The sequence below is a fragment of the Okeania sp. KiyG1 genome, assembly GCF_014132355.1.
Classification (GTDB): Bacteria; Cyanobacteriota; Cyanobacteriia; order Cyanobacteriales; family Microcoleaceae; genus Okeania.
In genome coordinates, this window is record NZ_BLZO01000094.1 from 173,014 (window position 1) to 213,831 (window position 40,818).

General features: G+C 37.1%; 28 protein-coding genes and 1 pseudogene (1 of these 29 only partly in view). 11 read left to right on the plus strand and 18 right to left on the minus strand.

Going from position 1 to position 40,818, the window contains the following annotated elements; genetic code table 11:
• The 3 genes from SAGCYANO_RS23305 to SAGCYANO_RS23315 all read left to right on the plus strand — a co-directional run.
• Positions 1-237, plus strand: the end of a protein-coding gene (locus SAGCYANO_RS23305) for a polyprenol monophosphomannose synthase (RefSeq protein ID WP_202222254.1). It extends 528 nt beyond the left edge of the window; only the last 237 of its 765 coding nucleotides appear in the window; its start codon lies off the left edge, out of view; it ends in the stop codon at positions 235-237.
• 421 nt (positions 238-658) lie between these two features.
• Positions 659-2,524, plus strand: coding sequence for a hypothetical protein (locus tag SAGCYANO_RS23310; RefSeq protein WP_202222255.1), 1,866 nt, complete (start codon positions 659-661; stop codon positions 2,522-2,524).
• Between the two features lie 811 nt (positions 2,525-3,335).
• A complete protein-coding gene (locus tag SAGCYANO_RS23315; protein WP_202222256.1) occupies positions 3,336-4,112 on the plus strand; it encodes a PEP-CTERM sorting domain-containing protein in 777 nt (258 codons plus the stop codon).
• Positions 4,113-4,818: 706 nt separating this feature from the next.
• On the opposite strand, the gene typA is transcribed toward SAGCYANO_RS23315, so the two are convergent.
• Positions 4,819-6,609: a translational GTPase TypA gene (typA, locus tag SAGCYANO_RS23320; RefSeq protein WP_202222257.1), complete on the minus strand. Its 1,791-nt coding sequence runs from the start codon at positions 6,607-6,609 to the stop codon at positions 4,819-4,821.
• A gap of 400 nt (positions 6,610-7,009) precedes the next feature.
• Between typA and SAGCYANO_RS23325 the strand changes: the two genes are divergently transcribed.
• The 6 genes from SAGCYANO_RS23325 (at position 7,010) to SAGCYANO_RS23345 (ending at position 11,127) form a co-directional block, all read left to right on the plus strand.
• On the plus strand, positions 7,010-7,429 hold the full coding sequence (locus tag SAGCYANO_RS23325) for a SufE family protein (RefSeq protein ID WP_202222258.1): 420 nt from the start codon (positions 7,010-7,012) through the stop codon (positions 7,427-7,429).
• Between the two features lie 138 nt (positions 7,430-7,567).
• Positions 7,568-8,482: an RNA-guided endonuclease InsQ/TnpB family protein gene (locus SAGCYANO_RS23330; RefSeq protein ID WP_375339979.1), complete on the plus strand. Its 915-nt coding sequence runs from the start codon at positions 7,568-7,570 to the stop codon at positions 8,480-8,482.
• 95 nt (positions 8,483-8,577) lie between these two features.
• Positions 8,578-8,859: a zinc ribbon domain-containing protein gene (locus SAGCYANO_RS50600; protein ID WP_375339980.1), complete on the plus strand. Its 282-nt coding sequence runs from the start codon at positions 8,578-8,580 to the stop codon at positions 8,857-8,859.
• A 47-nt stretch (positions 8,860-8,906) separates the two neighbouring features.
• Positions 8,907-9,245 carry a DNA-binding transcriptional regulator gene (locus tag SAGCYANO_RS23335; protein ID WP_237396557.1) on the plus strand — a complete coding sequence of 113 codons (339 nt, stop codon included), beginning with the start codon at positions 8,907-8,909 and terminating at the stop codon, positions 9,243-9,245.
• Between the two features lie 86 nt (positions 9,246-9,331).
• Entirely contained in the window at positions 9,332-10,210 is an 879-nt protein-coding gene (locus tag SAGCYANO_RS23340; protein WP_202222260.1) for a D-alanyl-D-alanine carboxypeptidase family protein, read from the plus strand.
• A 227-nt stretch (positions 10,211-10,437) separates the two neighbouring features.
• Positions 10,438-11,127: an ATP-dependent Zn protease gene (locus SAGCYANO_RS23345; protein ID WP_202222261.1), complete on the plus strand. Its 690-nt coding sequence runs from the start codon at positions 10,438-10,440 to the stop codon at positions 11,125-11,127.
• Between the two features lie 187 nt (positions 11,128-11,314).
• On the opposite strand, the gene SAGCYANO_RS23350 is transcribed toward SAGCYANO_RS23345, so the two are convergent.
• The 12 genes from SAGCYANO_RS23350 to SAGCYANO_RS45430 form a co-directional block, all read right to left on the minus strand.
• Complete coding sequence (locus tag SAGCYANO_RS23350; RefSeq protein ID WP_202222262.1) at positions 11,315-15,154, minus strand: tetratricopeptide repeat protein; 3,840 nt, start codon at positions 15,152-15,154, stop codon at positions 11,315-11,317.
• A gap of 2 nt (positions 15,155-15,156) precedes the next feature.
• A complete protein-coding gene (locus SAGCYANO_RS23355) occupies positions 15,157-16,233 on the minus strand; it encodes a lipopolysaccharide assembly protein LapB (protein WP_202222263.1) in 1,077 nt (358 codons plus the stop codon).
• 159 nt (positions 16,234-16,392) lie between these two features.
• Entirely contained in the window at positions 16,393-17,706 is a 1,314-nt protein-coding gene (locus SAGCYANO_RS23360) for a tetratricopeptide repeat protein (protein ID WP_202222264.1), read from the minus strand.
• 693 nt (positions 17,707-18,399) lie between these two features.
• Complete coding sequence (locus SAGCYANO_RS23365) at positions 18,400-19,716, minus strand: DUF6745 domain-containing protein (RefSeq protein WP_202222265.1); 1,317 nt, start codon at positions 19,714-19,716, stop codon at positions 18,400-18,402.
• Positions 19,682-19,975, minus strand: a complete 294-nt coding sequence (locus SAGCYANO_RS23370) for a hypothetical protein (RefSeq protein WP_202222266.1) — start codon at positions 19,973-19,975, stop codon at positions 19,682-19,684. Before SAGCYANO_RS23370 ends, SAGCYANO_RS23365 begins: the two co-directional genes overlap by 35 nt.
• A gap of 1,020 nt (positions 19,976-20,995) precedes the next feature.
• Positions 20,996-23,779 carry a zinc-dependent metalloprotease gene (locus tag SAGCYANO_RS23375; protein WP_237396559.1) on the minus strand — a complete coding sequence of 928 codons (2,784 nt, stop codon included), beginning with the start codon at positions 23,777-23,779 and terminating at the stop codon, positions 20,996-20,998.
• Between the two features lie 721 nt (positions 23,780-24,500).
• Positions 24,501-25,922, minus strand: a complete 1,422-nt coding sequence (locus SAGCYANO_RS23380; protein ID WP_202222267.1) for a WD40 repeat domain-containing protein — start codon at positions 25,920-25,922, stop codon at positions 24,501-24,503.
• Between the two features lie 357 nt (positions 25,923-26,279).
• On the minus strand, positions 26,280-26,825 hold the full coding sequence (locus SAGCYANO_RS23385) for a ferric reductase-like transmembrane domain-containing protein (RefSeq protein WP_202222268.1): 546 nt from the start codon (positions 26,823-26,825) through the stop codon (positions 26,280-26,282).
• 341 nt (positions 26,826-27,166) lie between these two features.
• Positions 27,167-28,768, minus strand: a complete 1,602-nt coding sequence (locus SAGCYANO_RS23390) for an FAD-binding oxidoreductase (protein ID WP_202222269.1) — start codon at positions 28,766-28,768, stop codon at positions 27,167-27,169.
• 229 nt (positions 28,769-28,997) lie between these two features.
• On the minus strand, positions 28,998-29,912 hold the full coding sequence (locus tag SAGCYANO_RS45420; RefSeq protein ID WP_237396561.1) for a hypothetical protein: 915 nt from the start codon (positions 29,910-29,912) through the stop codon (positions 28,998-29,000).
• Positions 29,905-30,303: a hypothetical protein gene (locus SAGCYANO_RS45425; protein WP_237396562.1), complete on the minus strand. Its 399-nt coding sequence runs from the start codon at positions 30,301-30,303 to the stop codon at positions 29,905-29,907. Before SAGCYANO_RS45425 ends, SAGCYANO_RS45420 begins: the two co-directional genes overlap by 8 nt.
• The gene (locus SAGCYANO_RS45430; protein WP_237396565.1) at positions 30,288-30,959 is read right to left on the minus strand and encodes a DUF6851 domain-containing protein; all 672 of its coding nucleotides are present in this window, start codon (positions 30,957-30,959) and stop codon (positions 30,288-30,290) included. The genes SAGCYANO_RS45425 and SAGCYANO_RS45430 overlap by 16 nt, the downstream gene beginning before the upstream one ends.
• Before the next feature lie 1,189 nt (positions 30,960-32,148).
• Between SAGCYANO_RS45430 and SAGCYANO_RS23400 the strand changes: the two genes are divergently transcribed.
• Positions 32,149-33,783 (plus strand): NB-ARC domain-containing protein, encoded by a 1,635-nt coding sequence (locus tag SAGCYANO_RS23400; RefSeq protein ID WP_202222270.1) that lies wholly within the window; start codon positions 32,149-32,151, stop codon positions 33,781-33,783.
• Between the two features lie 29 nt (positions 33,784-33,812).
• Here SAGCYANO_RS23400 and SAGCYANO_RS23405 read toward each other — a convergent pair whose 3' ends face one another.
• Both SAGCYANO_RS23405 and SAGCYANO_RS23410 read right to left on the minus strand, forming a co-directional pair.
• Complete coding sequence (locus tag SAGCYANO_RS23405; protein WP_202222271.1) at positions 33,813-35,408, minus strand: serine protease; 1,596 nt, start codon at positions 35,406-35,408, stop codon at positions 33,813-33,815.
• Entirely contained in the window at positions 35,405-35,617 is a 213-nt protein-coding gene (locus tag SAGCYANO_RS23410; protein WP_202222272.1) for a hypothetical protein, read from the minus strand. Before SAGCYANO_RS23410 ends, SAGCYANO_RS23405 begins: the two co-directional genes overlap by 4 nt.
• 583 nt (positions 35,618-36,200) lie before the next feature.
• On the opposite strand from SAGCYANO_RS23410, the gene SAGCYANO_RS23415 reads away from it, so the two are divergent.
• A complete protein-coding gene (locus SAGCYANO_RS23415) occupies positions 36,201-36,728 on the plus strand; it encodes a COP23 domain-containing protein (protein WP_202222273.1) in 528 nt (175 codons plus the stop codon).
• A 185-nt stretch (positions 36,729-36,913) separates the two neighbouring features.
• On the opposite strand, the gene SAGCYANO_RS23420 is transcribed toward SAGCYANO_RS23415, so the two are convergent.
• From SAGCYANO_RS23420 to SAGCYANO_RS23430, 3 genes and pseudogenes are all read right to left on the minus strand, one after another.
• Positions 36,914-39,397 (minus strand): protein kinase, encoded by a 2,484-nt coding sequence (locus SAGCYANO_RS23420; RefSeq protein ID WP_255502672.1) that lies wholly within the window; start codon positions 39,395-39,397, stop codon positions 36,914-36,916.
• A 4-nt stretch (positions 39,398-39,401) separates the two neighbouring features.
• The gene (locus SAGCYANO_RS23425; protein ID WP_202222275.1) at positions 39,402-39,626 is read right to left on the minus strand and encodes a hypothetical protein; all 225 of its coding nucleotides are present in this window, start codon (positions 39,624-39,626) and stop codon (positions 39,402-39,404) included.
• A 979-nt stretch (positions 39,627-40,605) separates the two neighbouring features.
• A pseudogene (locus tag SAGCYANO_RS23430) lies at positions 40,606-40,818 on the minus strand (hypothetical protein); the annotation flags it as partial.

A 40,818-nucleotide genomic window follows, 5' to 3' on the forward strand; every position in this document is an offset into this window, starting at 1 on the left:
ATTGCAGCACGAAGTGAAGTATTAAAGAAAATTCCTTTAAAAGGTGATTATGGAGAATATTGTATTGATTTATTATGTCGTGCTTTTCGTTTAGGTTATCATTTAGTAGAAGTACCTTATGTTTGTGTACCTCGCACTACAGGAGAAAGTAAAACAGGGGTTAATTTATTAGATTATTTAGATAAAGGACGTGATTATGTAACAACAGTTTGGCGACTTTGGCGGCAAAAAAATTGATGGGGGGATGGGGGATGGGGGGATGGGGGATGGGGAGATGGGGGATGGGGAGATGGAGGGATTTTTATATTAGACATCTCCAAAAATCAAAAAGACAATCAATACTTATCCAGAAATTATCAATTATTCCCCTCCTGGGAGGGGTTAGGGGTGGGTTCCCTGTTCCCTGTTCCCTGTTCCCTGTTCCCTCTTTTCTGGAGATGTCTATTTGCACAATTAAATGTATTTCATATTAATATTCTCTAACGACAAAGAATTAGCCCTGCCCTTTCATATAGAATCCAGTTATATAGTATATGTTGATAATTCTATAATTACTTCAATATTTAATCTCCCCACTCCCCTACTCCCCTACTCCCTACTCCTCTACTCCCCTACTCCCAACTATACAATAACTATTAACTATTAACTGATAACTGAAATGACCAAGCCCAAATTTTTTTCTCTTTTAAAATTAGATGAAATTATCGGTTTAGATTTACGCTCCCTTGCCATATTTCGGATTGGTTTAGCGTTAATGACTCTTACGGATATAATTATTCGTGCTCAAGCTTTAAATGCTCATTATACTGATAGTGGAATTTTACCACGCTCTGTTCTAATTGATATGCTCAATCCTTGGTATTGGTCAATTAATTTAATTAGTGGTCATCCCTTCATACAAGGATTAATATTTGCCGTAGCTATATTCTTTGCTTTAGCTATGTTATTAGGTTATCGTACCAGACTAGCAACTATTGCTACTTGGGCATTAATAATCTCTCTAAATAATCGTAATCCAGTATTAATTTTTGCGGCAGATCATGTGTTGCGAGCTATGCTTTTCTGGTCAATGTTTTTACCATTAGGTGCTTGTTATTCAATAGATAGTGCCCTTAATTCTTCCAGCAATTCTTTACCTAAAAAAGTATGTAGTGGAGCAACTTTAGCTTTTTTAATTCAACTTTGTTATATCTATATTTGGTCGGCAGCTTTTAAAACCAAAAGTGATATTTGGTGGCCTGATGGAGACGCAGTTTATTACTCATTAAGTTTTGACCAATATTCCACAGCATTTGGTCAATTTTTATTGAGTTTTCCTCAAGAAATTTTAAAATTACTGACTATTTCTGCACTTATTTTTGAGTGGGTTGGTCCGTTAATCATATTTATCCCTTTTCGGAATGCTTTATTACGTTGTATAGCAATAGTTTCTTTTACCTTATTACATATTGGTTTTGAACTATGTTTTCACATCGGCATTTTAAGTTATCTAAGTATCTGTAATTGGTTAGCATTAACACCTAGTGTAATTTGGGATAAAGCAGAACAAAAAATAGAAAATCAACAACGTCAAGGATTAACCATTTATTACGATGCTGATTGTGGTTTTTGTAAAAAAGTAGTTTATTTATTGCGTACCTTCTTAATTTTGCCGAAAACACCTGTATTAATGGCACAAGATTATCCATCTATTTATGAAGATATGTTAGCCGAAAATTCTTGGGTAGTAGAAGATTGGCAACAAAATCGTTACTTCAAATGGGAAGGGATAATTTATGTAGTGAGTCTATCTCCTTTATTTCGTTTTCTTGTACCTATCTTAAAATGGCAACCTATAAAATCTTTAGGTACTAAAATTTATGAAACAATTGCTTCTAATCGTCAATTTGCAGGCAAGTTTACTGCACCTTTAAAATTTCGACCAATTGAAGTTTGCCCTTCCTTAATTTTCAACTTTATTACTGTTACTTTACTTCTACTTACTACTATGTGGAATTTGAGAAGTTTTGTCAAACAAACCTATGCTTGGCGTAAAGAACAGAAAAATGATTGGATTACAGCTACTCATAAACTACTAAATAGACGAACTTTTCAATATATTCATCCTATTGGTTACATGACTCGTTTAGATCAAACATGGAGTATTTTTGCTCCCGCGCCGCCTAGAGATGATGGTTGGCACGTCATTGAAGGTAAATTAAAAGATGGAAGTACAGTTAATGTTTTAGCAGAAGAACAACCAATTACTTGGGATAAACCAAATATTAAACAGCGTCAAGAACTTTATCAAACAATTCAATGGCGAGTTTATTTGATTACTCTTAACCGTGCAGTAGGAAAAACATTATATCCTCATTATGCAGCTTATCTTTGTCGTCAATGGAATTCTACTCATCAAGGTAAAAAACAATTAGATGGTTTGATTATTTACTATATGGATGAAAGAACTGTACCTCCTAATGAAATACAAACAGTTGAAAAAACAGTTCATTATGAAAAGTCTTGTTCAGATAAGAGCGAATAGTTAATACCAGTAGCAGATTTTCAAATAGATTTGAATTATCCTCGCAGTCAAGATTTCCGAGTGTGGCAATTATGTAATGAATATTGTCGGTAAATTTCTAATTATTTGGAAATGGCAGTATTTAGATTATTTAAAGTCATTTCACTTATCAGTTATCAGTAACTCCAGCTGAAGTTATACCAAGGAGCGATCGCAACTTTACTTGAGCAAAAAGTCAAACTCCCTGCTTACTTTCTTGCGGAATGCTGGGCAAACAAGGAAGCATTATTAGGACTTACGCAGATACGCTATATATAGTACTTTTAACTATTGTCCAATAGTTACTGGACTCTATACATAGTGTCTTTGCGTAAGTCCTGATTATATTTGGACAAGTTGTTTACTCTTGACTAGAATTTGGATTGAGACTTGGACCTGGACTGGGACTAACTCATATCTACTTTGGTTTTCCGTGTTATCCCCTAATATTTTTGGCCTATTTTTTGATTTTGAACAGGTAATGAACATTTTGAACAGGTAAGTGAACACTTTTACTCAGTAAATGAACGGATAGGTGAACAGAAAGGTGAGCGATCGAGCTGAGATTTTTGTGTGATTATAATTAGTAAGCCAAACAAATTTATACAAGACTTACCTATGAGGTAGGAAAAACTAGGATTTTAGATTGCTTTCCGTTCCGGACTGCTCCGCAAACCCTGTCGGTCGGTTCAGACGAAAATACGTTGTACTGCCTAAGTTTTATGTATATATAAAGTTTATTGAGGCTTCACAAAATTCTGAAATTACATTTATTCAAGGAACTAAATCAAAGATGAAAAATTCTGGCTTAAAAACACTAACAAGCGCTTCAATATTATCAATAGCTGTTGCTGGAATTAGTCTTCCTGCTTGGAGTTTTCAACTTAATATTCAACCTCCAGAGGAGTTAGAGCTTGATGGAATGGATATTTTGCAGGGTCAATTCAATTTAACAGGTGCTACTGGGTATTCATTTGATAATCCCGATGGTATGCAATTTATCAATTCCGAGCAACCTGTAGTACATGATGCAATTATTGGGGATACTTCTGTTCATGTTCTCTTCGATGATGTACCAGATGACATTGAGGTACTTAAGTTAAGTGGTTTTTTCAATGCTACTAACCCTGATAAACCAAACGCTCACTTCAATATAATTGTTGCTGGTATCGAACCAGGTGGCCCTGGGGAGTTCACCTATTATTTGCCAACTATGACTAATATGGCAAGTAACTATATTATTGATGTTGGACCTACTAAAGCTTTGGGAGATAACACAAATTACTTTGTTGATGGTGGTGGTTTGGACTGGATGCCTGAAGTTATCACTAACGAACCTAATCAATCTGGTGAAGGAGTTACAGTAGGTGAGTGGTTTATAGGTTTAAGCTCAAACGAATCTATAGTTGGTAGCACTATGGGTGCAGATCCATTCATTTTTAATGGTCTTGTATGGGATCAACCTCATGGAACCCAGAGAAATATACCTGAACCCAGTTCCACAATTGGTTTATTAGCCTTGACTACTTTAGGTTTGGGTTCAGCATTGAAACGCAAAATCAAAAAGTAGAAACCAGCTAACAACACCACTATTAATGTCTAGTTTCTTTTGAATCTCAACTTCAATAGCTAATTCAATAAATTCAATTAAAAAACATTTCATCTCAAAAACCAGATAAACCCCTCAGTCAATTGACTAGAGGGGTTTTTTAATCATGATCGTGCATTGTCATTATTTTTTTTACGAGAACAGTGGGAGCATCTTGCTCCCGTACCAGACATTCCTTGTTCCTGTATACCATTTGAAATTAGCTAGTTTTTCTAGTGACGATGGTAATACTTTTGCCAGTGTGTTTAATTCCCCAGAAGATTCATATGTAGGGGCGTTAACGATAGTTATGCGAAACAAATGGCATAGGCGTTCCGCCAAGCTCCGAATGACGCCCTCACTGAATTTAGTGTCCCTGTATCAGTCCTGATTAAGTTAAGACTTACGCAGTATAAGCCATTTTCGTCATTGCGATCAACAGGAAAACAATCTCAAATCCTACTTTTTCCTAACTCATGCGTAAGTCCTGTAAGTATTATTGTAGTGGAGTGACACACCTAAAACTGTGCAATACATTGTTGTTTCTAGGTGTCTCAATTTCCCCACTCCCCTACTCCCATTATTATCAAAATAATATGGGTCGCGCAACCCCACCTTTTAAGGCGAAATATTTTTGGAGCGAAGATCAGATTCCCGTTACAAAAATAACTTCTGACTTCTGACTTCGTTAACGCTTCACCAACTTCTTACTAACCTTCCGCAACCGAACTGACTCCGGCGTAATTTCCACCAACTCATCCGGTCCGATATATTCCAACGCTCGCTCCAAACTCATATCCACAGGCGTTTGCAACTGCACCAATTCATCCCCAGTTGCAGAACGATGGTTAGTCAACTGCTTAGTTTTACATACATTCAAATCCAAATCTTGAGGACGGTTATGCTCTCCTACAATCATACCCTTATAAACCTTAGTACCAGGAGTAATAAAAAACACTCCACGGTCTTCAGCATTTTTCAACGCATAAAAAGTCGCCACACCTTCCTCAAATACAATAATCACTCCATTGCGTCGCGCCTCAATTTCACCAATAAACGGACGATAATCTAAGAAACTATGATTCATAATACCTTCCCCGCGAGTCAAACGCATAAACTCACCCCGGAAACCAATCAAACCACGAGCAGGAACAGAAAAATCTAACTGAGTACGACCATTTGTACCCACCTGCATATTCTGCATTTCACCTTTGCGCTGACCTATTCTTTCAATGCAACCACCAACAGCATCTTCCGGAACATCCATTACTAAAAGTTCAAATGGTTCGCATGGTTGACCATTGACTTCCCGGTAAATAACTTGAGGTTGGGAAACTTGAAACTCATAACCTTCTCGACGCATAGTTTCAATCAAAATACCTAAGTGTAGTTCCCCACGACCAGAAACAGAAAATTTCTCTGGAGAGTCAGTTTCCTCTACTCGCAATGCAACATTAGTTTCTAACTCACGCATCAAGCGATCGCGTACTTGTCGAGAAGTTACAAATTTTCCTTCCTTACCAGCAAATGGAGAGTCATTTACAGAGAAAGTCATTTGGAGAGTAGGTTCATCTACTTTAATTAAAGGTAGTGCTTGAGGTTCGTTAGGACAAGTAATAGTTTCACCAATATTAGCATCACTAAATCCAGCAACTGCCACAAGATTACCAGCAGCAGCTTCTTCAATATCAATGCGTGCCAGACCTTCAAACCCCATTAGTTTAGAGATTTTTGATTTGACAACAGTCCCATCTTCCTTGACAATAGCTGCTTGTTGCCCAGACCTAATCACACCATTGTGAATCCGACCTACAACTATTCTGCCCAAATATTCTGAATAGTCGAGAGTTGTCACCTGTAACTGTAGAGGTTTTTCAGGGTCTCCCACTGGTGGTGGGACATGATCTAAAATAGCATCGAAGAGACACTGCATATCTGTTGACTCTACTTCCAGTTCTTTTTTGGCATAACCTGCCAAACCAGAGGCAAACAGATAGGGAAAATCACATTGGTCATCATCAGCTCCCAGTTCTATAAATAGGTCTAGAACTTTATCCACAGCAGCGTGGGGGTCAGCTCGGGGACGGTCAATTTTGTTGACGATAACTATGGGACGTAATCCTTTTTCCAGAGCTTTTTTAAGGACAAAGCGAGTTTGAGGCATTGGGCCTTCATTAGCATCAACAATTAGCAAACAACCGTCCACCATACCCAGGACTCGTTCTACTTCTCCTCCAAAGTCAGCGTGACCGGGGGTATCAACAATATTAATTAGAGTATCCTTGTATCTTACGGCAGTATTTTTGGAAAGAATTGTAATCCCACGTTCCCTTTCCAAGTCGTTAGAGTCCATTACACAATCAGGAACCTCTTCCCCTTCGCGGAAGATACCGGATTGTTTGAGGAGTGAGTCAACGAGGGTTGTTTTGCCATGGTCAACGTGGGCGATGATGGCTACGTTGCGAATAGGAAGAGACATAAGAAGTTTGTATTACAACTATTAGTGTTAAGTTTATTTAACTATTGTACCTGATAGTTTCAAGTCAAAAGTCAAAAGTCAAAAGTAAGCATTAGTGAATGTCGTATAATTGCCGGGGTCAATATTTTTTGCTTGTTCCCTATTTCCTATTCCCTAGTAAGAATTAGTAAATATGGTATAATTACTAGGGCGTGTCATCAATTAGCTCTAGATGCCATGCTATGACTGAATTTCATGCCGTGAGTGCCTCGGCAGTCACAACCGCTCAAAACCTCTCCGTGACAGGGGCCTGGGATTTAAATGATGACACGCCCTAGCATAAATATTTTTTGCTTGTTCCCAATTCTAAATTCTAAATTCTAAATTCTAAATTCTAAATTCTAAATTCTAAATTCCCTCTATGGCTTTACCACCATCATTAGAACGTATTGTTAAAAAATTCCAACGGGCATCTTCTAATAAGTTGCGCTACGAACAACTGCTTTGGTATGCCAAAAAATTACCTGATTTTCCAGAAGCTGAAAAGATACCAGAAAACAAGGTTTATGGTTGCCAATCTCAGGTATATATTACTGCTAACTTAAATGATGGTAAAGTCTGGTATCAAGGAGATTCTGATGCTCAGTTAGTGAAGGGATTAGTAGCTTTATTAATTGAAGGAATTAATGGATTAACTCCTGAAGAAATTGAGCAAATAACTCCAGATTTTATTCAAGAAACAGGTTTAAAAGCAAGCTTAACTCCTTCCCGTGCTAATGGTTTTTACAATATTTTTCAACTGATGAAAAGTCAAGCTAATGCTTATGCAAACTCAAATTAGTAGATTTTTTTAGCTGAATCGGCGGCAAATTGAATCAGTTCGATGCCCATTAAATTTGCTGCCCATCCCAGCAGAAGCTTTCCCCCTAGTTGAAAAACTTGTATGATTACCTTGCAATAACCCCGGAAATTTTCCACCATGGGCACTGCCTACCAATATAAATTAAGGCCCAACAAAGAACAAATCGCCACCATAGAATTGTGGTTAGAATTGTTGCGTCGGCAGTACAACTATCGTTTGAGTGAAAGATTCTCATGGTGGGAAGAAAATCGCTGTCCAGTTAACGCTTGCCCCTTAGTGATGCCAATTCCAAGACTCAGGGATAATCCAGATTATTACTCTCAAAAACGAGATTTGGTCAATACTAAAGACAAGTTTCCTGAGTACAAGCTAATTCATTCTCAGGTTTTACAAGACTGCATTAAACGGGTAAAACTTGCCTTTGATAGATGGTTGAAGGCCGACAAAAATGGACATAAATTAGGAAAACCAAGGTTCAAAGGAAAAGGACGTTATCGCAGTTTTACTTATCCTCAAATCAAGCAAGACTGCAGGTCAGGACACAATATCGACTTACCCAAAATTGGCAAGGTAAAATTGATTCAGCATCGTCCAATACCAGAAGGGTTGACAATTAAAACTGTGACTATTAGTCGTAAAGCTGATGGTTATTATGTGACTTTATCCCTAGAAGACAAATCAGTTCCAGCTTTAACAACTGAAGTGGAACCTACATTAAAAAATACTCTGGGAATTGATATGGGACTGAAGGAATTCTTGGTAACAAGTGAAGGAGAATCTGTCCCCATTCCTCAATACTATCGAAAATCTCAGCAGCGATTAAAGACTCTACAAAAAAGTTTATCTCGAAAGAAAAAAGGAAGTAAAAGGTGGCTCAAGGCTGTCAAAGCTGTAGCGAAACAACATAAAAAAGTGGCTGATAAACGTAAAGATTTTCACTTCAAAACAGCCAATGAATTGTTATCACTCATCCGAAGTTATTGCCCATGTAGACGCGGAGCGCGGCGTGCCGGAGGCAAACTTAAACATTAAAGGGCAAGCATTGACCCGTTTGAGTAAATCAATTAACGATGCTGGATGGGGCCAATTTTTAACTATTTTGACTGTCAAAGCCGGAAATGCTGGAGGTGAAAACTATAGGAGTGAACCCCAAAAATACCAGCCAAGATTGCTCAAGCTGTGGAGAAAAAGTTCCCAAAGAATTAAACATACGAACTCATTCTTGTCCACATTGCGGTGTTGTAATAGACCGCGACTTGAATGCAGCGATAAATATAAAAAATAGGGCGGCAGGGCATTTCGTCCTTAAAGCACGCGCTTGCCCGATGCAATGGCAGGGCTACGAAACGAGAGAGCTTACACTAAGCTGGCGCTATAGTGTGGGAGTATGTCACAATAAGGTAGTTTGATTAATTCTCTAAACTGGTTTTCAAAAAAAGTTATACTGATACTGTAGATGATTGTTGGAGGAAACATAAAAGATATGGACATGGAAGCCCTGAGAGAACGTGCGAGGCTTACCCGTGCAGAAGTAGCAGATAGGCTAGGCATCAGCGAAACAAGTGTTCGTAACTGGGAAACGGGGCGTACAGAACCAACAATGACTCCCCAAAAGTACCTAGAAATTCTGGATATATTAAAATGTACTCCAGAAGAATTAGCAGTAGCTAGTGACAAGTCCATTAGTCAACGCCACAAGCGCAAACCAGGTAGACCGAGAAAAACAATCGAAAATAATGACAATAATAATGGAGTAAGTGAAGTAAAAACTACAGAATCAGCAACTGGCCATTAAAAAATGGTGATTGAAAAATCAGCAAGCGATCGGCATAAATTTTAATTTTGCCTTGAGTAAAGTATGATTTCAATGAAACTGCAGGAGTGAAAATTTTGAATAAGCTCGGTCTATTTAAGAAAAAATCTCCAGATGACCCGAAATTGCCAGTGGATGACATTCCAGAAGCTGTAAGAGATGAATACGAAAGTCCAAAACAGCAACCTATTAAGTCTCAGAAAAAATGGCAGATTTGGAAATTCTTAGGTATAGGGGCGATCGCTCTGATAATTACTATTGGCCTGCACTTCCAACTTCATCAAACTCCAGACAAAGCCTTTGTTAGCCAAATCAAACAAAATTTAGGCATAAAATTAGTTGAACCCTCTCCAACTCCCACAGAAGTAGAAGTAACCCCCTCACCATCTCCAACTCCTTCTATCCAACAGCAAGAAAATATTCTTGGACATTTGCCATATAAAGAAGCCACTTGGCAGGAATTAACACCAGTTTTTGGCAATCAAAATATCAGACTCCGCTCAAATGCAGCAGAAAAATTTAATGCCATGACAGAAGCAGCTTGGGCCGCAAATATTAATTTGGTTCCTCTTTCCGGGTTTAGAACTTTGGCAGATCAAGAGTATTTGTTTTTTGAGATCAAGGCAAAGCGAGGACAGGTGACATATAAACGAGCCGAAGTTAGCGCGCCTCCGGGGTATAGTGAACATCATACAGGCTATGCTATTGATATTGGAGATGCTAGATCGCCAGAAAGTTATCTCGAAGTTAGTTTTGAAAATACAAAGGCTTTCCAATGGTTGCAAGAAAATGCGGGTAACTATGGTTTTGAGTTATCGTTTCCGAGAAATAATCCTCAAGGTATTAGTTATGAACCCTGGCATTGGCGCTTTGTAGGCGATGGTCATAGTTCAGAAATTTTTGAACAAGCTAGATCACTTAAAGAAGAGCAACAAACTAACAATTAGAATCTAGGCGTTGCATAAATGCGGGATGATTTCAATAGTTTTGTGGAATTGGCATCTTGCCCGTTCCTGATATTTTCACCCCAGGTAGGATACCCACCCCACTTACTGACTTCTGACTCCTGACTCCCCCTCCTGGGAGGGGTTAGGGTGGGTTGGGAGGGGAGGGGCTAGGGGTGGGTTTACTCCTCCTGACTTAACTATTCTATAACTGTTTAACCGGATTTGATATGAGACAAACTTCCCTGAATATTATTGCGATTAGTATTTTTGTACTGACAATGTCTGCTTTACTAGGGCCAATTTTTAATATATCCCCAGTAATACCTGCGATAGTTACTTTTTCTGTGATGGTATTAGTTACTGTAGATACATTGGGATGGCAAGGTCAGGGAAGTATGATTATTGTAGACTTAGTGGAAGGTACATCCTCAGAAAGACGAGAACGGATTATTCGTCACGAAGCTGGACATTTTTTGGTAGCTTATTTATTAGATATTCCTGTTAGTGGGTATGCTCTCAGTGCATGGGAGGCATTTCGGCAAGGTCAGTCTGCTCAGGGTGGAGTTAGGTTTGATGACCAAAAGTTGGCTGCTCAGTTACAGAGAGGTATGATTTCTGAACAAACCATTGACCAATATTGTACTGTCTGGATGGCGGGTATTGCAGCAGAAGATTTAGTTTATGGTAATACTGAGGGTGGAGCAGAAGACCGGGCAAAAATTACGGTAATTTTAACACAATTAAAGCGCTCTACAGAATCTAAACTCAAACAAAGTTGGGCATCTTTACAAGCGCGTAGTTTGATAGAAAATCATCAATCTGCTTATCAAGCATTGGTGACTGCGATGACACAAAGAGCTTCTGTCTCTGAATGTTATCAAGCAATTGAGGAAAATATTTCGGGCGATCGGGGATGATTTAACGAAGTCAGAAGTCAGAATGTAGGGGCGGGTTCCGCGTTAAGTTAATGGTGTCACCCATGACTGGGTAAACCCGCCCCCGCCCCAATAATCTAATGCATAAAATTAGATGTGTCAGTCCAGTAGTGTCAGTCCAGTAGGTTGGGTATAGCGCCCTAGGGCAACCCAACATAATATTTATAGTTCAAAATTCCATTGGTGTCTCATCCCCGGAAAAGATAAAACTCGCCCAATAATAAGGATGTTGATAATCTCCTTGTTTCAACCAATCTCGCTGAATATCCAGCAAAGCATCCCGGCGTCCTTTTCCTGCTTTTAATCCCTGATAATAAGCTACCATCAAGTCTTTTGTGGCATTATCTTCTACTTTCCACAGACTAATCATTTGGCTTTCACTGCCTGCAATAACGAAAGCACGACGTAATCCATAAATTCCTTCCCCGGCGCTAATATCTCCTATTCCTGTATCGCAAGCGGATAATACCACTAATTGAGTGCCAACGAGATTTAAGAGGGTGGCTTCGTAAGCGGTAAAAACTCCATCATCTCCTCCACTCTGTCGTTTTTCTACTCCAGTAAACACTAACCCAGAACGAAATAGGGGGTTATCAGAATTGGCTGAGTTTTCTGATTTAGGTTTGGATAAAAAGAAGCCATGAGTGGCAATATGCAGGAATTCGGGATTTTTGACTTGTTTGAGGGCGTTTTCTGTGGCTTTGGTTTTGGTTAAAATAAGAGCTTCTGAGAACTGTTGACTGATGTTTTCTGCTTCTTGTTGTGTGCCTTCTAGGGGTAAAAATACGCGATCAGAGAAATCTATGGAACGGTAATAATTATCAAGGGTAACTATTTCTCCCTGTTGTTCATATTTTGGGTTAGCGATGACTAAGGGAGTTTGTCGGTTATTATTGGGGTTTTGTCGCAGTAAGTCTCGACCAGAGGTGAGATAGGTAATTTGATAATTTTCGACCAAATATTGGTTGTTTTCATCCACTAATGCTTCAAAGGGAACCAAGTTGAGGACACCATCGGGAGATAAGAGAATGGTTTTGGTATCTCCCAATAGTTGGCGTACAGGTTGCATTACCATTTTGTCGATTTCTCTGGCAGAGCGTTTGAGTTGTTTGAGAGGAACTTTGGGGTTCCGGAGGTATTGGCGTAATTTTTCTACTGTTTTGTCGATGGGTTGTGCTTCTCCTAAGTCAATAGTTTGGGGTTCGCCTGTTTGATAGAGAATATAAGCAGCATAGCGAGGTTTGCCAAAGACTTCATTTCGGGGTTCTTTAGGATTAAATGGTCTATAGCGGACTAATTCTACTAAAGCAGTGTTGGCAGGAATTTGTTGTTGAATCTTTTCGAGGGTAATGGGTTGAGATAAATTGCGGAATTCAGCACTACGACGATTCAGTTGGTTTTCGAGTTCTTTTACTTTTTTTGTTAAGGTATCAAGTTGTTGACCGTAGATTTTAGAGTCAGGAATATCTTGTGGTTTCTTGAAGATGAGGTTAGCTCGTTGGGTGCGCATAGCAAAAAGTTTAGTTAATAAGTCTTGGCTTTCAGGGTCATCAATTCGCAGGCGGAGAATTTGTAGACTGTTAGTTAAAACATCAAGAATGCGCCCCTTACGCTCGAAAACAGTTTTAATTGCTAGACGAGTCGCTTCTGAGTTATTAGGTTCATATTGAAGATTGAGAGAAATAGCAAAATTAGTTGTCCCAGAAATTTCCTTCATGTAATCTTGTTTCTGACGTTCGTCCCCTGCTACTAAGTTTTCAGAGAGATTATATTCTTCAACCGCAAGTCCTTTATTAAAAAACTCAATGGCGCGAGTTGTATCGCCTTGGGACTGGTAAAGCACTGCCTGGTTGTTAAAATTCCTTGCTACATAGGGATGTTTTTTTCCTAACTGTTGCTCAATGATTCCTAGAGATTGTTGGAAGAGGGCTTCAGCTTCGGTGTATTTTCCTTGGGACTGGTAAAGTAATGCCAGATTATTGAGACTGGTTGCTACATCACGATGTTTTTCTCCTAAATGTTGCTTGATGATTCCTAAGGATTGTTGGAAGAGGGCTTCAGCTTCGGTGTATTTTCCTTGGGACTGGTAAAGTAATGCCAGATTATTGAGACTTTTGGCGACAAGAGGATGGTTGTCTCCGAGCTGCTTCTTTCGGATATCCAAGGATTTTTGGAAATTTACTTCAGCTTCTGTATATTTTCCTTGGTTTAGGTAAAATAATGCTAGGTTATTCAGAATACTTCCTATAAGAGGAGAGTTGTCTTCTAACTGTTTGATGATATCTGAGAAAAGCATTTCCGCTTCGTTGTATCTTCCTTGAGATTGGTAAAGTGCAGTTAGGTTATTAAGAACTTTTAGGACAAGAGGAGAGTAGTCTTCTAACTGCTGCTTCAAGATATCTAAAGATTGTTGTAAGAGGGGTTCAGCTTCGCTATATCTTCCTAAGTCTAGGTAAAGTGTTGCTAGGTTGTTGAGACTGGTTGCTACATTAGGATTCTTGTCTTCTAACTGCTGCTCCAAGATATCTAAAGATTGTTGTAAGAGGGGTTCAGCTTCGCTGTATCTTCCTAAGTCTAGGTAAAGTGTTGCTAGGTTGTTGAGACTGGTTGCTACATCAAGGTGATTTTCTCCTAACTTTTGCTTTTGAATATCTAGGGATTGTTGGAAGAGAGTTTCGGCTTCAATATACTTTCCTAAGCCTAGGTAAAGTGTTGCTAGGTTGTTGAGACTGGTTGCTACATCAAGGTGATTTTCTCCTAACTTTTGCTTTCGGATATCTAGGGATTTTTGAAAGAGTTCTTCAGCTTCACTATACCTTCCTAAGTCAGAGTAAAGTAAGGCTAGACCATTGAAAGTGGTTGCTACATCAGGATGGTTGTCTCCTAACTTTTGCTTTCGGATATCTAAGGATTCTTGGAAGAGAGGTTCGGCTTCACTGTACCTTCCTAGGCCGCGGTAAAGCAATGCTAGGTTATTGAGACCTTTTGCAACAAGAAAATGGTTGTCTCCTAGCCGTTGCTTCCAAATAGCTAGGGATTGTAGAAAGAGGGGTTCGGCTTCAGCATATTTTCCTTGGAACTGGTAAAGTAATGCCAAGCTATTGAGGCTGGTTGCCACATCAGGATGGTTGTCTCCTAACTGCTGCTTTCGGATACCTAAGGACTTATGGAAAAGAAGTTCGGCTTCGCCATATCTTCCTTGTTTTCTGTAAAGTGCTGCTAGGTTGTTGAAACTGGCTGCTACATCAGGATGGTTGTCTCCTAACTGTTGCTTTCGGATACTTAAGGACTTATGGAAAAGAGGTTCAGCTTCGCTATATCTTCCTAAGTCTAGGTAAAGTGTTGCTAGGTTGTTGAGACTGGTTGCTACATCAAGGTGATTTTCTCCTGACTTTTGCTTCCAAATAGATAGGGACTGCTGAAAAAGGAGTTCAGCCTCCAAATATCTTCCTTGAAACTGATAAAGTGTTGCGAGGTTATTGAGACTTTGTGCTACAGTGGGATGGTTTTTTCCTAACTTTTGTTTCCTGATGTCTAAGGACTTATGGAAAAGATGTTCAGCTTCGCTATATCTTCCTTGGTTAGAGTAAAGTAGTGCTATATAGTTAAGAGTTTGTGCTACAGTGGGATGGTTTTTTCCTAACTTTTGCTTCTGAATAGCTAGAGATTTTTGGTAGAGGGGTTGGGCTTCAGAATACCTTCCCTGGTTGCGGTAAAGTTCTGCCAAGTAGCTAGAACTAAGTGCAACATTAAGATGATTATCTCCGAGTACATTTTTGATAATCGCTAACACTTGTTCAGCTAAAGGAACGGCCTCAGCGTACTTTCCTCCTTGACGCAGCTGTTCTGCCTGCTGAAATAACCTTACTGCTTCCGCTAACTCATCTTCCTCTGAAACCTGAGACAATGCCCGCTCCACAATAGGGACTGGCATCCCTACCCAAAAACCTGTCACCCCAACAACAGCAACCACAGACAATACCGATAACTTTATCAAACTCTTTTTCATAATTAATTTCTCCCTAAAACTTTATTTATCAGTTTTTCCTCTTCCTGATTTAGCTGCTTACCTAATGCTAAATAATTTGCCTTCGCCTTCTCCAACCACTCTACCGCTTCATCCCTATTACCTAACACATACTCCACCTCCCCTAATCCCCATTGCATCATTGCCTTAACTTCACTCTTCTCCTCCTCCACAGTCAACGCCAACCCTTGCTGGTAAACCTCCTTTGCCATTAAATTTAATCCTACCCGTTGGTAAATATCCCCCAACAACTGATAAACCGTTGCTGTCTGACTTCCAGATTTCACTAACCCTTCTAATACCTGAATTGCCTCAGCATTTAATTCATTTCCTCGGTAAAAATAGGCTAAAATTAACCCCTCTTGCTCCTGAGTTAATTCATCCTGCGCGATCGCTGCTACTTTTTCCCGTAAAGTCTCTGCTTCCTCCTCCTCTAAAACAATAAACCAACTATTCTGACCATCGTCTTCATCTGTAGAAGCAACCCCATTATCTGCCACTATCTCAACAGCATAAAATTCCCCAGGTTCCAATTCCCCATCATAAACAATTTGCGTTTCCCTTGTTTCTCCTTCCCAGTCTCCCACCTGAACTTTGTATTGGGTTGCCCCGGAAACTTCATTCCAGCGAATAGTTAATGAGTCATTGAAAACATTAGTATTGCGAGGACTAATTACATAAGGCAGTTGTTGTAACCCCTCTTCTTTAATACCAGGAGGACGGCGTGTATCATTATTACAATCTGGGCATGACCTAATAACGGCCTCTCCTTCAGGACATCCCTCAGAAACAAGATACGTTCCTGGTTGCTCAACTGTCCATTTATTGCGATCGCTACAATAAACCGTTACCGAAGCATTACTTCCTAATTTAATTTTGTCCTCACCACTGAGAGTAATACCAGACTCAGCTTGATAAAAATCCTTCCATTGTGCCTTTTTTACCTGGACATTCCCCCGAACATCAATTATGTGATGAATGGGACTACTCAACACAGGCGTTGCCCATCCCATAAGTATTAAGGTCAATGCAGCCTGGATTGTCCGTTTCCAATTCAACATAGAATTTACCATTATTAGTATTATTTAATCTTTACTATTATCTACAGGACTTACACATAACTACCATATCTCGTAGGGGCGAACGTATATCTCGTAGGGGCGAACGGCCGTTCGCCCCTACAGGTGGTGTACAATTTGACATTTTATATAAATCCCGATCTATTTATTTAATTGCTGTTTAGCTTCATATAACCATCCATCCTCTTCAGCATTAATAGCCTCACCCGCGTCTAGACGAGATTCGATTAATTGACGACATTGTTGCCAATTTTCTTTGACTTTAGAAGATGATTTATCTGTCTTTGACAAGACCTGACTATAGATACAAAAAGCTGCCCCTGGATTTCGGATATGTTCCTGATATTTAGAATTTTTAGCAATAGCTATTGCAGGCAAAAGATAGGCTACAGAATCATCATATCGCTTTTGTTTAAATCTGGCCCATGCTAAATTTTTAAATATGCTATATTTTTGAGTCCAGAAATTCAATTTTTCCTGCTCCGTTAACCCCTCAAAATTCTGTTCTTTTTCCTCTAAAAGTTGCAAACCTTGATTCAACAAATCTATCGCTTCCCCATTCTTATTTTCCCGAATATACCAATAAGCAAGATTATTATAGGCATCCAGAAATCCACCTTTAGTTGCAATTATGTATTGTTTTTTAGCATTCTCAAAATCTTGTAATTCTTCATAGACAGTTGCCAAGTTATAATGAGCATCTAAATTATCGGCATCTAACTTAATTGCTTGTAAATACTTCTTTTCTGCTGAAGCTAATTTTTCCTGGTCTTGTAATTTTTGACCAGCCAGTTTTTCGCGATGAGAAAAAAATGGTAAATTCAACCAAATTCCTAATAACAATCCTGTCATTAATAAACTAGAAACAAGCTTCACTTTCTCGTGAAAATATTGAGGAATTTTGACTTTCTCTAAAACTTTATCAAACCCTTTTTTTCCCGTTTCCGTTAACTCACTTTGAGCTTGCAGTAATGATAAAATACTTGGAACAATAGCTGCTGCGGCGATAAAGTCTGAAGTGCTACTGAAAATCCAAAGTCTAGCCAGTGTTAGCGAAAGGGCTATGTTTCCTATCAAAGAAATACCTCTGACTCCTCTAAAAAACCAGTCAAAACGATTCCAAGGGTGAGATTTTTTGGCTTTTTCCTCTACAATATTATCTAAATACCACCACCAAGATTCGCGAGACTTAGGAAAAATTTTTCGATATTCAGCTAAATTAATATTTAGAATTAATTTCTTAGGATTTTCTCTAAGTTTTATATCTAATTCTTCAATTTTTAATATCGTAGAAGCATAAAGCTTAATTTCATTTGATAATTCTTTATTAAGAGCATCCCTAGTTAATAAAATTTCCAAAATTTCCTGCTTTGATGGGGAGGTATTAGAAACTTTTAATTTTTCTAACGACTGTTCTAAAGTATTTTGATAATGTTTTAAAAGAGTAACTTTCATCGCCTAACATTTTCCCCCAATATTAGCAGTTTTTCCAAGAAATAGCATTTATCTATCAGGACTTACGCACGGAAACTAAATCCAGTGAGGGCGTTATTTGTTAGACAGCAGTGGGAGCATCTTGCTCCCGTGCCTAGTATTCTAATAACTAATAACTAATCAGGACTTACGCAGAACAGCCATATCTAGTAGGGGCGAATGGCATTCGCCCCCTACAAATAGCGTATTGTCTAAGAATTTGCGTAACTCCTGACTAATAACTTTGATGCTCAAGCAGTGGAGTTATTCATACAATGTGCCATGCAAGAGTCATATGATTAAAAAATGGTGGCGTTGGTAAATTAGCGTATGATATGGCGTTGGTGAAAAGAGGCATGATATCAGGACTTACGCACGGAAACTAAATACAGTGAGGGCGAATGCCATTCGCCCCTACATATACGGAAACTAAATACAGTGAGGGCGAATGCCATTCGCCCCTACATATACGGAAACTAAATACAGTGAGGGCGAATGCCATTCGCCCCTACATATACGGAAACTAAATCCAGTGAGGGCGAATGCCATTTGCGTTCCGCAAAGCTCCGCTTTATATGTTGCGGAGCAAAACGCCCCTACATATGCTGTTTTCAAGATGAATTTGCGTAACTCCTGATGATACTTAATTAGTAGGAAAAATCAAATCTACACCTACTAAGTTTCCACCATAAATTCTTCTGGATCTACTCCCCAATTTACCCAAGTAATAGCCTCCCTAGCTTTACTAATATCTGGTGGCACTCTTGTAGCATGAATATAATTTGTACTAGGGCAAGTCATTTTTAATAGATAAATAGGTTCAACATCAATATCATTATCTATTCTTAACAGAGTATACTCTCGCCAACTATCTAATTCTACTGCCTGCAATTCTTGACAAATTCTACTGTAACCTATTCCCTGAATTAATACCCGTCGTAGTTCGGCATTTTCCTCTTCCAGTAACCACCGTACTTGCCATCGTTCGGGATGTAATAATCCATATTTTTCTGGCAGCTTTACCCCATGATAAGCATAGATACGATAACCATCAATAAATCTAATTGCTGACCCACCTTCTGCATGAAAACGGTTTTGTTCGTCCAGAGATAACTTGATAGGGCGATCGCATACCAAACAAGTATTCTCTAGTGGCAACACAAACCCACATTCTTTGACCAACCCTTGAAGTGCCTGCCATTTATTTTCGTTGTAACTACATTCAAGTACAGAGATACAGTAGTCGAGCATTTCAATGGAACTTGCCATCAAATTTTGGCTAATATTTGAGACTAAACCTATGGCATCGCCTATTTGTTCTAGGGGTTGCTTAATTTGCTCTTCCCACTCTCGGATCGGGAAATAACTAGATAGATGTTGCCTTATGTTAACTTCTATATGTTGTGATAGGGGTTGTCCAACTTGTTGCCAAATTAAATCTCCGAATCTAATTAAAGGATCTCCTCCAGGAAACTCTATTAGTTGTTGTCGCAACTGTTTTTGCTGCTGTTCCCAGATTTGCCTAACAATGCCACCTTGCCATTGTACCCACAACTCCCCTAATAATTCTGCGTGTTCAGCTAAAGCATCTTGCCAGATAAACATTAGCTGTAGTAATTCTTCATTGGGCAAATCATTTTCCAGTTTTAGCCAGAGTTGCTCATCAATTTGACTTTCTATTTCTTCTGAGAGTTGAACTTGTAAGGAAGTTAGTAACGGAGTGCCCAACATTTGCACTAAACGTTGAGGCGATCGCGATCCTACTATCTCTTTTATCGCATCTGGACTACTGATAAATAAAATCTCTGGCTCTCGTTTTTCCATAGCAGAATAAGCTGCTTTTACCGCATTTGCTGCCCTTTGCCTATCTATTGGATAAGTTGACACCATATTCTTGTGCCACTTTTCCCGATATATTGGTATTAATGCTTTTTGTTCTGCTGAGAGGTTTTCAATTTTAGTCTGCCACATAGCGCCATCCCATAGGTTCATATTCTCGCTGAATGCGTACCATCCAATTTCCTTGAGGAATTTCGATTGGTTTATGTTCCTCGTGGGTTAAAGTTACTTTTTCTGACAAAACTTTCAGGTACATAGTACCATCTTTTTCACATAGTTCTGCATTTCCACGAGTAATTCGATGAGAGTGTCCAGTTACTTCTCCCTCTGCTAAAGTCAGGTGAGATAGTTTTTTACCTGAGGTAAGTTTAACTGGTTGTAATATTACATCACCTTGTCTAATTGCCTGCATCGTTATTTTTCCTTAGCTTTCATATTAACTACACAAAAAATGTTTATTACACCCTGTAAATTCTATGATACATCATGCCACATTTGTCAATCAACTTTAATATTCAGTAGGTATTTTTACAATTTATCCTGATATCGGGGCTTTAGGCAGAAGACAGAAAGCAGAAGGAAAAAGGCTTATGAGCTACTTTGATTTTTGTTAAATACTTTGTTTTTTGTACTTAACTTACTTAATTTATTAATTTCTATCAATATAGACTTTTCTAAAAATAATGATATATATTTATCTGGTTATATTATTGATAATTATTGATTTATTTGATTTTATTTGTTGCTTTAGTAAAGCAAAATATTGAGAAATTAAGTTTATACATTTTCTTTATATTATTTTTATATTTTTTACAATTGTTTAATTTTTTAGACTTATAGCAACAGAGGAATTGCTGAGGACATAGATTAATATTATCAGGACTTACGAAAAATATCTAGTTATATCATGTCCGGTTGAACAGTTATAAATAAATAGCGATGGAGGAGTCAGGAGTCAGGAGTCAACCCACCCCTAACCCCTCCGGTGGAGGGGAACTCAGGAGGGAAGACTGAAGTTGGAAGAAGAAGAACTGGAGTTGAAGGAGAAAGTTTTTTATCACTAATTATCCGGACAAGTTTATTATACACCATCTGTAGGGGGCGTTAGCGGAGCTTTGCGTTAGCAAATGCCATTCGCCCCCTACTATATGGCGGTTCTGCGTAAGTCCGGATTATGTCTGATTAAACAACTGTAATTAGCTAGAATATTCCTACATTGTGCTTAATTAATGTTACTAGATCTCATACCTACGCATCCGTAATGTCTGATATCAAGTCCGGTCATGTCGCATAGCGATGCAGTTGTGCGCCAGCTAAACAAAAGCTTTCTTCTTCTGTTTCTTCTTTTTTCCTCCTGACTCCTGACTTCCCCTCCCAGGAGGAGGGTTAGGGGTGGGTTGACTCCTGATTCCTACATATCTGTTAGAACTTATTAATTAGACTGTAATTGTGCATTCAAAGTTTTCACAATTCGATCGCGTATTTCCTCCAAATGTGCGATAGTATAGTCGTCCATTTTCTTGCCCCTCTTTTTAATTATCTTCTCCAAATCTTTATCCAGTTGTCGCAATTCATACCAAGCTAAACTCCGAGCATCTTCAGGTACAGTACGATTACGCAATACCATTGAAATTAGCAGATTTAGATGTTCCCGTTGCAGGGAGCGACGCATACTAGAAATCTCAACTTCTCTACCACTAGACTCTAGAACTTCCGTCCAGATACTATTTTGCAGAGTCTCAAAAAGTTCCGGTAATTTCAAAGCATTATCTGGCGTTGTCTTCAACTCCAAATCTCGTAGACGAGTCAAACGAATATTAGAAAGGAGCGATCGTAAAACTATCCGCTGCAAAAACAAAATATTATCTTGAATAGAATAGTCTAAAGGAAACAACCAACCATAGCTTCCCCAATGTCGCCAACGTGACGGTGCTAACTTATTCAGTAAATCTGGTGCAAACTGAAACGCATCTTCAGCAAAAATATATTTATCTATAATTTCTAATGCTTGGCGTTGTTGCTCTACAGATATAGGTTCAAATGGTAATCGCCCATTAGTATTTTTTGTACTCTCCCGATTAAATGACTGACCGCCTACATACAAAGTAGTATCCATTATTTGCTGGATATAATAGAAGAAGACCGTATCAAACATTGCCCTGATTTCGCTATAACTTTCATCATTTTGAGGAACGCGCTTTTCTAAACTTTCCCAAATATTCCGGGCGTTATCCAGTTGCCACTGGGAATAAATTAATGTATTGCTACTGAGGTCAAATGTATTTGCTGCAGGGTCAATACCATCAGTATCTTCATCTGTAGCATAAGATAATTCTGGTTGAGATGCTCGTCTGGCAATTTCTTGTAAGAATCCTTTTTCACTTATATAGCTAGTCGTGTCACTAGGTGTATAACCGTATTCAATTGCCCAATCATCATAAGGACCGACTACAGTGGGAAAATAGTCTCCTTGTATTGTTCCCTGTGGAGCTATATTAACTGGTACATAATCCATTACAGATGCTACTAACCCTTTTGTTTGAGTAATAGTTGTATCGTTCAATTGTTCTGGTTCGAGCATTGTACTACCGTGGAAATTATGTCTCAGACCAAGAGTATGTCCAACTTCGTGAGCAGTAAGATATTTTAAATATTGATTTACATACCTATCTATTTCTGTACTGTGGGGTCTGATGTTTTGCAAAGCATCCATTGCCACCGCCCCTATTGCCAACTGCTGAGATGATTCCCAATCAAAACAAAGATGTTCTGATAAGTGAGAGTTTGATAATGACGACTTCCGAAAAGATTGATATTTTGCTTGTAGAGATTGAGGAAGAATAGATTCTATACTGTTATTTGAAGTATTAGCTTCCGTCTCAGTTTTCAGATTTCCTAAATAGCGAGAATACATATCTAATACGCAGGGATTGTAACTTTTTCCATCCTTGGTTTGAAAAGCTTCAGCCAGAGATTGATTTTGTACAATTATACTGCCTACTCCGCCATATTTAATACTCCTAATAATTCCTGCATTGAGAATAATATCTGCATCTAAAATTTGCCCTGTTAATGGATTGACACGGGAAGGCCCTATACCTGCAAGCCAAGAGTCAAAAATAGTAGACCAACGAATTGTATTGTAACGAATATCGGCCGGGTCCCAAGTAGCATCATCTGGCATTTGTTTGGCTTGAATCGCATTAACAAATCCTGCTTTTTCAAAAGCTTTATTCCACATTAATATTCCTTCTCGAATGGCATCACGATATTCGATTGGTACTGTATTTTCTATCCAGAAAGTTATCGGTTCTAGAGGGGCCGATAAAGGTGCGCTAGGAATTTGTTTTTCCAGATGCCATCTATTAATATAACGAACAAATGGTTCACGACGATTATTGTTAGAAATATCTTTATAAGCACTAATAAAATAACCTACTCTTTCATCGGCTAATCGGGGAATATAACCATTATTTCTTGGTAATTCTGAAAAACTATAGCGAACTTTGAGGTTAAAAGCACGGCTATCTGGCAAAGATTCTAAATATACTGTATTATCTTCGTTTAAAATACCATAAACTGACTCCAGTTCTATGTTTAAAGGAAATGCTTTAGCATCACTAATATAAGACTTTGTTCGATCTATTGAGTAGTCATCAGGTAAAGCTTCTTCTAGTGATGGTAAATTCATTTCTCCTATTAATAAATTCTCTAAATCAATCAACAATGTTTTTCTTTGAGGATGAGTTGCTTCAATAGACAGAGAATATAAAACTGAGTCACTAAAAGAACGTTTAATTGAACGAGCTTGAGGGTCTAATTCATTAGTCCGAAAATTGATATTAGGTAGCACAAATTGAATATCATCTTGATGTTGGCGCAACTGAAAGATAAAATCACCCAATGGTAAACCACTAATTAAACCTGCCTCGCCAATACCTGATTCTAAAGTAATTACAGAAAGGAAGTTTTTATTAAGTTGTTCTGGTTTGACTTCCATTAATGTTTTACCTGTTTCTTCATCCCGATAAATGGTAAACATTCCTTCTAGTTTTTCAAATCCATCAATTAATTTTTCATAAGAATCATCTATTTCTGTGGAACTAATAATTTGTTGTGGGTTTGCTGAAATCTTTGTTGTTGAAGCTCTAGTTGTAGGAATGATAAATATAACCAGTAGAAATGATAAACAAAATAATAGTAATATGCTCTTCAAGAATTTAGAATGTAGAATTAAGAATTTAGAATTTAGAATTACCTCTTCTTATAAATAAGAGGATTGGATCAAAGGATTTTTTTCTTCCCTACGGGAAGCTCCGCTTTTAATGTTGCGTAGCAAAACGACCGCTTTTTTTTCCATGAATGGAGAGGCTTTATACCTAAATTTTTCGGTAATTTTAATTATTTTTTGCGAAATTATTTTGCCTATACAGTTTTTCTGTTTATGGGTTTTATTTTGACCGATCGTCCACATAATTAATTAAAGAATAAGGAAGAAATATAGTGCGATGAGCAAATATTAAGACATTCATAACTAATAGTAATTTTTGTGATTTTTGTCCACTTTACTTAGTTTTATGAATTCAAGATCCTTTTTCTCTATGATAATCCGAAAATTGATCTACTGCCAATATTACGGATAAGTATAGTGGGACTTACAGAACTTTTAGGTGCTGAAACCCTATTGCCTGTTATACCAACTCCCACAAGTCATACTATACTTAGACAGCACTTCAGTTATTAAGTAATTAACACAGTTTGAATTACCTTTTTGCTAATTTGAGTTAATTTAATGTTAATTATTCTTATTTTTACTTCTCCTCCACTCCCTTAGTTCCCTACTTCCCTGCTCAACAAAATGTAGAAAAGTTTTTGAGAAATGGTATTATTTCCCCCTATTCCCTATTCCCTCTTTTGGAGGAGATGTCTAATTCAAATTACAACCAACCATTCCAAGGACTAACCTTAAGTATACCTGTTGGAGTCATTACCACCCGGAATAGTGCAAAAGATTGTTTCTGTGTTACAATTTCAGAATTAGTATTACTTAATAGCTTAGGTAAAGGCGTTTGCCCTGTATAATCTTGAGCAGATTGATTTATAGATTCAAAACTAACTATTGCTCCATCCTCATTTACTTTCACCCGAAATACCAAATCTTCATACCAATTAGGAGTCTGTTGCCAACTTTGGTCAATTTTGTCATACAGCTTTTGGTTTAACCTCTCTAACTTAGCTATATCAGTAATCTCTGAAACAATAACTATCTCTGCTTCTTTCTTCACAACAGATGCTTGAGTTGCATTCTCTAACTCGTGACTACTCAAACCAGATACAGACCACAATTTAATAGTCCCATCAGCACTACCACTAGCAAGAGTTTTCCGATCAGGATTAAACTGTAAAGACCAAACTGCTTGAGAATGACCAGTCAAGGTTTCCAGTAGTTCTTCTGTATATATCTCCCACAGATGAATATTTCTATCGTAACCACCACTAGCAAGAGTTTTGCTATCAGAGTTAAAAGCAACAGACAAAACTGCTTGAGAATGCTCCTCAAAAATGCTTTGTAGCTGACCAGTATCTACTTGCCATAACTTAACAGTTCGGTCAGTACCCCCACTTGCCAAAAATTTACCATCTGGACTAAAAGCGATCGCCCAAATTCTGTTTGTATGTGCTGCCAAGGAATGGAGTTGCTTACCCGTATGTAACTGCAAAGTCTTGATTTGACCATTCTGAGAACCACTGGCAAGTATCTTTCCATCAGGACTAAAAGCTAGAGCAGTTATAGGAGCTGAATGTTGAAAGCTACTCTCAATAGAACCAGTTTTGAGATTCCATAACTTAATCATGCCATCATAACTACCACTAGCAAGAGTCTGACCATCAGGACTAATAGCTATAGCTTTGACATCATCGATATGGTCTGCAAGAGTTTGGATGAGAGTACCATTTGTTAGATCCCAAAGTTTAATGCGGTTATCCCAACTACTACTAGCAAGAATTTTTCCATCTGGAGTAATAGCAATAGATTCAATAGCGTCAGCATGAGCATTTATGTTATGAAGTAACTGATTATTGTTTAAATTCCAAATTTTTATGACACCACCATAACTACCACTAGCTAAAGTTTGACCATCAGGGGTAATAGCAACTGTATAAACCCATCCCAGATTTTGGGCAATAGTTTTCTCAGGTTGGGTTTTTGTTTGTGTTTTCTGAAGAAAATTGTTGGTTGATATTAATCGGGAATGCCATAACCCCAAACCTCCTGTTCCTGTGACAATAGTTAATACTAGGGTTGTAGAGTATTTACGCCAAAAAGGTGTGTAAAGTATAGATTTTAATCCTATCATTGTTCAGTTGTCCTCTCAAAAATATCAAAATAACTAATAATTAATAGTTGAAGTTTAGGTTTAATATTTTACATTTCAAGATTTTTTATTCATTTTAAAATATGCCATTATTAATTATTAATTGTTAATTGCTTAATACTCTTAATTTTTGACAATTTATCGCAATTTGCGCTAGCATTTTTACAAATTGCAGGAATTGTCCAATAGCTAAAAGTCTTATATGATTCCTACGGAATGCTTGCGCAAACGGTTTTTTATTCCCCCTATTGCCTGTTACCTGTTGCCTGTTGCCTGTTGCCTGTTGCCTGCGCGCAGCGCTATATTGCGCAAACGGTTTTTTATTCCCCTTATTGCCTGTTACCTGTTGCCTGTTGCCTGTTGCCTGTTCCCTGCGCGCAGCGCTATATTTTGATGTTCTCTCATTTTTCTCACAATAAACAAAACTGTTATAGTTGTAATTCCCACAATTCCCAATGGAGTAAGATAACTCCAATGACCCCACATTTTGTCAATGACGTGCCAGACTAGGAGAAACATTGCTAGATAAGTTAGTTCATGTAATTTCTTCCAATTTTTCTTCAACTTTTTCACGCTCCAATTATTAGAAGTAATTGTTAGTAGGGTAAAAATAATGAAAGTTACAACTCCTTGTACATATATCCAATAAGTTTGAAGAGCGAAAAAATCAAAGTTTCTTTTACGAACTAATAAAACTCCGTGACCAAGAGCAAATAAAAAGGCAATGACACCAATTTGACGACGATACTTCAGCAAAAATTTGGGAATTTCAGTTTTTTTAGTTCTGGGGAAAACAACTCTCAAAGTTGTTGGTAATAAAGTAATGATGTAGGAAATTAATGCGAAGAAACCTAAGTAATTAGCAAGTGGTGATGTATCTAACATAATTAATAATTAATAATTGACAATGAGAACTTCTGGCTTCTTCTTTGAAAAAGGAATCAAAGAAAGTTTTTAAAGAAGCGGTCAGCAGTCAGCAATCAATAGGATCATCCAGTAAACCGTTCCAAAATTTCCGCACCTGCTGCACTGAAGGTACTGTGACTGGATAATTAGTGATAAAAAAATTTTGTTTGTAGTTTTGCTTGAGCAACTGAAATATCTATCTTCTTGCTCAAGCCCAACTACGAAGCTCTAATTATAGCTATTCAACCGGACATGATATTATACTCTGTCCGCATAATAGCACAATCAAAAAACTTATCCTCTGCAAATTTCCCTACTGCCTAATCTCCTAGTAGACATGACTGTAGCTTGGCAAAAACTGAAGCATAGTCATCATTTCTTTCTGGTAAAGCATTCTCAACAGAAAGTGCTTTAGGCCAACGGTATTGATAGTATCCCATCGTCCTTAATTCTGTTGCTAGACGCTCAAAGCACTTTCTTGCCTGTTCATCTTGACCAGGAACTTCGCGGTCGTAAACTAAAGATGTCATTACATACATTTCTCTCCTGTTAACACCGTCCAAAACAATCATTGGCTCAAACCCGTAATCATTAAAAAAGTGTTCAATAACAGGAACAATAGTAAGTGCATCGCTACCAGAAGCAGGTGCTGTCACAGCTAGCCAGATAAAACCACATCGGTCTCGGTCTAGATCCATAATTTCTGGAATTGAATAGCGTTTACGCCAATAGCTAATAGGAATGCTGCCCTGAACAGGAATTCCAGCAAAAGTCAAGAGACGACCTTTAAGTAGCTTATGAGTCAATTCAGGAATTTCTAGATTCCTATTCCAACGCAATCTTTTAATTTGAGACTGGTCTACAGTAAACGATTTCAATCGACTTACTTTATTATTGAGGGCTTCGTGAATATCTGCTTTCATTGCTTCAGCGTGCCTCAAAGTAGGAGAATAGACAGCAAACACTCCATTATAAACTCCTGACCAGCCAGGGATTTGTTGTTGGCGTAAGAGTTTCAGCATCAGCTGGCGCTCTAGAGTTCTTTGTGCATAAGCTTCTTGCCAAGGAAATTGACTGACTTCTGCCAGAATTCGGTAGCCATGCAACAGTATCCAGTTACTTTCAATTAATCCAGTTTGCTTTAAATTGTGCAATTGGTCAGTTAGCTCACCTAACTGCTCTTCTTCATCAATGGAAAAATAAAATATTTGTAGGTATGCAGGCAATAACGATAATTCCAACGTCATTTCGGTGACAATTCCTAAATTTGATTGCCGAAATAAACCTTTCAAGTCCGGTCCGAGACCATAACGAGATATTCCTGCTGTTGAGGCGTTGGGTAAAGCATCAAATCCAGTTTTGAGTAATTCACCAGAGGGTAAAATTGCTTCAAGGGAAATTACATAGTTCCAGCGAATTACATTCAGACCGTTGGCATAACCTGCATCTATAGCATTGCCAATAATGCTGGAATAAGGTGAACTTCCTGTGAGAGAGAAGAACAAGTGGGGATAATATGACCGCAAATACTCAAATAACTGCTGCTGAGTTACTCCAGGACCAAGAGTGACGGTGGCATTTTTACCATCTACCTTAATCTGATTGAGTCTACTCAAATTCATAACCACACTCAAGTTTTCATCAGGAACTTGAGAACCATATCCCCAGTTATATCCCTGACTGACTGGGTGAATATGAATTCCAAATAGTTGAGCAGCTTTGAGACACTCTTGAACCTCTTGCGGTGAACCTGGTTGAATCACGAAACGTACTTGTTGTGAAGTTTCAAAAGTTGCTGTCTCTACTGCAGCAATTACATTCTCATTGGTAATTACATATTGATGACCAAGTATTTTTTGACAAAATTCTAGGTAGTGCCATTTTAGTTTCAGACTGGGATTAGATTGTAAAATCGATACCATTGTTGTTCTCCTTATTGCTGAATAGATAAATTCAATTAATGTTAGCTGAATCAAAAGATGATTGAGAGAGAATTTTTTACCTTAATTTTGCTATTCTTAATCATTCCTAAAGTTAATCTAGAACTTGATGTTTTAACTGATGATTGATGAGTGAGTTCAACCAAGCTGAATAAAATCATCAACACCAATGAGACTTTCGGAAACTCCTTGTAAATTAATCGAAAGTTGGTCAACTACTAATGCGAGTGTCATTACCTATCTGAGAAATAGTCAACTGCTCAAAACTCAGACCATCTTCTAAACCAATGACATCTATTCCATCTTCAAAATCAGTGATAATATTGTCACCATAACCAAACCTGAACTCAAACATATCCCCACCTGCTCCACCAGTGAGAATATCATCACCCATTTGACCACCAATAATATCATCTCCTATACCACCATCAACTCGATCGTCACCTTTGCCTCCGTGAAGCAAGTCATTACCATCCAAACCTTGGATAATATCATCACCTCTATTTCCGTAAATGAGATTATTTTCAGTGGTTCCGATTAAATCATCATCATCATTTGCACCGATAATAACATTAGGAGCAATAACTGACTGAGTTCTCTCCCAAACACTTTCCCCTACTTCTCGCCCTAACTCCCGACCATTGATATCCCCATCATCAAAATGAATACCACCATAAAGACGAGAAATACCAGCTTCATCAGCAGCGTCACTAAAAGTATCCCACTCTAAGACTATAGGTTCAAGAGGTGTCACACCAGGTTCAAAACGAGACTCACCCACCTCAAAACTTATCCCCGCACCAAAATCATCGCTACCAGTAAACCGTTCTAAAATTTCCGCACCTGCTGCACTGAAAGTACTATGACCAGATACATATTCAGCAAAAGGAGGTGAAGGGTCGCTACCAGGAGTTTGATAAGTGAGAAAATCAGTTGCCAAAATAGTTTGAGTTCCTTCTCCCGGACCTGCCCAAGCATCAATAGCAAAACCGCCAAGCTCTGGATTAAATTCTCCAATTAAGCCTAGTTCCCCTAATTCCCTTACTGTGCGTACAGGTCGAGCATAATCATAAAAAGTTTTAGATTCCCAAGCAGCAATACCAGCATCAAATACTGCGTTACCCATAGTTAAAGAACAGTTTCACATCTTGGTCTAAAGTATGATTATCCCTGGCGGAAACAAATTGTCCGAAAGTCATCCAAGTTCCTGGAGGGAAGGATGTACCACCTCCATCTTCCCAAAATTCGGCAACTAATTTTTGCTCGTCTGTCAGGTTAGCACTAAAATCGACAACTCTTTGTGTTTGTTCGATAAATCCAGGATTGATAATAGTACCCACAATATCGGGAGTAATTTCAACCACAGACTGGTCTGCTAGAGTAATTGTGCGTGCTTCTAAGTCTACTTCACCATCTACCAGTAAAAATGGTTCTGGTGCTTCTGGTCGTATTTCTTCCAGGGATGTGAGACTAAAGGGTGTGACATTTCCCCACTGAGGTGTTAAGAATGTTTGCATTCCTTGTTCTTCACCGGGTAAAGCATCAATGGGAACTCTTTCGGGAGTCCACAGCTCAATGTTAGTAGGGTTCTCCAGTGGAGATTCGTGGGTTGATAACCGCTAATGTCAGAATAGGGAGTACCGTCACCGTTGGGGTCATTTCCTAGTTGGTTGGAGCCATCATTTCGGCGGAATGTTAATAGTGCTTCGGCGGATACATTACCGATGCCAGCAGGAGTAGTAGTATCTGTGGTGGTGTTGTTGGGGTCGAAGCCCAATTCCGTCATTACTTCATTGAAAATTTCTACTTGAGTGGGAAAGAGTTCAGATAGTACTCGGTAAGCAGAAAAACTCATGGCTTCAGTTTTGTTGGCATCGGTGTTTTCTGACTGAGGACGTTGGAGGTTGTCTCCTAGCTGAGTTGATGTAGCTAATGGATCGTAAGCACTCCAAGCATCATAAGTGGCTGTGTGTACGATACCATAAGCACGGGAAGCAACAGTTGGACCAGGGGAAGTATTGATGACTGCTTGTTGTACTGCTCGGTCCCAGAGTACAGAAATGCTTGGTGAAGCATCTTCTACTGTGACCAGTTGAGTTTCAGGATCGACAGTAAGATTGATATTGTTGTCAGCATCAGAGATTTGCTGAAATTGTCTGGTAGAGTTACTCATATTTTTTTCCTTAATGTCAAGAATTAATTTTGATGATTCGGTGAAGTGATACCGTTTCACGGAAGTCAGAAGTCATATACGGGACTTACGCAAATTAACCTTTAAAGCTCCGAATGGCGCCCTCACTGGATTTAGTGTTCCTGCGTAAGTCCTGATATATAATCCGGTTGAACAGAAGTCAATTGCGACCAAAGGGTTTGCCTAGTATTCCGCACCGAAAGTAATCTCCTAAACCTCTGAGATTACTTCCTTCCACTTCGTTACTTATAGTATATATACTATATTTAGAATATAATTATGTCAATACCCTCTATGATTTTTTTTTATTGAAGGCTGAAACCTTTATTTAATAAACTTTATAGCTGTAGTTCAGCTTTATATATGATTAGCGTCCGCAGCTAAAACTACAAAATTCTATATACATAGTATAGTTATTGTTGATATATATAACATCATATATATAGTTAGCCTTATGAGTTATTTCCTGAACTGAGCCGACTCAGTTATATTTCACGAAACGAGTTATTATGCTGTTAGCTTGGAACTTAGGTTTTAAACCAACGAGTCTCACCGTTCGGTTACTACTGATCGCCCTAACAGGACTATATTTATCAACTTAGTCATCCTTAATTTAACCAGGACTTTTATAGTATATATACTGTAAAAATATATTAATGTCAATGCCCTGTATGATTTTTTTTTATTGAAGGCTGAAACCTTTATTTAGGGCTTACTGATCTAATATCAAAGCATTGACTGATATTGGTTGTAGAATTTTTTGGTCTAAAAAAGTGTCAGTTTACAAAATCCTAAAAGCCTTACCAATTAATACTTTTGACTTTTGACTTTTAATATAAAATCCGTTGGCTTCGGAGTAATATAATTTCATCGATCAATCGTCATACAATGCGTAGGGGCGAATGGCCATTGGCTAGCGCCAAGCTCCGCTTTATATGTTGCGGAGCAAAACGCCCCTACAATCTTAATAATGCTGAATAATACCTTTGATATAACTTTTGAGTTCCGCAGTGCAGGATGGCAGAAATAACTAACCAGTGACAAAATCCTAAAAACTTTACCAATTAATACTTTTAACTTTTGACTTTTGACTTCCGCTGACTTCCGCTCATGTTCCGGTACAATATGTATACTTGAAAGAAGTTAAGTATATTGGGAGGAAAATATATTGATGTCTCAATTACCCCAAGACTTTTTCAAGCAATTAAGGATTGAAGGTACTAAGGTTAAACTGTCTGAGGAAGAACGCAGAACATTGAGCATCGCGCTGGAGGGTCTGTCAATTAAAGAAATAGCTGAGAGAGAAGGTATTTCTGAGGTAGCTGTCCAAAAAAGACTAGGAAAAGCTTACAAAAAATTTGGTCTTACCAGCAGTGGCCCAGGAAAGTTGACGGAGTTGAAATATCTACTTGAGTCAAAATATCAATCTCAAACGGAAGTCAAGCAGGAGTTTCAAACTGATGATAAATATTATCATTTAGAAGAAGCACCACGGCCAACTAATTTTTATGGGCGAGAAAAACAACTTACTAAACTTGAACAATGGATAATTGAAGATAAGTGTCAACTTTTGGCAATTTTAGGAAAAGGTGGTATTGGTAAAACAGCTTTGTCAGTTAAACTAATTGAAAGAATTAAAAATAATTTTAATTATGTTATCTGGCAGACCCTCCGTAATGCACCAGATTTTACCAAGACTATAAGGGGTTTAATTGATATTTTGTCTGGCAAATTTACTACTTATTTAAAAGTTGAAAATGAATCTACTACTCAGTTAGAACGAGAAAAAATAGAAAATGAGATGATTTCGACATTAATGCAGTATTTGAGAGAGCGTCGTTGTTTGATTATTTTCGATAATCTAGAGACAATTTTAAAGGTTAATGAATTTGTCGGACATTATCAAGATACATATAAAGGATATGGCAGACTTTTAAGACGTTTAGGAGAGGAAAAACATCAAAGCTGCATATTAATTACGAGTCGAGAAAAACCAAGAGAAATTGCTTTTTTGGCACAGGAAGAAATAGAGGATGAAGAAATAGAAATACAACCAGTTCGTTCCTTACAATTAGGTGGACTCAGAGAGGAGGAAGCAACAGAAATTCTCGCAGCAAAAAAATTATCTGGAAAAGATATGTGGAAGCGTTTGATTAAACTTTATGAAGGTAATCCTCTTGGTTTGAAATTAATTTCAAATACTATTAAGCAACTTTATGGAGGGGATGTTGATGAATTTTTAAGTCAAACATTAACCTATGTGGTTAGGGGGTTTGGAGAGATAATAAAAGACCAGTTTAAACGTATGACTTTTTTGGAGCAAGAAATTGTCTATTGGCTGGCTCTTGAATCTCATTTATCTATAGAAAAGTTGAAAGAAAAATTTGTCTCTCCACCTCGACAAATAGGCGATATTTTGAATGCTTTACAATCATTAAATGACCGATATATGATTGATAAAGAGGGATATGATTGGAATTTACAGGATACTATTCGGGAATGTGTACTTCATCAATTTGTCGAGCAGATTTGCCAGGAGATTAAAGACTGTCAGACAATAGTAGATATTAAACTTATGACAAGTCACAATTTTATAGATAGCAATAATACTAAGAAGAATGAGATTAACTCTCCTTTAAAATTAATTGAAAATAAGTTATACAGTCTGGAATATTTTAGAAGTCTCGAAGAGGTAATTGAAAGACTACAAAAAATTCAGAAAATTCTAGAAGGAAAATCTCAGCTAGAAATAGGATATGCTGATGAAAATGTTCGGGAACTTTTAGAGGAATTTCAGCGGAAATAAAGCTTGTTGTTTATTTTGGTGGTTCGGCACTATTTTAATTCATCATAAGCATTCCAAATTTCAAGAAATTGAGATTGAACCTCTGAAGGTAATTTGTTAATTGCACTTTGAAAAGTTTCGAGTGCTTTTTTGTGGTTTTTATATTCTTCTGGCTGATAGTTGAGGCAGACATTAGTAAGAAATAAATCTTTTGGTTCTCTCATAACAAGACCACTATCTTTCCGCCATTGTTGAGCAAAGTTTATCCAAATAGAACGCTGATTTTCTGAGATTTTTTTTTGTAGAAAATTTAGAGCTTCATCTTTTTTTTGTGAAGGTTCTTTGCTATATGACTCGCACACATCAGCAATAAAAATAGATGATAGTTGAACTGGTGCTTGTTCTTCAACTTTTGGAGATTCTTGTGGTGTATTTTCTGAAAATTCTGGTGCTTGTTCTTCAACTTTTGGAGATTCTTGTGGTGTATTTTCTGAAAATTCTGATGCTTCTATATTGAACGTTCCTTGCCTACAATTTGGTCTATTTCGTAAGCTGTAATTTGGATCAGGTATTTGAGATGATTTTTCTACTGAATTATTTGTGGAGCAAGTAATAGAATTTGTTTCTGGATTATTACTACTGGCTGTCTCTGGTAGTAAAATTGCTCCAACAAAAGCTTTCAAATTCAGATTATTGATACCTCTTTTGGGAGTAGCATAATGAAATACTCCTCTAGTAGTTGTACGAATAACAAAGTTGTAATTTTCTGAGTTAGTATCTACCCCATTACGCTTCATTTGATTGATAGAGTTAAGGAAAACTTTAGTACGGCAATCTTTATAATCTATACACTCAAAATTATCCTCCTCTAATCTTTGCTTTTGAACTTGGAACATAGAATTGATAATAGATATTGCTTCTTTTTCTTCAGGTTTAAAGGATGAAGATTGAACCGTTGTTGGAGTTGGTTCAGTAGCAGTTACTTCTGGCTCTGGAATTTTTGGAATTGGTGTTGGAGAAGGAGAACTTTGAATTGTTGGAGTTGATTTTGGTGTTGGAGAAGGAGAACTTTGAATTGTTGAAGTTGGTTTTGATTTTGGAGGAGTTGGAATTTGATTTGCTTGGCTAATCATTGCTTGGATATTCCCTCGATTAGGCTTAATTGGAATGCCAATTTTAAACCCTGTTTTGACTGGAATGGGTTCAAGTCGATTGTTAGGTAGCAATATAGCTTCGCTTTGGCGGTTTAGTTGTAAGTCACTCAGACTATGAACCCCAATTAAACATCCTTTTCGATCCAATACAGGACCACCACTCATTCCACTAGTTGTATTATTTGTATAAGTTAAAACACGATTATTATCGACTATATCTTTAGTAGAAGAAATAATTCCATTAGTCATCTGAAAATTCCTGGCCCACTCCAAATTATTAGGATATCCAGATACATAAACATCAGCCCCTTCTTGAACATCAGCACAATTTAATTTAGCAGAGGAATATTTCTGTTCGCTAGTAAATTTTAAGATAGCTAAATCAAGATTAGATTCTTTTTCGATTTCTTCAATTGGATATTGTTTGCCATTGAAAGTTGCTACTTTCAATTTATCTATATCTCGATTCTTTATAACGTGAGATGCAGTCAAAATATAATAAGTATTTTCTTCTTTTTATAGATAACTCCTGAACCTAAAGGTTGAAATTTTCCCTCTTCTGAAATTCCAACTGAAACCGTAATTGTTTTTGCTTTCTTATGAATTCCTTCACTAGCTGATGCCAGAATAATTTCTGGTGGAATTATGCCCATAGCTGTTGCTATTATTAAAGTAGTTAATAAATTGTTTAAAAATTTCATTTTCTCTCTCAAATAGATTTATCTAAACAGTTGGTTCTTACTTTAAAGTTTTCTTTTCTCTCCACAACTAGAGTAAGCATTCAGCAGTCAGTCATTAGCTATCAGCTATTTGTTATTAACTCATTATCATACTAGAGGGGAATTATTCACCAAGGAGAATTAAAATTCATTAATGAAATTGGCTATAACCTAACCTCAGTTATTGCTTGAATATTTTCATGCATCTGATTGCTTACCAACCAGAAGCTCCCAGATCCTAAGATATTCTCACTAGAGAAAAAAGGAATACCCTGTGAAGTAATAATCCTAGAGGGTTAGGTCTGGTAATTGATAAAGTAATACTAATTTTCTCAGGTATTTTAGATACTAATATAGAAAATTTTAAGTATAAGTACCTGTTTCAAGATTATTTTGGTAGAGCTTGCAAGCAATTTCTCTCCAAAGTCCTGTAAAGTACCCTAGAGCATCACAAACAGAGTTACCCTTTGTAAATTGATGTTTTGTATACAAAATATATTATGCTATCCTATATGATACATAACTAAAGATAATTATCTTTAATTCTTAGCCACTAAATTTTCCTATGAAGTTAAAATTCTTTTTGAAAAGTGCTTTGACAGGAATCTTGGGTGGGTTAAGCTTCACAGTATATCCCTTGGCTGTTCGTGCTGAGAATATTAAAGATACCTGTACAAGCGACTCACCAATTATAGAAATTTCCTCTCATACTGATCGTCCCGATCTTCGAGATGTTTTGTATTTTAGGTTTGATCTAACTTTCCCGAACGATCTAAATAGAGCGCAACAAACCTGCGAAGAAGTCTCTGAGAAATTGCAGACTCATCTTGAAAGCGATCAAAAGCTAGAAATAATTTTAGGAAAACCAAATGATCGCTTTGTAATTTGTCTAGCACAAGAAGATTCTTGCAGTGCTAATAGTAAAAACTTATTTGCACTTAAACCTGAAGAAGGGCCAGAATTGTTAAGCAACTTACTAGATGTTAAGCCTTCAAAGAGAAGCTTGGCAGGGGATGGATTATATTTGTCAACCGTTGGAATTCAAACAAATTTTTGGCAAAGAACATTGCAGAGGTTTACACCTAGACTTTAGATAATACCCTTAAAGCAAGATTAAGTAGGTAGGTATCAAAATTTATCGTTAGAGGAGGGCAGGAGGCAGAGAGTAGAAGGGACAAGCAAAAAGGCTTGTGAGTTACTTTACTTTTTGTTATATAGCTGTTTTTTTCTTGCCTACCTATCTTAAATTATTGATTTTTGAAAGAGATTTATCACTTTCTATTGCTGTAGCTTTTTTTGACAATTCAAAGCTTCAGTCTTTAGTTTCAAATTTCCTTCTTCTATTTCTCTTTCTAGCTGCTGGACTTTTTGACAATCTCTTAATGCTGCCTCAAATTTTGACAATTCATAAAATACTTTCGCTCTAGCTAATAAAATTCTAGCTTTTAAACCTTTTAGATTGTCTTTATTTGTTAGATCAAGGGCTTCATTATAAGATTCTTCCGATTTATCAAAAATAATCTTTGCGTTTTCATTCATTTTTGTTAAAACTTTGCCTTGTCTAAAGAAAACTTCTCCTAACATTAGTCTAATCTGTATTTCAAAATTATTGTCATCTTTTGATATAGATGCTCTATTATTTTCAATCTTTCTCAAAGCACTCTTAATAAAATCTTCTGCCAGTAAATATGTTTTATAAGCTTCTGAATTATTACCTTTCTCTTCTATATCATACCCCCATTGCATTAATGTATAACCCCTATTAGACCAAGATTCTATATATTCAGGATTAATTGTTATCGCGTCTTCATAATAACCATTAGCATCTTTATACTTATTTTGTTGGCTCAAAGAAACTCCGATACAGTTATTAGCTTTTGCCTGATTTTCTATATCATTCACTTCTGCTATTTCTAAAGCAGCTTGACAAGATTTCTCAGATTCTTCTGGTTGATTCAATTTACTAAATATATAGCCTTTATTAATCAAAGAATGAACATCATTTGGGCTGATATCTAGTGCCTGTTCAAAAAATCTTAGAGCATTTTGATAAGTTTCCTCAGACGATTTGCCTTCTTTTTCCAATTTATTTGCTTTATTTAGTAGTTTCATTCCTTTATTAAAACTTTCCTGGTATTTTGAATCCCCCACAAAAATAATCAAGCCCAATATCAATATACTCAAAACTATCACCCCAAATATAGTCCCTACCATCCAAAACTTCCGCTTAATTAATGATTGAAATTCAATAATATTTTTGCCCTTCAATCTTCCTAAATCATTTAAAACTTCTTGCGCAGAATTATAGCGCCTTCGTACATGATCGAAATCTACCATCTTATCCAAAATTCTGACTAATTTATTGTTAACTTGAATATTGTTACTCCAGTTATATTTTCCTGTTTTTTTATCCCGCAGACCTAACTGATTCGGTTCTTTTCCTGTTAATGCTTGAATAGCAGTTATTCCTAGAGCATATATATCACTATTACATCCAATTTGTTCATTTCCTTGAGCTTGTTCTGGCGACATATAACCGATAGTTCCTACTGATTCAGAGCTATTATACTGACCGATATTTTCCGAAAAAATCACCGCTTTTTTAACTGAACCAAAGTCAATTAAAACAAATTTTTCATCAGAAAAACGTCGCATAATATTAGAAGGTTTAATATCGCAGTGAATCACACTATGACTATGAATAAAGTTCAATATTTCTAGTAGTTGGTGTAAAAATTCAATAACTTGATTTTGGTTCCAATTTTTTTTACTCAACTCTTGGCGAATATCTTCACCTTCTATATATTCTTGAACTAAATAAAAAGTTGGCTGGTCGGAAATATTGTTTCCTCCTGATTCTTCAAAAGAATCTCGCAATTTAGGAATCCTATTGTATGAACCCGAACCTAAAAGCGTTAAAGCTGCTACTTCGTATTTAAACTTTTCTCTTGTTTTGATTTTGTTTAAATTCTTATATTTTTCAAGTTTTAGTTGTTTAATTACATAAGGATAGGTTTGACTTTCTTCTATATTTTCTGCTAGATAAGTATTACCAAATCTGCCACTACCTAAATAATTCTTAATTCTATAGGTATTATTTTTAAGAGTTTTACCTAGCATTTTAAAAGGTTCTAAATCTGCCAGAACTTCCATTGCAGATTGGTAGCGTTTTGTTGGGTCATGCTCTACCATTTTGATTAGAACATTAGATATCTTTCGATCGACTTCAGATAGTAAATCTTGCCATTTTACTGTTTCACTAGAACCATGATTAGATAGAGGATGTTTTCCTATTAAACCTTCAATTGCTACAAAACCAACAGAATATATATCACTACAAAAGTTTATTTTTCCTTTTATTTGTTCGGGAGCAGAATACTTACCATTACCACAAATTGTAGCACTTAATAAATCTCGACTATAATTTAAAGCGATTAACTTTACTAGACCAAAATCTATTAAATAGATTTTTCTATCCTGCCTTCCTCTAATTAAGTTTGCAGGATGAAGATCGCGATGAATCAATTTTTTTTCTGATATGCTTTTGGTTTGCAGGTATTCTAATATTCCCAAGATATCTATCAGAAAATTAATGACTTCTGTTTGATTCCATTTTGTTCCATTTCTCTGATTATTTTTAAATTCATATTTCAGATTATCACCCTCAATATATTCCTGAACTAAGAACATACTTTCTCCTTGAGGACTTGGTAAATTACAGGTAAAAAAATCAATCATTTTCGGAACTTGAGGATGATTAATTTTTTCAAAATATCAGATTCCTGTTAAAATTTTTTTGTGCTTCATTCGTATATCTGTTTAACTTTTTTACTGCATATTTAGAGCTAGTATTAGACAAATCTTCTGCTAAGTAAGTAATACCAAAACTACCTTCACCCAAGAGAGCCACAATACGGTATTCACCATTTTTACCAGTTATTACTTGACCTATGAGAGGATCTTTGGGAGATTGTTCGTTACCTTGATTCATATTAGTATGGGAAAATATATTTGCTAAGTCTAAGTAAAGGACAAAAAACTTAAATTATAGAACAGAAAAAGGTTTCATAGAACTTAAACCATAATATCCATGAAACCTGATATGAATCAGGATAGTTTACTACAAAAAACTTTAAAAAACCACTTTTATTACCATGGAGCCAGAATCAAATTTATCACTTTATTTATATCCCGTGAAGGAAAAACTTATCTCAAATCGCCAATAACGTTATTGGAGTAGTATACAATAAATTACATCACTTTATAGCTGATTATACTTAGAATCTAAGTACAATTAATGTTAGTGTTTGCGTAGTATTCCGGAGGAAAGGTTTGCCTTAGCAAACGTCGTATAGAAATTATAAATCAGTGTTCTCAAACTAAATTGAGAAGAGTTTAATTCAGTCAGTTATATCATGTCCGGTTGAACAGTTATAAATAAATAACGACGGAGTCCTCAGGAGTCAACCCACCCCTAACCCCTCCCAACCCACCCCTAACCCCTCCCAACCCACCCCTAACCCCTCCCAGGAGGGGGGGAAGTCAGGAGTCAGGAGGGAAAAAGAAGAAGGAAGAAGGAAGAAGAAGAAGGAGAAAGTTTTTTATCACTAATCATCCGGACATGATATTATACAAAAAATTATAGGTTTAATTATCAGTTTAAAAGAACACTTTGTTTTGTAGTTTAGACCATAAATAAAGTTGCAAAAATTTTCTATTTGGCAATATAATTTATCAAAATAATTAGGGTGCATCTCATATTTGCAAAAATACTTTTTCCTATATATTATTCCCTGTTGCCTGTTGCCTAAAAAGGCATTCATTATTTTTGGTTAACTAATCCTAGCAAAATGTAGAAAATTTCATTCTAAAGAATACAATTTTTATTTAGTAACAATAAATTGACCCTACTCCCTCACTCCCTACTCCCCTACTCCCTCACTCCCCCACTCCCCCCACTCCCCCACTCCCTACTCCCTCACTCCCCACTCCCCGACCCAAGGAATAATATTATCCTCAGATAACTTTTGAGAAACAGCGATCGCTCCATAAAGATTCAAATGACTAGGGTCAGAAAATTTATTATAAGTATCTGGCCATGCAGTACCTAAATCTCGGAATAAAAAGTTTGAATATTCTAAAGGTAACTGCTGCATATATTCTAGAAATTTTTGTTCATAGTT

Bases quoted from the DNA above. Each gene is read 5' to 3' on its own strand.
- SAGCYANO_RS23410 (WP_202222272.1), bottom strand. From the start codon at position 35,617: ATGAAATTTTTAAACAATTTATTAACTACTTTAATAATAGCAACAGCT.
- typA (WP_202222257.1), bottom strand. From the start codon at position 6,609: ATGTCTCTTCCTATTCGCAACGTAGCCATCATCGCCCACGTTGACCAT.
- SAGCYANO_RS23360 (WP_202222264.1), bottom strand. From the start codon at position 17,706: ATGAAAGTTACTCTTTTAAAACATTATCAAAATACTTTAGAACAGTCG.
- SAGCYANO_RS23390 (WP_202222269.1), bottom strand. From the start codon at position 28,768: ATGGTATCGATTTTACAATCTAATCCCAGTCTGAAACTAAAATGGCAC.
- SAGCYANO_RS23415 (WP_202222273.1), top strand. From the start codon at position 36,201: ATGAAGTTAAAATTCTTTTTGAAAAGTGCTTTGACAGGAATCTTGGGT.
- SAGCYANO_RS45420 (WP_237396561.1), bottom strand. From the start codon at position 29,912: ATGGGTAACGCAGTATTTGATGCTGGTATTGCTGCTTGGGAATCTAAA.
- SAGCYANO_RS23325 (WP_202222258.1), top strand. From the start codon at position 7,010: ATGGCTTTACCACCATCATTAGAACGTATTGTTAAAAAATTCCAACGG.
- SAGCYANO_RS45425 (WP_237396562.1), bottom strand. From the start codon at position 30,303: ATGCAAACATTCTTAACACCTCAGTGGGGAAATGTCACACCCTTTAGT.
- SAGCYANO_RS23370 (WP_202222266.1), bottom strand. From the start codon at position 19,975: ATGCAGGCAATTAGACAAGGTGATGTAATATTACAACCAGTTAAACTT.
- SAGCYANO_RS23380 (WP_202222267.1), bottom strand. From the start codon at position 25,922: ATGATAGGATTAAAATCTATACTTTACACACCTTTTTGGCGTAAATAC.
- SAGCYANO_RS23425 (WP_202222275.1), bottom strand. From the start codon at position 39,626: ATGAATCAAGGTAACGAACAATCTCCCAAAGATCCTCTCATAGGTCAA.
- SAGCYANO_RS23330 (WP_375339979.1), top strand. From the start codon at position 7,568: ATGGGCACTGCCTACCAATATAAATTAAGGCCCAACAAAGAACAAATC.
- SAGCYANO_RS23335 (WP_237396557.1), top strand. From the start codon at position 8,907: ATGATTGTTGGAGGAAACATAAAAGATATGGACATGGAAGCCCTGAGA.
- SAGCYANO_RS23365 (WP_202222265.1), bottom strand. From the start codon at position 19,716: ATGAACCTATGGGATGGCGCTATGTGGCAGACTAAAATTGAAAACCTC.
- SAGCYANO_RS23350 (WP_202222262.1), bottom strand. From the start codon at position 15,154: ATGAAAAAGAGTTTGATAAAGTTATCGGTATTGTCTGTGGTTGCTGTT.
- SAGCYANO_RS23400 (WP_202222270.1), top strand. From the start codon at position 32,149: ATGTCTCAATTACCCCAAGACTTTTTCAAGCAATTAAGGATTGAAGGT.
- SAGCYANO_RS23345 (WP_202222261.1), top strand. From the start codon at position 10,438: ATGAGACAAACTTCCCTGAATATTATTGCGATTAGTATTTTTGTACTG.
- SAGCYANO_RS23310 (WP_202222255.1), top strand. From the start codon at position 659: ATGACCAAGCCCAAATTTTTTTCTCTTTTAAAATTAGATGAAATTATC.
- SAGCYANO_RS23315 (WP_202222256.1), top strand. From the start codon at position 3,336: ATGAAAAATTCTGGCTTAAAAACACTAACAAGCGCTTCAATATTATCA.
- SAGCYANO_RS23355 (WP_202222263.1), bottom strand. From the start codon at position 16,233: ATGTTGAATTGGAAACGGACAATCCAGGCTGCATTGACCTTAATACTT.
- SAGCYANO_RS45430 (WP_237396565.1), bottom strand. From the start codon at position 30,959: ATGAGTAACTCTACCAGACAATTTCAGCAAATCTCTGATGCTGACAAC.
- SAGCYANO_RS23385 (WP_202222268.1), bottom strand. From the start codon at position 26,825: ATGTTAGATACATCACCACTTGCTAATTACTTAGGTTTCTTCGCATTA.